This window comes from Micromonospora pallida, assembly GCF_900090325.1.
GTDB lineage: Bacteria > Actinomycetota > Actinomycetes > Mycobacteriales > Micromonosporaceae > Micromonospora > Micromonospora pallida.
This window is the reverse complement of sequence record NZ_FMHW01000002.1, coordinates 2187292-2244529: the sequence shown is the minus strand read 5'-3', so window position 1 is coordinate 2244529 and position 57238 is coordinate 2187292. Positions and strand designations below refer to the sequence as shown.

The following is a 57238-nucleotide window of genomic DNA, read 5'->3' as shown; positions in this document are numbered from 1 at the left end:
GGGGTCTGCCCGGCCGGACGGTGCTGTTCGGCCACGCGCTGCGTACCGCGCTGCTGCCGTTCCTCACCCTGATCGGCACCCACCTGCCGGAGATCGTCGGCGGGGCGGTGCTGGTGGAGACCGTGTTCTCCCTGCCCGGCCTGGGTGCGGTCACCGTGCAGGCCGCCCTCGGCAGCGACTTCCCGCTGTTGGCCGCGATCACCCTGACCACCACCGTCGTGGTGCTGGCCGCGAACCTGGCCACCGACCTCGCCTACGCCGCCGCCGACCCCCGGGTACGCCTCGATGACTGACCTCGCCCTGCGGATCCGCACCGTCCGACTCCGGTGGCCCGGCCCGGGACGCGTCGGGGTGCTCGTCGCCGCCACCGTCCTGGCCGTCACGGTCCTCGCCGTGCTGCTCGCCCCCGCCCTCTGGCCGCTGGACCAGAGCGCGGTGGACCTGTCCCGTACCCGGATCGCGCCCTCGCCCGCGCACCTGGCCGGCACCGACGACCTGGGCCGCGACGTGCTCCACCGCAGCCTCTACGGCCTGCGCGTCTCACTGCTCGTCGGCGCGGTCGCCGCGCTGGTCGCCACCGTCATCGGCGGTCTCGTCGGCGCGGTCGCGGGCAGCATCGGCGGCTGGGTCGACCGGGTGCTGATGCGGATCGTCGACACCGTCGCCGCGCTGCCGCACCTGCTGCTGGGTATCTTCGTCGTGGCGATGCTGCGGCCCAGCCTCGGCGCGGTGATCCTCTCCGTCGGGCTGACCCACTGGCTCTCCACCGCCCGGATCGTCCGCTCCGAACTGCTCAGCCTGCGGACCCGGCCGTTCATCGACGCCGCCGTCTCCGGCGGGGCCAGCCGGACCCGGGTGCTCACCCGGCACCTGCTGCCGCACGTGCTGCCCCGGCTGGCGCTGGCGACCACGCTGATGGTGCCGCACGCCGTCTGGCACGAGACCGCCCTGTCCTTCCTCGGCCTGGGCCTGCCCCCGCACCTGGCCTCCCTCGGCAACATGATCAACGATGGTCAGCGGTCCCTGCTCACCGGCGCCTGGTGGGCCAGCCTCGTGCCCGGCCTGCTCCTCGTGGTCGTCACGCTGGCCCTGGCTGCCCTCACCGGCTGGTGGCGTGACCGCCTCGACCCCCGGGTACGAGCGGAGCTGAGCTTGTGACCGCCATCCGTGACACCGCCGCCCCCGCTGGCGTGGCGAGCGGGACCGGCGTCCCGCGCACCGGCGCGGGGGAACCCGCCCTGCTGGAGGTCGACGGGCTGACCGTCCGCTTCCGGCTCCGGGACGCCGTGGTGCACGCCGTCACCGACCTGAGCCTGACCGTCCACCCGGGCGAACTGCTCGCCGTGGTGGGGGAGTCCGGGTGCGGCAAGTCCGTGCTCGCCCACGCCCTGCTGGGCCTGCTGCCCGGCAACGCCACCGTCACCGGCCGGGCCCGACTGAGCCCGCCCGGCGGGGACCCGGTCGACCTGGTCGACTGCTCCGAGCGTCGCCTCGCCCGCACCGTACGGGGCCGGGCCGTCGGCCTGGTGCCGCAGAGCCCCGCCACCGCGCTCACTCCGGTGCGTACGGGCCGGCAGTTGCTGGTGGAGACCCTGCGCGCCCACGGCCACACCCGGCGCGACGCGCCCGCCGCCGCCGACCGGGTGGCCGCCGACGTCGGCCTACGCCCGGACGACCTCGACCGCTACCCGCACGAACTCTCCGGCGGCATGGCCCAACGCCTGGCCACCGCGCTCGCGCTCGCCCCCGACCCGCCGCTGCTGCTGGCCGACGAACCCACCACCGGCCTCGACCGCCCCCTGGTCGACCACACCCTCGACCTGCTGCGCCGCCGCTGCGACACCGGTGCCGCCGTCCTGCTCATCACCCACGACCTCGCCGCCGCCCGCCGCGTCGCCGACACCGTCGCCGTGATGTACGCCAGCCGCATCGTCGAGCACCGGCCCACCGAGGCGCTCTTCGCCACCCCCGCCCACCCCTACACGGCCGGTCTCCTCGACGCCCTGCCCGACCGCGCCTTCCGGCCCGTTCCCGGCCACCCGCCGATGCTCACCGACCTCCCCGCCGGCTGCGCGTTCGCCCCACGCTGCGGCCACGCCACCGCCACCTGCGCCACCCCGCCCGCCACCGGGCCGGTGACCGGCCCCGGCCGGGTCGCCTGCCACCACCCGCTGCCCGCCGGAGCGACCGCATGACCCCCACCGGGCTCGCCGCCCACCAGGTCACTGTCTCCTACGGCCGGCAGCGCGTCCTCGACCGGGTCGACCTGCACGTCGCCCCCGGGGAGACGGTCGGGCTGCGCGGCCCCTCCGGCAGCGGCAAGTCCACCCTCGCCCGGGTCCTCGCCCTGCTGCACGCCCCCGACGCCGGGCAGGTCACCCTCGACGGCCACCCGGTCGTCGGGGCCCGCCACCGGCTACCCCCGGCCGTCCGGACCCGGGTAGCGGTGCTCTTCCAGAGCCCCCGCGCGGCGACGGACCCCCGACTGAGCCTCACCGACGTCATCGCCGAACCCCTGCGCGCCACCGGCACCCCGCCCGAACCGGCCCGGGAGCGGGCGGCAGAACTGGCCGACCTGGTCGGACTCACCCCGGACCTGCTCACCCGCCGCCCGCACGCGGTCAGCGACGGGCAACTGCAACGCGCCTGCCTCGCCCGCGCCCTGGTGCACCGTCCGGACTACCTGCTCTGCGACGAGGCCACCGCCATGCTCGACGCCTCCACCCAGGCCCACCTCGCCGCCGTCATCGCCGACCACCAGCGCGAGCACGGCACCGGCGTCCTGGTCATCACCCACGACCCGGCCCTGATGGCCCGTTGGGCCACCCGCGTGGTCGACCTGGGATCGTCCTCGTAGCTCACCCGGGCGGCGGGCCGTGGCTGCTCATGGCTGGGGGTTGGTGACGGCGCCGGCCGTGTACTCGGAGAAGATCTCGTCGAGGACGCGCAGCACGCTCACGGCCGGCGTGTCGGCATCGCGCAAGGTCTGGGCAGTGGTGACAAGCGTCTTCCAGAGGGCCCAGCCGCGTCCGCGCGCCCAGGTCGCCTCGTCGACGGCCAGTCGCTCCCGGAACGCCTGCCGGTCGTCGGCGGTCAGCAACGTCCACGCGATCGCCAGGTCACAGGCCGGATCGCCGACGCCGCATGTGCCGAAGTCGATGACGGCCGCCAACTTCACGTCGTCGAGCAGGAGATTTCCCGGGCTGACGTCGCCGTGGAACCAGCTCTCCACACCGTCCCAGCGTGCGTCCAGTGCGCTTGTCCAGATCTCGCCGGCCAGGTCGACGTCCACGTGGCCGTCCAGTGCCGTGAGCGCGCGCTGCGCGTTTTCTGCGTAGGTCCGGAGCGTGCCGCCCCGGAACCAGTTGTGCTGTCCTGGGCGGGGACCGTCAGTGGTATCGACGCTCTGTAGGGCTGCCAGGAATCCGGCCAGGTCGACCGCGAACCGGACGGGGTCGACGATGCGATCCGCGCTCGCGGGTTCGCCGTCGAGCCATTGGTAGATCGACCACGGGTAGGGATAGCCGGCGCCGGGCTCGCCTTTCGCCAGTGGGACAGGGATGGGCAGCGGGAGTCGGGGGGCGAGTGTCGGAAGCCACCGGTGTTCCTTGTCGACCGCCAGGGCGTACTCGGCTGCGCTGGGCAGACGCACCGACAGGTGGGAGCCGAGGTGGAAAGTCCAGTTGTCCCAGCCACCGTTGGCGACGGGCTGAACCGGGAGGTCGGCCCACTGAGGGAACTGGTCGGCGACGAGCCGACGCACCTGTTCCGCGTCAACGGCGATGCGCTGGGGCACGGGGCCGAGCTGCGGTGTGTCGCTCATTGAGACATCCTCGTCTGGCTTTCCATGGGCGCCATCCTCGCCGATGTCGGGGCCACCGATCGCCCCCATTCTTGGTGGGCCCCGGCTCGGTCCCGCAGGGTTGGTTCCGTCGCCGCCGTCATCGCCATCCGACCACCGGCTCGGCGCGCTGACCTGGTAGGGGCCACCGGCTACAGTGGACCTGCACCTGGAAGGGCGGTGGTGGCGATCCTCCTGGCACTGGTGGTGCTCGCTGTCGTGGCGTTCCTGCTCGCCATGATGATGTGCCTCTGGGAACTGGGCACCTGGCTGGCCCAACTGCCGTTGCTGCGCCGGGTGGAACGCCGTTGGCACGCCATCCCGCACGAGCGGTGGATCACCGTGGCGGCGATCCCCCTGGCCACCGTCTACGGTGGGATCCTGCTCTCGTACGGGATCAATCTGCTCAGCGACGCCGACGGCGGACGGACCCTGCTCGGCGCGGTCATGCTGGCCTTCGGACTCGGCGTGACCGGCTGGTACTACTCCCGCCATGCCGCCGGCTCCTACCAGCGCCCTGCGGCGCAGGTCCGCAACCGGAGAGTGATCGCCGAGGCCACGAAGGCGCTCGCCCACCGCTCTCCGCCGGACCTGCGGTCCCTCGATGCGCACCGGGTCGCCCTCCTCAGGGCCAACCGGCTCGGTGAGCGTCTCGCCACCGCCACCGACGGCGGCTGGCGCGACGCCTGGCGGCGGGAACGCCGATGGCTGGCTGTCCTGGCCGTCGCGGTGGTCGCAGCCCCGCTCCCCGCCCTGGCCGTGATCGCCTGGCGCCTGGTGACCCAGCCCCCGACAGCGGGCCGCCTCGGGGGCGTCGCCATGCTGGTCGGGACCGTGGTGGCCGCGCTGCTCGCGATGGGCAGCCGTCGCTACCGCCTCCGGCGGGAACGGCGTCTGCTCGGCCGGGAGTTGCAGCAGGGGAGCGCCGACCTGCTGGGCCGGATGTTCGACCCGACCCGGGGCGAGCGGGTGCCCGCGCCCGTGCTCGCCGAGGTGGCGGCCACGCTGCGCCGGGTCTACGGCACCCCGGCCGGCACCGCGCACCGGCCGGATCCCACCGGCGACGTCTGACCGACGCGGGCGGCGTGGCTCAGTCGCATAGGGCCGGGTCCGCCGCCGCCCGCGCCAGGAGTTCCTGGATCATCAGCCCCCGGTGCACGTCGAGCGGATGCGGCCGTCCGGCACGGACGGCGGCGGCGAACTCCGCGCGGACCACCGGCCAGCACTCGTCGTGGTCCATGCCGGCGGTGTCGTACGCCAACGTGCCGTCCGCCCCGAAAAGCTCGACGGTGGTCACCACCCTCGGCACGGCCACGCTGCCGGACACCGAAGCCTGGCTCACCGCGCCGGAGCGGTGCGTGCAGGTCAGTTCCGTCCACCGAGACCGGCGACCGGCGGCGCGCACGTCGACGATCGGGCCGAGCGCGGCGTCGAGCAGGTCGAGCAGGTGCGGTCCCAGGTCGAACAGCGCCCCGTGGGTGAGCCGCCAACCGGTCGCGAAGGGCCCGCCGAGGAAACCGCCGTGCAGGTAGCAGGCCCGCGCGCCGTCGGCGGCGAAACCGCCGGCGGCGGCGAGGAAGGCGCGGGTGCGGGCGTGGTATCGCTTGGTGAACACCACCTGGGAGACCACCCCGGACTCGCCGACGGCATCGGCCAGTCGCCGGGCGGCGTCCAGGTCGAGGGCGATCGGCTTCTCCAGCAGCACCGCCCGGCCCGCGCGGGCCGCCTCGACGGCCAGCGTCGCCTGGATGTCCGGGGGCACCGCGAAGGCCACCGCGTCGCAGCGTTGCAGCAGGTCGGCGAAGGTCGGCGCGGCGGGTGCCCGGTACGCGGCGGCCAGCGCCTCGGCGGCGTCACCCCGTCGGGACCAGACGCCGGCGAGGACGGTTTCCGGACCGGCCGCGAGCATGGGCGCGTGCATCCGGGCCGCCCACGTCCCGGCACCGACGAGCCCCACCCGGACCGGCGGGGGCGTCACCGGCGTCTCCCCGGGGCGGCACTGGCCTCGCTGAGTTGGCGGTTGACGGCTTCGGGGGCGTACACGTTGCCGATCACCATGGCGTGCGCGCCGACGATCCCGGCCCGCTCGCCGAGCCGACTGGTGGTCACCGTGAGGCGCTGCGTCGCACGGGGCAGCGCACGCTGGTACAACAGCTCGCGGACGCCGGCCACGAAGTGCGTCTCGGCGAGGTCGCCGGCGATCACCAGCACCCCCGGGTTCAGCAGGCACACCACGGTGGCCAGGACCTCGCCCACCCGCTGGCCGGCGGTGCGGGCCAGTCGTCGGGCGTCCGGGTCGCCGGCCGTGACCCGGTCGAGGAACTCCCGGCTGGAGGCGGTCGGCGTACCCGCCACGGTGAGCTGCTGGGCCAACGCGCCACCGCTGGCGACGGCGGCCAGACAGCCGTACGAGCCACACATGCACCGGAACGTGTCGTACCCGTGCATCCGGATGTGGCCGAGATCGCCCGCCCCGCCGTCGATGCCCCGGTAGACCGTGCCGTCGACCACGACCCCCGCGCCGATCCCGGTCGCCACCTTGACCAGCACCAGCGCCGGGCAGTCCGGGTGGACCGCCACCTGCTCGCCGAGCGCCATCAGGTTGGCGTCGTTGTCCACCAGGACCGGCACCGGGTAGCGGCGGCGCTGGTGCTCGACGATCGGGTAGTCGTCCCAGCCGGGCATGATCGGTGGCTGGCGTACCCGGCCGGTGGCGAAGTCCACTGGGCCGGGAACACCGAGACCGATGCCGCGTACCTCGTCGGGGCGCCGGCCCGCGACGGTCAGCAACGCGTCGTGGCGATCGCCGATCCAGTCCAGGACAGCCGCCGGCCCGTCGGCGATGCGCGGGTCGGCCCGCTCCTCGGCCAGCGTGCGTCCGGCCAGGTCGAGCACGGCGAGGTGGGCGTCGCCGGCCCCGAGGGCGGCGACCAGGACCACCCCGTGCTCGTCGTTGAACTCCAGCCGGATCGACGGCCGGCCACCGCTGGACTCGTTGACCCCGGTCTCGCGTAGGTATCCGCCCCTCAGGAGGCGGTCGAGCCGCGTCCCGACCGTGGACCGCGACAGACCGGTCACCCGTTGCAGCTCGCCCCGGGTCCGGGCCTGCCCGGACTTGATCAGCTTGAGCAGGTCACCGGCGGACGTGCCGGGCATGTCGCCTCCTAACCCTTGTCCGCGCCGGTGGTGAGCCCCTCGGTGAGCATCCGTTCGGCCGCGAAGAAGAGCGCCACGATCGGCAGGGTCAGCACCACGGACCCGGCCATCAGGACGGTCTTCGACACCTCGATGCCACCGGAGAGCTGGGCCAGGCCCAGCGAGACCGTCCAGCTCTCCCGCTTTTCGGCGAGGAAGAGCAGGGCGAAGAGGAACTCGTTCCAGGCGATCATGAAGATGTACAGGGCGTTGGCCATGATGGCCGGGGCGGCCAGCGGCAGCACCACCTTCCGGATGGTCTGGAAGCGGCTCGCGCCGTCCATCGCGGCGGCCTCCTCCAGGCTGTCCGGGATGGTGCTGAAGTAGCTGCGCAGCATGTAGATCGAGACGGGGATGGTCTGCGCGATGTACACCAGCACCAGGCCGCCGAGCGAACCGCGCAACCCGAGTCGGGTGAAGAGCACGAAGAGCGGGATGGCGAGCAGGATGCTGGGGAACAGGTACACCGCCAGGAACAGCGCGCTGACCTGCCGCCGGCCGAGGAAGCGCAGCCGGCTCACCGCGTACGAGCCGGGGATGGCCACCAGCAGCGTCACCGCGACGGTCGCCAGCGACACCAGCGCGGAGTTGCCGAGCAGGGCGAGGAAGCCCTGCCCACCGTCGGCGACGGACCGCAGCACCGTCCGGTAGGTGTCCACGGTCAGTTCCTGCCCCGACACCCAGAGCTTGCCGGGATCGAGGATGACCCGGTCGATCGGGCGCAGGGAGAGCAGCACCATGTAGTAGAAGGGGAAGACGGTTATCAGCACCAGGCCGACGATGACCACCCGGCGCAGGAAGCCGAAGATCCGGGTCTCCAGGACGTCGCGGTTCATCGTTCCCCCTCCTCGATCCGCGCGGCGAAGAACTTCAGGTACACCGCGAGCAGGACGACCAGCACCACCGCGATGACCAGCGCCTGGGCCGCTGCGGCACCGATGTCGAAGCGGGCGGTCAGGAACTCGTAGACCCGTACGCTGACCACGTCGGTGCCGGCCCCGCCGCCGGTGAGCAGGTAGACGTCGTCGAACTTGGTGAACGTCATGATGAAACGCAGCACGGAGAGCAGCGCGATGACCGGGCCGAGCTGCGGCAGCAGCACCCACCGGAACCGCTGGCTCGGGGTCGCCCCGTCGATCCGGGCGGCCTCCTCCAGTTCGGGCGGCACCGCCTGGAGGCGGGCGAGCAGGAAGAGGAAGGCGAACGGGAAGTAGCGCCACCCCTCGAAGACGATCACGGTGAGCAGGGCGGTCGGCACGGGCACGCCGAACAGCTCCGACTCCCGCTGGCTGAGGAAGGCCACCGGCTGGTCCCAGCCCAGGAAGCGGGTGCCCCACTCGTTGAGGATGCCGAACTGCGGGCTGAGCATGACCTCCCAGACGAAGGTCACCGCGACCACCGGCGCGACGTAGGGCAGCAGCATCGCGGCCCGGGCCACCGTGCGTCCCCGCGACGGCCGGCGCAGGGCGAGCGCCGCGACCAGCCCCAGCAGGATGGACAGCCCGGTCGCGCCGATGGTGAACGTCAGGGTGGTGCCCAGCGAGCGCCAGAATCCCGGCGACTCCAGCACGGTGGTGAAGTTGCGCAGGCTGTACTCGCCGAAGATGCCCGCCCGTCGGATGTTGATCAGGCGGATCTCCTGGAACGCCAGCATGACGGTCCAGAGGATGGGCAGCACGACGACGACCAGGACCACGACCAGCGTGGGGCTCAGGAACGCCAGACCGGTGCGGTTCTCCCGCTGCTTCAGCGTCGGCCCGGGCCGACGGCGCTGCTCGCGCGGCGTCGCCGGCCCGGCGGACTTGACGGTCGTCATCGCTACTTCAGCGAGGTCTTGATCGACTCCACCGCGTCGGCGGCCTGCTTGCAGGCCCCGGCGGCGTCGACCTGCCCGGTGGCGAGGGCGTTGATCGCCTTCGGTACGGGCAGCTCACCGAGGGTCGCGCCGACCAGCTTGCCCTGCCCCTGGGTGATGCCCCACCGGTGGATGGTGTCCGGGCTGGTCCGCAGGGCCTGCATGACGTCGGCGGGGTAGATCTCGCCGAGCGGCTTCTTGGTGTCCACCCCGGCGGTGAGGCCGTTCCACGCCTCGGTGAACTTCTGCGGGCTGTCCTTCGTGCCGGCGCGGGCCGGCATCTTGCCCTCCGGCGCGACCCCCAGCCAGTCGGCGTAGCCCTCGTCCATCATGAACTTCACGAAGTCCTTCGCGGACGGCTGCGCGTCGGCCAGGATCGACCACGAGGTGATCTCGCCGAAGCCGGCCGGTTCGGTGCCGCTGGGACCCTTGACCGCGGTGACGAACCCGCTGTTCTTGGCGAGGAAGGCCGGGTCCGCCTGGCACTGCGGGCAGTTGGGTTTGGCGTCGTTGCGCAGGCCGGCCATCTCGTCGAGGATGAACGACGACCACACGACCATCGCCGCCTTGCCGGCGAAGTACGTGGCCCGGGTGGAGTCGACGTCCTGCGCCCCCTGCACGGAGTACTTCCGCGCCAGATCGCCGTAGAGGCCGAACGTCTCGGTGCAGGGCGTGGAGTTCAGGGTCACCGCGCCCGCGTCGTCCACGAGTTCGCAGCCGTTGCCGAGGCCGAGGAACTCCACCGACTGGGCGGTGAACGCGTCGTTGGCGACGGTGGCCAGGGTGATGCCCGCCGTCCCGCCCGTGTTGAGCTTCTGCGCGGCCTGCGCGATGGCCTCGTACGAGTCCGGAGTCGGCAGGCCAGCGGCGGCGAAGAGGTCCTTGCGGTAGACCAGCAGCTGCGCCCAGGCGTCGGACGGCACGGCGAGCTGCTTGCCGTCGTTACGGGTCAGCTCGAGGGCCCGTGCGGAGAAGGTGTCCGCCCCGAGGTCGTTGACCACGCTGTCGGCGGCGGCGGTGTCCAGGATCTCGTTCGCCGACAACTGCCACACCGCGGACAGCGGCAGCGCGCCGACCACGTCGGGCAGGTCGCCCGCAGCGGCGGCGGAGGTGATGAGCTGGGTGAACTGGTTCTCGTCCGTCGCCACGATCTTGACCTTGACACCGCTCTTGGCGGTGAACCGGTCGGCGACGGCCTGGGCGGCCTGGACACGGTCGGTCTGGTTCTCCAGGCTCCACACGGTGAGCGTGCCGTCCTCGGCCGAGTCGTCCGAGCCACAGGCGGCCAGCGAGAACGTACCGATCACGACCGTCGCCAGCAGGGCGCTGGCGACGGGGGAACGCCGTACGGATGGTGGTGGTGTTCTTCGCATCGATGCTCCCTTGCACGAGCGAGGTAGGTCGATGGCATCACAGCAATACTTCTGACTGAACACAAGTCAAAACCTGTCTACACTTCAGATGAAAGTTCCACTATGGTCTCCGCACCACGGCAATCATGGAGGCGTCAGTGGAAGTCGTCGTGCAGTTCTCCGCGCCGCGACGGGTCGAGGTGGTATCCCGCGAGGCGACGCCACTGCCCCCCGGACACGTGCGGGTCAGGACCCGCTACTCGGGCATCTCGGCCGGCACCGAGCTGACCGCCTACCGGGGCACCAACCCCTACCTGACCCGGGTCTGGGACCCGCAGCGTCGGCTCTTCACCGAGGGCGCCGGTGGCCTGGAGTACCCGGTCGCCGGCTGGGGCTACTCCGAGGTCGGCCAGGTCGTCGAGATCGGCGCCGACGCGCCCGCCGGGACGCCCGGGATCGGCACCCACGTCTGGGGCATCTGGGGCCACCGCAGCGAGGCGGTCCTGCCCGCCGAGCGGCTCGTCGGGCACGAGGTGCCGGCCGGCGTGGACCCGATGGCCGCCACGTTTGCCCGGGTCGGGGCCATCGCCCTCAACGCCGTCCTCGCCGCCGACGTCCACCTCGGCGAGACCGTCGCCATCTTCGGGCAGGGCGTGCTCGGCCTGCTCACCACCCGGCTCGCCGTCCTCAACGGCGCCACCGTCGTCGCCGTCGACGCGCTGCCGACCCGCCGCGAGTCGGCGCTGGCCTTCGGCGCGGACGCCGCGCTGGCCCCGGAGGGCGCCGCCGAGGAGATCCGCAGCCGGACCGGTGGCCTCGGCGCCGACGCGGCGATCGACATCAGCGGCTCCTATCGGGCCCTGCACGAGGCGGTCCGGTCCGTCACCGTCGGCGGACGGGTCGTCGCCTCCGGCTTCTACCAGGGCGACGGCCTCGGGCTGCGCCTGGGCGAGGAGTTCCACCACAACCGGGTGCAGATCGTCTGCTCGCAGATCGGCGGCGTGCCCCCGCACCTCGCGCCGCGCTGGAGTCAGGACCGCCTGCAGCACGTCTTCCTGGCCCAACTCGCCGCCAAGACCCTCGACGTGAGCACCCTGGTCAGCCACGTCGTCCCGGCGGAACGCGCCGCCGAAGCCTACGACCTGCTCGACCAGCGTCCGGCCGAGGCGCTGCAAGTCATGTTGGAGTTCTGATGTCCCACCCCACCACGTCCGGCCCCCGTCCCGACCCGGAGCCGACCCCGCTGCGCATCGCCTGCCAGGAACAGTTGCTGCCCGGCGACACCCTCGAACAGAAGTGGGAGTTCGCCCTCGCCGCTGGCTACGACGCGATCGAACTGCGCGGCAAGGCCGGGTTCGCGTTCCGCGACCGGCTGCCGGAGCTACGTCGGGCGGCGGCCAACGGCGTGGTCATGCCGACCGTCTGCGTCGACATGCTGCACTTCTTCGGCGCCTTCGACCCCGACCTGCGCCGCGACGCCGTCGACCAGCTCAAGTCCCAGCTCTCGGTGATCGCCGAGATCGGCGGTCGGGGGGCGATGACCCCCGCGTCGTACGGCATGTTCTCCCGGCGGCTCCCCCCGTTCGAGCCGCCCCGTGACGAGGCCGCCGACCGGGAGGTGCTCCTCGAGGGACTGACCGAACTCGGCACACACGCCGCCACCGAGGGCGTCGAGATCTACCTCGAACCCCTCAACCGGTACGAGGACCACATGGTCAACCGGCTCGACCAGGCGATCGACCTGGTCAAGACGGTCGGCATCGACGCGGTCCGGGTGGTCGCCGACACATACCACATGAACATCGAGGAGGACGATCCCGCCGCCGCCGTACGGGCCGCCGCCGGCTACCTCGGGCACGTGCAGGTCAGCGACTCCAACCGGTTCCAGCCCGGCGCCGGCCACCTCGACTGGCCGGCCGTGCTGGGCGCCCTCGACGCCACCGGCTACCAGGGCTACCTGGCGGTGGAGTGCCGCCTGCGGGGCGAGCCGGACGTGGCCGTCGCCTCCGTCCCGCCCTTCCTGCGCAGGCAACGGTGAACACCCCCGTCTGGCCGCCCCCCGGCTTCGCCGCCCTCGACCGCGCCGCGGTGGGCGTGCTCCTGGACAACTGGACGGGCACGTACACGGTGCCGTCGCGGACCCTCTACCCGCACCAGTGGAGCTGGGACTCGGCGTTCGTCGCGATCGGGCTGCGGCACGTGTCGGCCCGGCGCGCCCAGCGCGAGCTGGAGAGCCTTTTCGGCGCGCAGTGGGCCGACGGCCGGGTGCCGCACATCGTCTTCGACCGGGCCGCCCCGCCCGAGGGCTACTTTCCCGGGCCGGACTTCTGGCGTTCCCCCGCCCACCCGGCGAGCCCGGCGGTGGCCACCTCCGGCCTGGTCCAACCACCGGTGCACGCACTCGCCGCGTGGCTGACCTTCCAGGCCGACCCGGCGCAGGCCCGCCGGCGCGGCTTCCTGTCCCGGCTGTACCCGAAGCTGGTGGCCTGGCACCGCTACCTCGCCGACCGCCGGGGCGTGGACGGTCTCGTCGCGATCGTCCACCCCTGGGAGTCCGGCATGGACAACAGCCCCAGCTGGGACGACGCGCTGGGCCGGGTGGAACCGACCCCCATCGACGCGTTCCGCCGCCGCGACCTGCACCACGTGCAGGCCGCCGAACGCCCGACCGACACCGACTACGGCCGCTACGTCCGGCTGGCCGCCGACTACCGGGACTCCGGCTACGCCGATCGGCTGGACGACGCGCAGTTCGTGCTGCTCGACCCCATGGTCAACGCTCTCTTCGCCGCGTCCGAGGCCGCGCTGGCCGACATCGCCGCCGAGGTCGGCGCGGACCCGCTGCCGCACCGTGAGGCCGCCGCCCGGGTCAGCGCGGCCCTCGTCGACCGGCTCTTCGCCGACGAGCTCTGCCACGCCTACGACGTGCCCGCCCGCCGGCTCAGCCCGGAGCGCACCATCGCCGGCCTCACCCCGCTGGTGGTGCCTGACCTGACGGTGGCCCCGGCCCTGGTGAAGTCCGCGCTGGGCGAGCACTTCCGGCTTGGTCAGACCGCCCTGCTGCCCAGCTACGACCTGACCGGCGCGGCCTTCGACCCGAGCCGGTACTGGCGGGGACCCGCCTGGTTCAACACCAGTTGGCTGGTCTGGCACGGCCTGACCCGGCACGGCGAACTCGACCACGCCGACCGGCTGCGCGAGGTGACCCTCACCGCCGCCCAACAGGCGGGCTTCCGCGAGTACGTGCACCCGTTCACCGGGGAAGGACGGGGCGCGACCGACTTCAGTTGGACCGCGGCTCTCGTCCTCGACCTGCTGCGGTCGGCGCCGTGACCCGTCGCGAACTGCTCGGCGACGGCACTCTGCTCCGTACCGACGGCTCCGGGGACGTGCCCGACACCGACACGTACGGCCTCTTCCTCGACGACACCCGGCACCTGTCGCGGTGGGAACTCACCGTCGACGGCACCCGGCCCCGACTGCTCGCCGGGGCCGACGACGAACTGGTGCTGACGCCGTGGACCCGGCGGGGCGCCGACCCGTCCTGCACCGTCTTCCGCCGGCAGACCGTCCGGTACGGCCGGCTCACCGAACGGGTCAGGATCGTCAACCACGGACCCGACACGGCGGAGCTGTCGCTGTCGTACCGGTTCGCCGCCGACTTCGCCGACCAGTTCGAGCTGCGGACCGACCGGGAGTACCCGAGACCGGCCGGGCTCCGGGCCACCGAGCACACCGACGACGGGACGCGCCTGACCTACCGGCGCGCGGACTTCCACCGGGCCACGACGGTCCGGGTCGTCGCCGGGCCACCGGCCGACCCGGAGGACGGGGGCGTCACCTGGACGCTGCGACTGCCCCCACACGGCGACCTCGCCGTCACGGTGGAGGTGCGCGCAACCGACATCACGCCGCCGCCCGCGCTGACGATCGTCGTCGAGCCGACCGGCGACGCAGAGCTGGACGAGGCGGTCGCCCGAGGCAGCGCCGACCTGTCGACGCTGCTGGTCCCGGACGACACCGGCGGGCTCACCGTCGCCGCCGGGTCCCCCTGGTTCCTGACCCTCTTCGGCCGGGACAGTCTGCTCACCGCCAGCTTCGCGCTCGCCGCCGCGCCCTGGCTCGCCGCCGGCACCCTGCGCGCCCTCGCCGCGACGCAGGGCCGGACGGTGGACCCGTCCCGGGTGGAGGAACCGGGCAAGATCCTGCACGAACGCCGTCGTGGCGAGCTGAGCCACTTCGGTCACGTCCCCTACGCGCGCTACTACGGCAGCGTGGACGCTACCCCGCTGTTCCTGATGTTGCTGGCCGAGACCGGCGACGACGCGCTCGCCGCCGAACTCGAGGCCCCGGCCCGCGCGGCGGTCGCCTGGATGTTCGACCACGGTGGGCTGGACCGGACCGGCTGGCTGGTGTACCGCACGGACGGCGCCGGCCTGGTCCACCAGTGCTGGAAGGACTCCGCCCGGGGCATCTGCTTCCGCTCCGGGGAGCCCGCCCACGGCCAGCTGGCCGTGGCCGAGGTGCAGGCCTACGCGTACGCCGCGCTGCGCGGCACCGCCGAGATCGCCGACCGGGTCTGGGGCGACCGCGCCTACGCCGACCGGCTGGACCGGGCGGCCGCCGACCTGCGCGCCCGCTTCGTCCGTGACTTCTGGCTGGACCGGGACGACTTCGTGGCGCTCGCCCTGACCGAGGACGGCCGGCAGGTCGACGCGCTGGCCTCCAACGCGGGCCACGTGCTCTGGACCGGGCTGCTGGACGACGACCGCGCGGCCCGGGTCGGTCGCCGGCTGACCCAGTCGGACTTCTTCACCGGGTGGGGCATCCGGACGGTCGCCGCCGGCCAGCCCGCGTACCACCCGGTCTCCTACCACACCGGGGGCGTCTGGCCGCACGACACCGCGATCGCGGTCGCCGGGCTGGCCCGTCACGGCCTCCACGTCGAGGCGGAGACGGTCGCCCGGGGCCTGCTCGACGCCGCCGCGCACCACCGGTACCGGCTGCCGGAGGTCTTCGCCGGGTTCGGCCGGGACGAGCATCCGGTCCCGGTGCCGTATCCGCACTCCTGTTCGATCCAGGCCTGGGCGGCGGCGGCCCCGCTGCTGCTGCGGCGCGTCCTGCGCTGAGCCTCCCGGACGGGCCGCACGGCCCGTCCGGGCTTTGGCGCCGTCGTGTTCTACCAGCTCATGGGTGACATGGAGGGCTGGCGCGACTGACATTTTAGTGTAATGTCAGGACCCGCCGGGGTGCTTCCGCCCGGCGCGCGACCAACCGCCCCGGGTGGCCCGTTCCCGGGCGCACCCTGCCCGCTGTCGATGCGGAGGAAATCTGGATGGATGCCGTCACGACCCCGCCGTCCCCGGTCAACGAGCCGACCCTCGACTACGCCCCCGGTAGTCCGGAACGGGCCGCCCTCAGGGAGGAGCTGTCCCGCCAGGAGGGTCGGCGGGTGGAGCTGACCGCCACCATCGGGGGCGACCGCCGGATGGGTGGGGGAGTGGAGATCGCGGTGGTGCAGCCGCACGACCACCGCCACGTCCTCGGGGTGTTGCGCAACTCCACCCGGGTCGACACCGAGGCGGCGGTCGCGGCGGCCCGGGAGGCGGCGCCCGGCTGGCGCGAGCTGTCCCTCGACGACCGCGCGGCGATCCTGCTGAAGGCCGCCGACCTGCTCGCCGGCCCGTGGCGGCAGCGCCTCAACGCCGCCACGATGCTGGGCCAGTCGAAGACGGCCGTCCAGGCCGAGATCGACTCCGCGTGCGAGCTGGCCGACTTCTGGCGGTTCAACGTCCACTACGCCCGGCAGCTCGTCGCCGAGCAGCCGGTGGCCAACGCCCGTGGGGTGTGGAACCGCACCGACCACCGTCCACTGGAGGGCTTCGTCTACGCGGTCACCCCGTTCAACTTCACCGCGATCGCCGGCAACCTGCCCACCGCGCCGGCCCTGATGGGCAACACCGTCGTCTGGAAGCCCTCGCCGACCCAGCAGCTCGCCGCCCACCTCACCATGGAGCTGCTGGCCGAGGCCGGGCTGCCGCCCGGGGTGATCAACATGCTGCCGGGTGACGGGCTCGACGTCTCGGCGGTGGCGCTCACCCACCCCGACCTGGCCGGCATCCACTTCACCGGGTCCACCGCGACGTTCCAGCACCTCTGGTCGACGGTGGGCGCGAACCTGGCGGGCTACCGGTCGTACCCCCGGGTCGTCGGCGAGACCGGCGGCAAGGGGTTCGTCGTCGCCCACGCCTCGGCCGACCCCGACGTGTTGCGGGTGGCGCTGCTGCGGGGCGCGTTCGAGTACCAGGGCCAGAAGTGCTCCGCCGCCTCCCGGGCGTACGTGGCGCGGTCGGTGTGGGAGCGGGTGCGGGACTCGCTGCTCGCCGAGGTGGAGGCGCTGAGCATGGGCGACGTCACCGACTTCTCGCACTTCATGGGGGCGGTGATCGATGCCCGGGCGTTCGCCCGCCACCGGGCGGTGATCGAGCGGGCGCACGGACGGGACTCCCTGACGGTGCTCGCCGGCGGCAAGGTCGACGACTCGGTCGGCTACTTCGTCCGGCCGACCGTGGTGGAGAGCGCCGACCCCACCGACGAGATGTTCCGTACCGAGTACTTCGGGCCGATCCTGGCGGTGCACGTCTTCGACGACGACGCCTTCGCCGACGCGGTCGACCAGCTCGAGTCGTTCGCGCCGTACGGCCTGACCGGAGCGGTCGTGGCTCAGGACCGCGCGGCGATCGCCTGGGCGAGCCGCCGGCTGCGGTTCGCCGCCGGGAACTTCTACGTCAACGACAAGCCGACCGGGGCGGTCGTCGGGCAGCAGCCGTTCGGCGGTGCCCGTGCCTCGGGCACCAACGACAAGGCGGGCGCGGCGGCCAACCTGACCCGGTGGGTCTCCCCGCGCTCGATCAAGGAGACCTTCGACCCGCCCCGGGATCACCGCTACCCCCACCAGGGCTGAGCCACGCCGCCTGACCAGGCCGAACTGGGTGCGCCACCCGCTTTACGGATGCACCGGAGGCGAGTAGCCTCACTCACACTTCACTAACATTTCACTGATGTGTTCATCCCCCTCATTGATGCAAGACCATCGACACGGAGGTGTCAGATGAGAAGGTCACTCCGCTCCCTCGGCCTCGCCGCCGCCCTCACCGGGATGCTCGCCATGGCCGCCTGCGGCTCGAACGACTCCGGCGGCGAGCCGGGGGCCGCCGACTTCGGTGACTGCGAGGTGACGGAGAACCCCACGGTCCACGAGTTGAAGACCATGACCGAGGGGACCCTCACCGTCGCCGCCTCGCTGCCGTACCCGGCCGGATACCGGGGCAACACCCTCGAGTCGGTCGACGGCGGCTACATGTACTGCCTGGACGCCGAGATCGCCAACCGCGCAGGCCTGAAGAAGATCAAGCTGGTGAACGCCTCGTTCGAGGCCCTCGTGACCGCGAAGACCTCGAACTTCGACTTCGCGGTCTGGGACATCTACGACACCCCGGAGCGGCGCCGGGCGGTGGACTTCTCCACCCCGTACAACACCTACCGCTCCGGTGTCCTGGTCAAGAGCGACTCGAACCTGACCAAGGAGAGCATCCGGACCGCCACCGTCGGCGTGCTGGCCGGGTCCGTGCAGCTTAAGTACGTCAACGAGACCCTCAAGCCCGGCGAGGTGCGGGTCTTCTCGTCCAACGACGACCTCTTCAACGCGGTCCTGGCCGGGCAGGTCGACGCCGCGCTCAACGACACCGCCACCGTCATGCCCCGGGCGGCCAGCTCGGACGGCAAGCTCAAGGTCGTCGGGCAGTACCCGGCCGGTGGCGACGTGGCGGCGCTGTTCCCCAAGGGCTCGCCGAACGTCGCGGTGGTCGACCAGATCCTCGCCGACATGGAGAAGGACGGCACCCTCGACAAGATCATGGACAAGTGGCTGAACCCGATCCTCGGCGGGGACCCTGAGGCGCTGCCCGACTGGAGCGTCTGACGATGAAGGTGCAGGCACCCCAGGCCCGTGAGGCCCCGCCGACCCCCACCGGCGGCAGATCCGCCCCGGTCCGACCGCAGTCGACGACGGGTTACCTGGTCGCCGCCGCCGTCCTCGCCCTGGTGGCCCTGACGCTGTGCCAGCAGCTCGCCGCCATGCTCCTGGCGGGGGCCGCCGCACAGATCCTGCTCGGCGTGGCGCTCCCGGTCGCCGCCCTCGGCTGGCCGCTCGGGCTGGCCTACCGGCGTGGCCAGCGGTCCGGGCGGGACTGGGCCGCCGGCCGGCACGTCGAGGCCCGCCGGGCGGCGGCCGGCTCCCGCGACGCCTCCGTCACGTCCCTCGGCATCAGCGCGTGCGTGGCCATCCTGGCCGCGCTCGCCCTGCTGGTCTTCACCAACGACGGTGCGGTGCAGAAGACCTTCTTCAACGGCGAGTACATGTCGCGCAGCTTCCTCGACATCGTGCGCGCCCTCTGGATCAACGTGCAGATCGCGCTCGGCGCGCAGATCCTCGCCATGGTCTTCGGACTCGTGCTCGCCATCGGCCGGCAGCTGCCCGGGCGGGGTTTCCGCCCGGTCCGCGCCCTGTCCATCGCCTACATCGACGTGTTCCGGGGCATCCCGTCGGTCGTCCTGATCTACCTGGTCTGCTACGGGCTGCCGCTCACCGAGGTGCCGTTCCTCAGCGGCGGGTCGCTGGTGGTCTACGCGATCGTGGCGCTGGCCATGACGTACAGCGCCTACAACGCGGAGCTGTACCGCGCCGGTATCGAGTCGATCAACCCCGGCCAGAGTTCCGCCGCCCTGTCCATGGGACTGACCCAAACCGACGTCATGCGGTTCGTCATCCTGCCGCAGATGGGCCGCAACATCGCCGCGCCCATGCTCAGCACCTTCATCGGTCTGCAGAAGGACACCGCGCTGGTGATCGTCGTGGGCATCATCGACGCGTTCAGCCAGGCCAAGATCTACTCGGCGAACGACTTCAATCTCTCCGCGGTGACCGCCGTGTGCCTGGTCTTCGTCCTGATCACGATCCCGCAGACCCGGTTCGTCGACTACCTGCTCGCCCGGACCGGGGCCCGGAAGACAGGGGTGTGACATGTCGCGAGCGTTCATCGAGTTCGACGAGGTGACGAAGCGGTACGGCGCCCTGACCGTGCTGGACAAGGTGGACCTCACCGTCGACCGGCACGAGGTGGTGACCCTCATCGGCGCCTCCGGCTCCGGCAAGTCGACGCTGCTGCGCTGCGTCAACGGGTTGGAGGACATCCAGGACGGTCGGATCCTGCTCGACGGCGACGTCGTCTCCGGCGAGGGCGTGGACCTGGTCGGCCTGCGCCGCCGGGTCGGCATCGTCTTCCAGAGCTTCAACCTGTTCCCGCACATGACCGTGCTGCGCAACTGCACGCTCACCCCGATCCGCGCCGGCGTGGCGAGCCGGGCCGAGGCCGAGGCCAACGCGCGGACGATGCTGGAACGGGTCGGGCTGAAGGACAAGGCCGACGCCTATCCCCACCAGCTCTCCGGCGGGCAGCAGCAGCGCGTCGCCATCGCCCGGGCCATGCTGATGCGCCCGCGGGCCCTGCTGCTCGACGAGATCACCTCGGCCCTCGACCCCGAACTCGTCATCGAGGTGCTGAACCTGGTCCGGGAACTCGCCACGGACGGCATCACCATGATGATGACGACCCACGAGATGCCCTTCGCCCGGGAGATCTCGTCGAAGGTCTGCTTCCTGCACCAGGGCACGATCCTCGAACAGGGCCCGCCCGAGCAGATCTTCGAGGCCCCCTCCGCGCCCGAACTGCGCTCCTTCCTCCGCAAGATCCACGAAGCCGGCCGGGACTAGCTCCACCACCTCCCACGAGACAAGGTCAGGGACACCAACCGATGAGCAAGACGTACGACGTCAGGGACTTCTTCACGTACCTCGGCTACCCCGGCGGCGACCAGCCCTACTGGTGCCGGGACCTGCGCAGCCTCTCCGTCTACTGCCGGGGCGACCGGGCGAACCTCGAGGCCCTGCTCGCCCCCACCCCGTTCGAGCTCGCCGACGACCGCTTCGTCGTGCAGATCGCCGACTTCGGTAACGCCACCCCCGGCGCGTTCTACGACTCCGGTGTGGTCATTCCGGTCCGCTACGGCGACCACCGTGGAGTGACCTACTTCTTCGAGTACGAGGACCAGCCCTGGAGCGTCGCCTTCGGCCGGGAGGTCTGGGGCTACCCCAAGCAGTACGCCGACGTCACGCTGACCGACGCCCCGGAGGCGGTGGCGGGCACCGTACGGCGGTCCGGCCGGCCGATCTTCGGCATCTCGATGACCCCCCGCGACGGGTACGACAACACGGCCTGGGCGGACCTGTCCCTCTACCCCCACCTCCAGGTGCACGCCCTGCCCGAGGCCAACGGACCGGGGTTCCGGATCTTCGAGATCGTCTCCCGGGACACCTCGCGGGACTTCGTCCTCAAGCGCCGCACCTTCGGCCCCGCCGAGGTGGACCTGACCGACGCGCTCTCGGTCAACGGGGTGGAACTGAAGGCGGTCGAGGTCCTCGGTGGCGAGTTCTCCGTGGGCGACTACGCCTGCACCGTGGAGAACGGGATCTCGACGGTGATCGACGACCTCCTCGCGCCGACGCGCGGCGTCGAGGAAACCATGCGCCGCTAGGCGTCCGGTAGCTTGCCAGAGGACCGGCCGCCGGGCACGCGTGGCGCGGAAGATGGGGAGAGACACATGCTGTCGGAGTACGTCGGACAGGGCGCGCTCGTCGGTGTCGACCAGACGGGCAACGCCCTGCTGAGCGAGTCGGCCTACGCCCACCTGTGTTCCCGGCTCGTCCGCGCCGAGATCATGCCCGGCGACCGGCTCGTCGAGAACGAGCTGCGGGCCGACCTCGGTCTGGGTCTCTCCCCGGTGCGCGAGGCGATCCGGCGGCTGGAGTTCGAGAAGCTCGTGGTCATCTACCCGCGCAGCGGCACCTACGCCACCGAGATCGCGCTGAAGGGCTCCCGCTCGGTGATGGAACTGAGGCTGGAGCTGGAGTCCCTCGCCACGACGCTCGCCTGTAGTCGTGGCTCGAAGGCGGAGAAAGAGAAGCTCGTCGCGCTCGCCGAGGAGCAGGCCCGGACCAGCGACCTGCAACGCTGCATCGACCTGGACGCCGCGTTCCACCAGAGCCTCTACCGGATGAGCCGCAACGAGTACCTGATGGCCACCGCCCGGATCTACTTCAACCTCGCGCTGCGACAGTGGTACTTCTGCTCGAAGGTGGTCACCACCCCGGACTGGACCGGGGTGGACCACCGGCCGCTGGCGGCGGCCGTCGCCGCCGACGACGTCGCCACCGCGACCGACCAGATGCGCGAGCACGTCCGCCACGACTCCCAGCAGGTCTTCGAGATCCTCACGAACTACGGCCTGTAGCCCACCCGAGGGGTGCCCGGGCCGCCAGAAAGGAACCACCGGTGCGACCTGCCCCACCGCCCTCCCTGTTCTCCCTCGACGCAACGCGTGCCCTGGTCACCGGTGCCCACGGCGGTCTCGGCCGTGCCCAGGCGCTCGCCCTCGGCCGGGCCGGCGCCGAGATCGTCGCGACCGACCTGAGCGCCGACCGCGCCGAGCAGGCGTGCGAGTACCTGCGCGGGCACGGCGTCCGGGCGCGTGCGCTGGCCCTGGACGTCACCTCGGTCGACAGCATCGGGGCCGCCTTCGACGACCTCGAACGGCGCGACGCCGTACCGGACGTGGTGGTGAACAACGCCGGGGTGTCGCTGCGCAACAGCGCGCTCGACGCCACCGAGGCCGAGTTCGAGCTGACGCTGGGGGTCAATCTCCGGGGGACGTACTTCGTCGCCCAGCGGGCGGCGCGGGCCATGCGCGGGCGCGGTGGTGGCCGGATCGTCAACCTCGCCTCCATCGGGGGACTGGTCGTCGACGGCGAACGGTCCTCGGTGTACGACGCGTCGAAGGCCGCCGTGGTGCAGTTGACCAAGAACCTGGCCTACGAGTGGGGCCGGTACGGCATCCGCGTCAACGCCATCGCGCCGGGCTACATGCGCACCGAGATGACCGCCGACCTCCTGCCCACCCGGGCGGCCGAGGACGAACTGGTGGCCCGGCACATTCCTCTCGGCCGGGTCGGCGAGCCGGAGGACCTCGCCGGCGCCGTGCTCTTCCTCGCCTCGGCGGCGTCCGCCTACGTCACCGGTCACACCCTCACCGTCGATGGCGGTTGGGTCGTCGCGCTGTAGCCGGGCGCGGCCGGCGACGCGGCGACGGGGCGGCGGGGCGGGCGTGGGACACGTCGCGCCGGGCTACGGCTTGAGGACGACCTTGACGCACTCGTCCTGCTTGTTCTTGAAGATGTCGTAGCCGTGCGGCGTGTCGTCGAGGCGCATGGTGTGGGTGATGACGAAGCTCGGATCGATCTCGCCCCGGCGGATCCGCTCCAGCAGAGGCCGCATGTACCGCTGCACGTGGGCCTGACCGGAGCGCATCGTCAGGGAGCGGTTCATGAACGAGCCCATCGGGAACTTGTCGACGAACCCGCCGTAGGCGCCGATCACCGCGACCGTGCCGCCGTTGCGGCAGCTCAGCACCGCTTCGCGCAGGGCGTGCGGCCGGTCCGTCTCCGCCTTGACGGCCTGCTTGGCCCGGTCGTACGCCTGCAGCGCCGCCGAGGCGTGGTGCCCCTCCATACCGACCGCGTCGATGCAGGCGTCCGGCCCGCGTCCCGCCGTCCTCTCCCGCAGGGCGTCCAGGACGTTGGTCTCCTCGTAGTTGACCGTCTCCGCGCCGGTGTGCTCCTCGGCCATCCGCAGCCGGTACGGGTACCGGTCGATGACGATCACCCGTCTCGCGCCGAGCAGGAAGGCGCTGACCGTGGCGAACTGCCCGACCGGTCCGGCGCCCCATACAGCGACGGTGTCACCGGGGGTGATGTCGCACATCTCCGCGGCCTGGTAGCCGGTGGGCAGCACGTCGGACAGGAACAGCACCTTCTCGTCGGGCAGGTCGTCGCCGACCTTCAGGGCGCCGACGTCGGCGTACGGGACGCGCACGTACTCGGCCTGCCCGCCGGCGTAGCCGCCGAGCAGGTGGGAGTAACCGAAGATCCCGGCGGGGGAGTGGCCCATCGCCGTCTCGGCGATGGTGGCGTTGGGGTTGGAGTTCTCGCACACCGAGTACAGGCCGCGCCGGCAGGAGAAACAGTCCCCACAGGAGATCGGGAACCCGACCACCACCCGGTCGCCGACCCGTAGGCCGTCGCGGACGCCCTGCCCCAGCTCGACCACCTCACCCATGAACTCGTGGCCCAGCACGTCGCCCTTCTTCATCGCCGGGATGAAGCCGTCGAGCAGGTGCAGGTCCGAACCGCAGATCGCCGACGAGGTGATCCGTACGACGGCGTCCCGGGGGTTCAGGATCTGCGGGTCCGGGACGTCCTTGACCGCCACCCGGTTGGGGGCGATCCAGCAGTTGGCTCTCATCGGTGGTGTCCTGTCTCTCCGCTGGGTCAGCGCAGCGGCATCGGCTGGGCCGGGCGTTGCTTCACCTGCTGCTGGAGGCTCGTGCCCTGCGGTACGGCGTCCGAGCACGCGATCTCACCCGTCTCGATCACCTGCTTGAAGCGGCGCAGGTCGTCGCAGACCTGCTGCTGCGGGTTCTCGCCGAAAACCCGGGCGGCCAGCCGGCCCAACCGCCCGCCGGGCGACGCGTACGCGAACTCGACCCACACCTCCGTGCCGCGCCCGTCGGCGACCGGGACGAAGCGCACCGAGCCGGAGTTCGGCACCCGGGTCCGGCCGACCGAGCGCCAGGTGATCAGCTCGTGGGGTAGGTCGGACATGATCTCCGCGTCCCACCCGACGGTCCGCCCGGCGGGTGCCTTCGCCTCCCACCGGGACCGCCGGGGGCCGGTGACGGTGACCGACCGCAGGTGGTACATGAATCGGGGCAGGTTCTCGACGTCGCGCCAGAACCGGTAGGCCTCCTCCGGGGTCCGGTTGACCGTCACCGCCGCCTCCACCCGGTTGCCACGTGGCAGCCGTCGGCCCCGGGACGCCCGTACGGCCGTGGCGAGGTCCACCGCGGTGATCGCGGCGACCGCCCAGGTCGTGGCGGCCACCCGACGGCGTCGCTGGCCACGGCGGCGGCGAAGGGCGGTGCCGCAGGCGGTCAGGTCCACCAGGTCGCCGGCGACCCTGGCCCACGCCGCCCAGCCGGCTCTTCTCGGGATCAGCAGGGCGGCGGCGTGCCCCATCTCGCGGAGCCCCACGATGCGCAGCGTGGTCCGGGCGGTGCGGGAGTCGTCGACACCGCAGAGGCGGCTGACGCGCGAGGGCGTGCCCAGGGCCGCCGCCCCGAGGGCGAGGCTCAGCCAGCCGAGGGCCCGGGCGGTCCCCTCGGACCGACGGTCCCCGCGTGCTCGCTCGATCCCCAACGCGTCGGTCACCGACCGCACGCCCATGGTGTTGGCGCGGTTCCTGGCCACCTGTCGCCCTCCGTTCGGCCTGACCGTTTCGCGCGCCCGTCTTCCCCGGAACCGCCTGCTCACACCTGCCGACGTGGGGGAAGTCAGCAGCCGGCGAGGTGCGGCCGGACACCAGAGACGGCGGGGGTGCGTGGCGGCCCGCCGGCCGGCCGCCACGCACGAGGAGTCAACCGCTACGGGTGGGTGCCGATCTGGTTCGCCTCGCCCTCCCAGATGCCGTACTCGCGCTCGGCCGGGGGCAGGCCGTAGAAGCAGACACTGTCGATCTGCCCGCCGGTCTCCCCGGCCACGGACGAGCCGAAGTTGACGTAGCGGTAGCCCCGGTCGGACTTGTGGCCGTCGATGCCGGCCTCGGTGATCTTCATGCTGATGGACCGGTTCCAGCCCCGGACGTAGTCGATCATCTTGTACGGGTTGCGCTCACCGCCGCCGTCCGCGCCCCGCACGAGATAGCTGGAGCTGTAGCAGTGGACGGTCACCACGTCCGGCTGGTACGGCCCGCCCAGCATGCCGCCGAGCCCGTCCCCGGTGTCCCGGACGAAGGCGTCGAAGTACTGGCCGGAGGTGCCGAAGGTGAACCCCGAGCCGTCGCCGTTCCACCGGCCGGCGGGCATGTTCACCGCCCAGAGCAGGTTGCCCCGATCCTGGACGGGCTTGTTGTTCCGGATCGCCGCCAACCGGTTCCACCGGGCCAGCCAGGGGTTGTTCGGCTGGTGCCAGTCCGGCTCGTTGCCCAACTCCCAGACGAACAGTGTGTTCGGGTGCGCGTCGATGTAGGGCAGCATCAGGTTGAGCTGGTGGCGAGCCAGGTTCGGGTCCGGATCCTCCGACGACTGGATGATCATTTCGGTGAGCCCGGTGCCGCGCAGCTGTTCCAACTGGGCGTCGCTGAACTGCCGGTTCCACGGGTCCCCCCAGAACATGGAGATCCGTGCGGTCTGCGGACGGAGCCGGCGGAGCAGGTCGACCTTGCGGCTGAACTCGATGTTGTTGGTGGGGGTGCCGGGCGAGACGACCACCCCCCACTTCATCGGGTAGGCGGCGGACGCGGGCTCGGCGCCGCCGAACACGGAACCGACGGTCAGCGCGGCGGCGGACGCGCCCACCCCGCCGAGGAACCGCCGCCGGGACAGTTCCGGTCGGTCCGGCGAGGACGGGGTGACGGTGTGATCGGGCATGGTGGGCCTCCCGGAGGGACGTGACGACAGTCGGGTCCCCACCATCGCGGCTGTCCGGGCCGGGCACCTCTCAGCCGGCTCTCATCTCGCTCGCGGTTACCGCCGTGGGCGGGGCGTCGACGGCTCCACCCGACCCGGAACCAGCGCCGCCCCGGGCGCGGGCCTCGCCCAGCAGGCTCAACGCCCGTTCCCGTTCGCGGTCGTCGCCGTGCTCGCGCCCCAAGGCCAGGCAGGACACCAGCGTGGACCGGGCCGCCTCCCACCGGCCCAGGGCCAGGTACGCCTCACCCAGCCGACGTCGGGCGATCAGCTCGCCGATCCCGTCGCCGACCCGTCGGCTGCCGTCCACCGCGCGGGTCAGCTCGACCACCGCGCGGTCGTACTCGCCCCGGCGCAGGTACAGGTCGCCGAGGTGGCCCCGGCAGATGGCCGCGCCACGCCGGTAGCCGAGGTCCCGGCAGAGCGCCAACGCCCGACGCAGCAGGCGCAGCGCGTCAGCGTCCGCCCCGTGCCCGGCCAGCACCAGGGCCAGGCTGGTCGAGGCGTACGCCTCACCGAAGCGGTCACCGAGCTGCCGGAAGATCCCCAGCGCCTGCCGGAAGGCCGCCTCCGCCGGACCGGGCCGCCCAGCTGTCCGGTGCACCGCGCCCAGACCGAACAGGACCTGGGCCCGCCCCCGGCGGTCACCGAGCTCGACGGTGATCGCCTCGGCCCGGCCGAGCGCCGTCATCGCCTCCGCGTCGTGGCCGCCCAGCCGGTGGGCGGTACCTGCGGCCCGGAGCACCAGCGCCTGACCCTGCCGCTCACCGAGCTGGTCGAACCCGGCCAGCGCCGCGTCGAAACAGGCCAACGCGTCGTCGAGACGGTCCAGGTTCAGGTGCAGCTCGCCCAGCGACCGCAGCAGCCAGGCCCGGCCGGTGTCGTCTCCGGCGGCGACGCAGGCGTCCAGCGCGGCGTCGGTGGTGCCGCGCCAGTCGTCGAGGTGCTCGCGGAGTTCGAAGAGGCGGCCCAGGGTGTTCGCCAGGTTCCACGCCGGCTCGGCCAGCCCGGCCGCCGCCGCCCGGCGTACCGCCCCGGACAGCATCCCCCGGCAGGACTCGAACCAGGCCACCGGGTCGGCGAGCAGCGCGTCCCGCTCGGCGGTGGTCCACCGTGACCAGCGCGGACCGGTGCCGGCCGTGCCGCGCCGGAACCCGCCACCGGTCCGCCGGTACGCCTCGTCGGCCAGGGTGAGCCAGCCGCCGACGAACCGTCCCAGCGCGGCCCTGGTCTCGTCGGCCGGGTACTCGTCGCTCAGCTCCCGGGCATACGCCCGGACCAGGTCGTGCAGCCGGTACGCGTTCCGCTCGGCGTCGACCAGGCGTGCCTCGACCAGCCGCTCCATCAGTTCCTGCGCCTGCGGCAGGGGCAGGTCCAGCAGCGCCGCCGCGGTCCACTCGGGCACCCGGGGCAGGTCGACCGCGCCCAGCAGCCGCAGCAGCTGCCGCTCGACCGGATCCAGCTCCTGGTGGCTCGACGCGAGGCTGGAGCGTACCGCCAGGTCAGCGGTACGCAGCACGTCGAGCCGGGCGTGCTCGTCGGCGAGTTGGTCGGCGAGGCGACCCGCCGGCCAGTGCGGGCGGGCGGCCAGGCGCGCGCCGGCGATCCGGATCGCCAGGGGCAGGTGTCCGCAGCGTTCGGCGACCCGGACGCAGTCGGCGTGCTCCGTGGCCACCCGCCGGTCGCCGATGGCGTGCCGGAGCAGGTCGAGCGCCTGCTGCGCGGTGAAGACACCGAGGTCGACCTGGTGCGTCCCGGGCAGGGCGGTGAGCCGCCGCCGGGCGGTGACCAGCACCGCGCAGCCGGGCTCGGCGGGTAGCAGCGGCCGGAGCTGGGTCTCCCCGGCGGCGTTGTCCAGCACGACCAGCATCCGGCGCCCGGCGGTCCGGGCCCGGAACCGCGCCGCCCGGTCGTCCAGACCGGCCGGTACCGCCCGGGGGTCCTCGCCGAGCGACGCGAGGATCCGGCCCAGGGCGGCGGCCGGGTCCACGGGTTCGCCACCGCTGCCGCGCAGGTCCAGGAAGAGCTGACCGTCCGGGAAGTGTGTCCGGGCCAGGTGTCCGACGCGTACGGCCAGCGTGGTCTTGCCGCTGCCGGCGACGCCGGAGACGACGACGATCGGCGGTGCGGCCGGCGGTCGGGCCGCTGTGGTGCGCGGGTTGGATGCTCGGGTGCCGGTGGCGGTGAGTTTTCGGGCGAGCGTGGCGGCGAGGTCGTCACGGCCGACGAAGTCGGCGACGTCCATCGGTAGCTGCGCCACCGGCACGGCCGCCGTTCGGGCCGGTGCCGGGCCGGAAACGTGCAGCCCCGGGTCGTCGTCCAGGATCCGCCGGTGCAACCGCTGGAGGGAGTCGCCCGGCTCCAGGCCGAGTTCGCCGACCAGCGTCTGGCGTCCCTGCCGGTACACCGCGAGCGCCTCGGCGCGCCGGCCGGCCCGGTGCAGCGCGAGCATCAGCCGTTCGCGGAACTCCTCGCGCAGCGGTTCGTCACGCACCATCCGGTGCAGTCTCGGGATCGACTCGACGTGCCGGCCGAGGGCGAGCGCGACGTCGATCCGATCGCGTTCGACGGCGAGCCGCTGCTCGGTCAGCTCGGCGACGGCGGCGTGGAAGCCCACGGTGTGCGGGTCGCCGGGAAGCCGGACGTCGGACAGGACCGGCCCACGCCACAGGGCGAGCGACTCGTCGTAGCGGTCGGACGCCTCGACCAGCCGGCCCGCGCGAGCCAGCTCGGCACCCTCGGCGGCGGTACGGGCGAACATCTCCGCGTCCAGCTCTTCCGGGGCGACGGTGAGCTGGTAACCGCCCGGTCGGGTGGTGATCGCCTCGCCGAGCACCCCGCGCAGCCGCCAGACGAGGGTCTGCACCTGCCCGACCGCCGTGTCGGGTGGGTCGTCGCGCCAGAGCGCGCCGAGCAGCAGGTCGAGTGGGGTGACCCGGTTGGCGTGGACGAGCAGCACCGCGAGGACGGCACGCTGCTTCGGGCTGCGCAGGGTGACCCGCTGCCCGGCCGCCGTGACCTCGAGCGGTCCGAGAATCCCGTACCTGGCCATCGGGGCAACACCGTACCACCGGATGATCGAGATGGGTCGATGGTGGCTGAGTTGCTCAGCCGGTCCGGACGGCTTGGAGGGTGTATGTGAGGGGGAGCCGCGCCGGCCGCTCGGTGAGTCGCCACTCCTCGTCGTCGCCGAGCGTCATCCGGCCGGGCAGGGCCTGCCAGGGCGCGCTGTCGTGCTCGACGAACGAGGTGACCCGCATGCCAGCGGCGAGCACCGCGCTGATTATCTCGCCCATGCCGTGGTTCCAATCGTGGGTCACGTTGTGCGTGAAGACCGCGTCGGTCGCCACGTAGGTGCCGCCCTCGTCGCAGACGGTCGGCTCGACCGTCTCGAAGTACGGGTACTTCAGGGCGAGCAGCCCGTCGGTGCGGCGGTCGTCGACGGCCCACAGCACCGGGTGCCCCTCCCGGATGAAGAGCCGCCCACCCGGCTTGAGCAGCCTTGCGACCACCTCGGCCCAGCGGGCGACGCTGGGCAGCCAGCACAGCGCGCCGATCCCGGTGAACACCAGGTCGTAGCCGCCCGCGTCGAGCACGTCCGCCGCGTCGTAGACGTCGGCCTCCACGAAGTCGACGTCGACGCCGGCTATGCCGGCGAGCCGGCGTGCCTGGGCGAGTGCGGGACCGGAGAAATCGAGCCCGGTCATGGTGGCCCCGAGCCGTGCCAGCGAGACCGTGTCGGTGCCGATGTGGCACTGCAGGTGCACTCCGCGCAGCCCGGCGACGTCGCCGAGGCGGGGCAGGTCGAACCGGACCACCGAACTGAGGAAGGCGGGATCGGCGGCGAACCGGTCGACGGCGTAGTCCGGGGAGGCGGCGTGGGCGGCGGCCCGCTCGTCCCAGTTGGCCCGGTTGACGGTGCGGTAGTCGAGCATGGCCAGGACGCTGACACACCCCGGCCCCGCCGCGCCACCGACTTCCGGTTTCGGAGAACCTCGCCGTTGGCATGGTCGCGGTAAACACCACCTACCTGGCGACCGCGACTTCGACTTCGCCGTTGCCGAGGCAGGGGACTGACCGACGGATCTGCTGGACGCCACGAGGTCCCGGTCGGGAAACCGGGGACCTCGTGGCGTCACGAACTCCGCGGATCCGTCAGGGCTGTGCGGTCACGGTCTGCCGGACGCGGGAGTACAGCCGCAGGGCGTTGCCCCCGAAGATGTCGGCCTTCTGCTCCTCGGTGAGCCAGTCCAGGTCCTCGATGAACGAGCGGGTGTCGTCGAAGGTCCGGCCCGTGTCGGGGTCGATGTTCTTGGCGGTACCGAAGGGCTCGGTCGCGAAGATGACGTTGTCCGGGCCGATCTTGCGGATGAGCATCTCCATGGAGTCCCGGTCGTAGACCGAGGTGTCGAAGTACAACCCCTTGACGACCTCCTCGAACGGCCGCCGACCGCTGCCGAGGAACAGCGACCGGAGGCGGTTGAAGTGGAACGGGATCGAACCACCGCCGTGCGGCACGATCAGTTTGAGCGCAGGGTAACGCTCCAGCACGTCGGACCAGCAGAGCTCGAAGACGGCGGCGGCGTCCACGTTGGTGTAGTGGGAGCCGTTCAGGTGCACCGCCGGGTTGACGCTCGACGTGGCGTGGATGAGCCCGGGGACGTCCAGCTCGATCATCTTCTCGTAGAGCGGGTACCACCAGGCATCGCCCAGGGACGGGGTGAACGGCTGGCCGCCGCCGGCCACGTCCGGGTTGATGTTGCAGCCGACGAAGCCCATCTCCAGCACGCACCGTTCGAGTTCGGCGATGCACTCCCGTGGGCTGACGCCGGGAGACTGGGGGAGCTGGCAGGCGGGGATGAAGCGGTCCGGGTACAACTGGCACACCCGGGCGATGAGGTCGTTGTTGACCTGCGCCCAGTACAGACTCGTGGTGAAGTCACCGAACTCGTGCCCCATGCCCGAGGCCCGGGGGGAGAAGATCATCCGGTCGATTCCGTGCTCGTCCATCCGACGGAGATGCCGTTGCAGCGACTCGCGGATCTGGTCGTCGCTGATCCGCAGCGAGCCCTTCTCCGGCTTGTTCGCGTTGGTGATCTGTCGACCTCGGTAGGCGTCGAGCTGTGGCGGTGCGGTCGTGTAGTGCGCGTGCGAGTCGATGATCATTGCTGTCCTGTCGAGGGAGAGGGGGCGGTGTCTGCGGGGTCGGTCAGCGGCTACTCGGCGAGCTGCCACCGGCCCTGGCCGGGGTCGAGGAAGTTGCTGACCCGCCGGCCCGTGTCGGCCACCAGGTGGTTCTCCCTGGTGAAGTCGACGCCGCGCTGCTTCAGGGCGGTGATGGCCTCCGTCGTCCCCGCGACCCGGAAGGCGACATGGTCCACGACGGTCCGGTCGACGCTGTCGTCCTGGCGGATCTCGAAGACCACCTGCCCCGGGCCCGGCAGGGCCATCTCCACCGAGCGTCGGGCCTCGGGGAGTCGCCGCCGGATCTGCAGTCCCAGGCTCTCGAAGAACGTCACCGCCGCGTCGAGGTCGGGAACCCGGACGTCGATGTGGTCCACCGCGGCCAGCCCGGACCCGCCTTCCGTCGGGCCCTCCGGCGCGGCTGCGCCGCCCGCCGCGACCCGCTGCGCCTCGATCTCGGCCCGCTTGCGGGTCTCGTTCGCCTGGACCTGTTCGGCCGCCAGCAGCACCGATTCGACGTCCTCGACCGGTACGACCACCACCCCGTCGGCGTCCGCGACGATCAGGTCGCCGGGGCGGACCGCGACCCCGCCGATGGCGACGCAGCGCCCCAACGCCCCGGGTCCGTTCTTGTACGGGCCGGCCGGGGTGGTGGCGCGGGCGAACACCGGCATGCCCATCTCCCCCATCGCCTCGGCGTCGCGGGCCGCGCCGTCGAGGACGAACCCCGCGACGCCGAGGTTGGCCGCCCGCCCGGCGATCAGCTCCCCGATGAGGGCGCGCGAGGTGTCCCCACCGCCACTGACCACGATCACCTCGCCGGGGCGGACGTGCTTCAACGCCTCGTGGACCTGGGCGTTGTCCCCGGACCGGGTCAGCACGGTGAACGCGGGACCGCAGATGGTGGCCCCGGGCCAGACGGCCTGGATGGCCGAGTCGCAGACGTTCAACCGCTGCATGGCGTCAGCGATGTTGGCGGTGGGTAGCCGGCGCATCCGGGCCAGATCCTCGTGGCGGATCGGCTGCGGGGGCACGGGTGTGGGGTCGAGAACCGTGGTCAAGGGGATCTCCTGTGGGCAGAGGGGGTTGCGGGGATCGGGTTCAGGGCGCCGACGAGTCGACGCGCGGCGGGGACTGGTCGAGGGCCGCAGCCGGTCCGGCCGGTTGCCGGCTCAGGAGGTGTTGCACCAACGGACGTACCGCGGCGCCGACGAGCAGCAGGGCCGCGAGACTGATCAGCGTCGCGGACATCGGGCTGCCGACGAGGACGGAGAGGTCTCCTCGGGACAGGGACAGCGCGGTCCGCAGGGAGCTCTCCATGATCGGCCCGAGCACGATGGTCAGCGCCGCGGGCGCCAGCGGCACGTCGACCTTGCGCAGCGCGTAACCGAGCAGGCCGAAGAAGAGCATCACGTAGATGTTGAAGACGCTGTTGTCGAGGCTGTACGCGCCGAGCAGCAGGAACGCGAAGACGACGACGTACAGCACGCGGTAGGGGATGCGCAGGAAGGCGATCCAGATCCGGACGAGGGGGATGTTGAGCACCAGCAGGATCACGTTGCCCACGAACATGCTGGCGATGATCGCCCAGGCCACGTCCGCGTTCTGTTGGAACAGCAGAGGGCCGGGCACCAGTCCGTTGATGGTGAAGGCACCCATCATCACCGCCATCGTGGCCGACGTCGGGATGCCCAGGGTGAACATCGGGATCATGGCGGAGATCGCCATCGAGTTGTTGGCCGTCTCCGGTCCGGCGACGCCCTCGATGGCACCCTTGCCGAACTCGCCGCGGTGCTTGGAGAACCGCTTCTCCACCACGTAGGAGGTGAACGAGCAGGTCGCGCCGGGCGAGCCGGGCAGCAGGCCGATGAAGAAGCCGATGACCGAACCTCGGGCGATCGGCAGCACCGAACGGCGGAGGTCGGTGCGGGAGGGCAGGATCCGGTTGACCCGTAGCGGCTGCGGTGTCTTGGCGGACCGTTCGATGCTGGTCAGCAGCTCGGAGATGCCGAAGAGCCCCATGACCAGGGGAATGATGTTGATGCCGTCGTAGAAGTCGGGCTGGCCCATGGTGAAGCGGGGAATGCCGGCGCCCGGGTCGATACCCACGACCCCGACCGCCAGGCCGATGGCCGCGCTGACCAACGCCTTGGCGACGGACCCGGTGGCCAGGCCGATCACGAGCACCAGGCCGAGCAGGGTCAGCCCGAAGAACTCGGCGGGACCGAACGCCAGGGCCAGCCGGCTCAACGGCGTGGCGAGGATGAACCCCAGCAGGCCGACGAGTCCACCGACGAAGGAACCGATGGCGGCGATCGACAGGGCCTGCCCGGCCCGGCCCTGTCGGGCCATCCGGTAGCCGTCGAGGGTGGTGGCCACCGACGACGTCTCACCGGGGACGTTCAGCAGCACAGCCGTGATCGTGCCGCCGTACGCCGAGCCGTAGAGGATCGCGGCGAGCACGATGATCGCGCTGGTCGGTCCCATGGTGAAGGTGATCGGCAGCAACAGGGACATCGCGGCGGCGGGCCCGAATCCGGGCAGGACGCCGACGAGCATGCCCAGCACACAGCCCAGGAACGCCAGGGCGAGGTTCGCGGGGGTCAGGACAGTGGCGAAGCCGGCGGCGAGGTGACCGAGCGCGTCCATCTAGAGCCCCAGCCGGGTCAGTGGCGACCAGGTCGCGTCGGGCAGCGGAACGTTCAGGGCCACGACGAACACGTAGTACATCGAGATCGACACGACGAGCGAGATCAGCACGATGACCCAGCTCCGGCTGCGGGACACCACGGCGAGGAGGACGGCCACGAACAGGAACATGGCCGTACGGAAGCCGAGTGGTTCCAGGAGTTGGGCGAAGCCCAGGCAGCCGAGGACGGTGACGGCGATGTGCACCCAGCCCTGGACGTCCGGCAGCTCGGTCTCCGGGTCCCTGGTCACCTGCCGACGGGCCACCTGCACGGCCAGGTACGCGGCGAGCAGCGCCGTGACCACCCCGGTGGCGAACGGGAACAGCCCCGGTCCGGGCTGTTCCTGGTCCCAGAGTCCGTACGCGCTGCCCTGTACGCACAGGACGACGGCCAGTCCCAGCAGTCCCGCCACCAGGACGAGGTTGGCCCGCCGGTACCCCGGTCCAGCCGGTACGGGTGCCGCGTCCGGCCGCTGCTCGTCGGCTGGTGCGGTGACGCCGGACTCGGTCGGGCTGGTCGTCGGGTCGCCAGCCAGTTCCGTGACGTGGGGTCCGGTCATCGCGGTGTCCCCCGTCCGGTGCCACCCTCGACGTCGAAGTCCAGGTACGCCTGGTCCAGCCGCTCCAGCGTCTGACTGAACCGGTCCGGAGCCTGGTTCAGCAGGGACTGTTGCAGGGCGTAGCAGATCGTCATCGGGACGGAGAGCGTCCGGGACACCGGGAACGGGCGGGGCCGGGCGGATTCCTCGGCCGCCCGAGGCGCGGCCAGCAGGTGCGTCGGAGCGGGCTGAAGTCGGGTTCCGACCAGGTCGGTGACGACGATGCTCTTGACGTCGACCGAGTCGGCGTGTCGCACGAGGGGCGGTAGCAGCGTGGGAACGGTCCGCAGCGCGAACGCGATGACGACGTCGTCCGGGGCCAGGCTCATGACCTTCTCGGCGACGTCCTGTCCGGGACCGCGGACCGCCACCGTGGTGAACCCGAGCCGGCGCAGGCGGCGTTCGAGGAAGGCGATGAGTTCCGCCGCGTAGTGGTTGCCGGCCAGGAGCACCTGCCGGGCGCCGAGGAGCGCGGCGGCGGCGTCGTCGAGGGCGGTCTGGCTGATGAACTGGGGGATCCGGAGCAGTGCCTCGGACTCCAGCCGGGTGATCGACTCCAGGGTGTGGCTCCGGCCGTCCTGCAACGCCTCGACCCGGGACGGGGTCCTGGCCAGGGTCGGCACGTCCTCCCGGGACGCCTCCCGTAACGCGTAGTAGCTGTCGAAGCCCAGTTTCCGGGCCAGCCGGACGACGGTGGACTCGTGGACCCCGCACTGGCGGGCCACCTCGGCGGCGGGCATGAAGACCGCGTCGCGCGGGTTCTCGACCAGGAACTGGATCAGACGGCGGTCGGACGGGGACAGGGGTATTTTGCTGCCGGCCACGGCAGCCTGAAGGCTCATGGGTGGTGGCGTCCCTTCGGTCGGCCCGCGTCGGGATCAGCGGACGTAACCTGCTGACTCTTGACTCTGCAAGCTCATGATGCAACTCTCGGCATCACTGCCAGACTATGAGGCATCCGAAACCGTTCCGCAACATTGACCTGCCGCGGAAGACCAGCTCGGCAGCGCCACCCAGCCGCCGTCCCGTCATGCCCTCAGGCATCCCACCCCCATACCACCACCACAGCCCAGGAGCACCCTCATGCGCATCTCCGTCACCGCCGCTTTGGCGATGACCGCAGCCCTGGTGGCCGGAACCGTCAGCGGTTGCGGGTCCGCGAACACGAGCGGCGGCGAGGCCGCCTTCCCCGCCAAGGGCAAGACCGTCACCCTGGTCGTCCCCTTCGACGCTGGCGGCATCACCGACGTGCTGGCCCGCCTGCTCGGCCCCGAACTGGAGAAGTCCCTCGGCACCAACGTCACGATCCGTAACCTGCCCGGCGCTGGCGGCCAGACCGGCCTGACCCGGGTGGTGTCGGAGAAACCCGACGGGTACACCCTGACGTTCACGAACCTGCCCTCGGTGCTGACCTACCTCGACCCGGCCCGGAAGACCGTGTACAAGCGCGAGTCGTTCACCCCGCTTGCCGGCATCGCGCTCAGCCCGACGGTCTTCGCCGTCCGGAAGGACAGCCCGCTCCAGGACATCGAAGACATGGTCACGAAGAGTCAGCAGAGCCCGGGCAGCGTCAACGTCGGCAGCGGTGGCAGTGTCGCCAGCGACGACTACCTGGCCGCCGCCGGTCTGGAAGAGGCCGCCAACGTCGACCTGAACATCGTCACGTTCGGGGCGGGGCGTCGGACAAGCTGACCGCGCTGCTGGGCGGTCAGATCGACGTCCTCGTCGGCAGCGTCAACAGCGTTCTCAGCCAACACAAGGCTGGTGACGTCCGGATCCTCGGCACGGCCACCGCGCAGCCCAGCACCCTCATCCCGCAGGTGCCCACCCTGGCCGCGCAGGGGTACGAGGTGGTCTCGCCGGGGACCCTGAACATCTCCGCGCCCGCCGGCGTGCCCGCCGACGTCGTCGCGGTCCTGGAGAAGGCGCTGAAGGAGGCGTCGTCGTCGCCGGCCTTCGTCGACAAGCTGCCCGCGTCCGGCTACGAGCTGAGCTACCGCACCAGCAAGGAGCTCGAACAGTACTGGGCCGAGACAGAGGAACGCGTACGGCCGGTCGTCACCGCCGCGAAGTGAACCGCTACGGCCGATCCGCAGAGGTACGCCTCTGCGGATCGGCCGGTTCGGTCAGGCTCGGCGGGCGGTGAGACCGTCGAGGGTGATGGTGCCGTTGTCGAGGCGGACGCTCGCCGCGTACCGGTACTGGGCGCGGACGGCCGGGTCGCTGAAGTCGATGGCGCCGCCGGTGTCGGCGGTGAACAGGAACTCCCATCCGCTGCCCTGGTCGACGTACGCCGTCGCCTGGTGACCGCGGAGCACGAACGCGTACCGGGCGTCCGGGCCGGTCAGGTCCACGGTGCCGTCCAGGTTGTCCAACGGTTCGGCGCCGGCGGTGATCAGAGCGCCGTTGACGCGCAGGTCCCAGCCGGCCCGGTGCAGCCCGTTGTGGTAGCGGAACAGCAGGTAGTTCCCGGCGTCCTTGGCGAGACCGACGAAGACGGTGTCCTGGCTGCCGGCCTCGGCGAAGGTGCCGGTGTCGAGCACGACCGCCACCCGGTCGGAGCTCGGGGCGACGTCGGAACGGAACACCAGGTGCGTCAACCGGTTCGACGTCACCGCGAGTCGGCCACCCTCGACGGCGGCCGGGGCGGCGTACGCGGTCACCGGCAGGACGTCCCACCGCCGCAGATCGGTGTCGAACGACTCCGCCAGCTCCACCGTCGGGTAGTGCTCGGGGGTCGGCCGCGCGGGGAAGATGCCGGTTTCGGCGATGTGCGCCTCCAGCAGTGCCCGCAGTTGTCGGGCCTTCTGCGGGTACTGCGCGGACAGGTCGGTGGTCTCCGCCGGGTCGCGGACCAGGTGGTAGAGCTCGCTGCGTCCGTCCCGCAGGTACTGCACCAGCTTGAACTGGCCGGCCCGGACGGCGGCATGCGGGTGGGTCCGGCCGATGAAGTGCGGGTAGACCCAGAACAGCGGGCCCCGGTCCAACTCGCCGGTGCCGGTGAGCACCGGAGCGATGCTCACGCCGTCGAACCGTCCGCCCGGGTCGCCGCCGGCGAGGTCTAGCACGGTCGGGAGCACGTCGATGGTGCTGGTCGGGGTGGCGTTCTGCTGTCCGGGTGCCACCGTGCCGGGCCAGTACGCGATCAGCGGGACCCGGATGCCGCCCTCGTACAGCTCGCCCTTGCCGCCGCGCAGCGGCTGGTTCGCGTCCCGGTAGGGGCCGCCGTTGTCGGAGGTGACGAGCAGCAGGGTGTCGCGGTCCAGGCCGAGGTCGGTGAGCGTGGCGACGATCCGGCCCACCTGCTGGTCGATGCTCTCCAGCATGGCGGCCAGCACCGGCCGGTTCGGGGCCTGGTCAGCGCCGGGCTTGGCCCGGTACTTGGCGACCAGGTCCGGTTTCCCGTCCAGCGCGGTGTGCACCGCGTAGTTGGACACGTGGAGGAAGAACGGCTCGTCGCGGTGCCGGGTGATGTAGTCGACGGCCTCGGCGGCCAGCCGGTCGGTGAGGTACTCGCCCGGTTCCCGCGCCGGCAGGTCCGGCAGGAAGAAGTACGGGTGGAAGTAGTCGCCGTCGCCGATGTACTTCTGCTCGGAGGCGATCACCTCGTCGAACCCGTGGGCGAAGGGGTTGCCCGGACGCTGCTCGTACGGCCCGCTGTAGGTCTCGGTCAGGTGCCACTTGCCGACCAGTCCCGTGGTGTAGCCGAAGGGGCGAAGGACGTCGGGCACGGTCGGGATGTCCGGCGACAGGTATTTGTTGCTCGCCGCAGGCTCCCCCGGAGGAAGTCCGTGATCCCGGTACGCGCCGGATACTGGCCGGTCACCAGCGCGGCGCGGGTCGGCGAGCACAGCGGAGCGGCGGCGTAGGCGCTGGTGAAACGCATGCCGTCCCGGGCCAGCCGATCCAGTACCGGCGTTTCGTTGAACGTGTTGCCGTAGCTGCCGAGCTCGTCCCAGCCGAGGTCGTCGACGGAGATGAACACGACGTTCGGCGGTCGGCGGCCCGGTGCCGACGGAGGTGCCGCGAACGCGGGAGCCGAGGTGAGCCCGGCCAGGGCCGCGCCCGCGACACCGCCGAGGAGACCACGGCGGGAGAGCCGGTTATGGTGCGGTTCGTGCATGGAACGCCTCCGAGGTGAAAGGGAAGTCAGGCCTGGTCGAACGGCAGGCGTACCGGCCAGCCGGTGATCTGCCGTGTACGGGGATCGCCCGGATCGTCGTCCCACGGCCATGCCTCGAACACGAACTCACGCCGGTCCGGGTCCACCCGGAGGATGCCGTAGCCCTCCTGCTTGAGGCTGCGGTCCCCGAGCCCCTGCCCGGTGGGGTAGCCGGTGCGGTACTCCGCGAACGACACCTTCGGATTGGCGACCGCGAGCACCCGCAGCCGGTTCCCGAAGCCGTCGGTGAAGTCACCCGTGTGCAGGCTCTGATTGCCGTTGGGCAGCGGCTCGGCCGGCTCGAACCACCGCTGGAACGACGAGTTGCCGGCGGGGCTGGTGAACTGGACGGGACCGTCGGCGAAGCCCTCGATGCCGTGCCGCACCAGCGAGCCGAGGTGCTGGTCGCCGGAGAGCACCACCGCGTTCGCGTCCGCCAGGAGTTTCACGGCCCGGTCGCGTCCGGTCCGGGGCCAGCCGTTGGAGTCCTGGTCCTGCCGTGCCGCGCCGGCCGGGTCGGTCTGGAGGCAGGCGAAGAGGGTCTGGGTGAGGGCCACCTTGGGTAGGCCGGGATGCATGGACTTCCAGGCGGCGAGGAAGGCTTCCTGCCGTTCCCCCAGCAGTTCGAGCCGCTCGGGTACCGGGTCGCCGTCGGTGGGGTCGGCGTCGGTGTTCTTGAACTTGCGGTCCTCGAGCAGGGCGAACGAGACACCCCCGTAGGCGAACGCGCCGTAGTAGACGCTGATGCCCTGCTGCACCGGGGTCGGGTCGTACGGGTCCGGGTCGTGGCCGCTCTGCACCCGCTGCACCATGTTCACCCAGTCGGCCTCGTTGGCGTAGCCGCCCTTGTTCTGGTCCCGTCCCGGCGCGGGTGCCCCGCCGTGGCCCCAGATGTTGCCCTGGAAGACGTCGTGGTCGTCGACCAGCACGACGCTCGGGATCCGCCGGGTCAGGTCCCGGAACGACCAGAGCCACAGCAGGTACTTGTAGAGGAAGTCCAGTTCGGGAACGGGCGAGGTGTCCTCGGCGGTCGGGCTGTTCTCGTAGAGCTGGTCGCCGAGGACGACGAGCAGGTCGGGGTTCTGCGCGGCCAGGTTGGCCGCGAGAGGCGCGTACGGGAAGTAGAGGTTGCGGTCGGTGTGCAGGCCGAGCGGCTGCTCCCCGGGCAGGCGCGGGTTGCCGTTGCTCGATCCGGTGAGTGAGCGGTGGGCCGCCTTGACGCAGTTGAGCGTGCCGATGACGAGTTCCCGGCCGCGTGGCTCGGCCGGAACGGTGCCGCCGTACTCGGCCCGGGGGCTGGTGGGGTACACCACCCGGTACTCCCACTCCCGGGAGGTGTCCCAGTCCGCCACCCGTAGCGACGCCGCGTACCCGGCGCCGACCGTGGCGCGGGCCACCTGCCGCCAGCGCCCGCCACCGGCGCGGATCTCGAGCGTCACCTCACGCGGATCGTCCGGGCCCAGCGGCACCAACTGTGCGGTGAGCTTGAGGACCGTGCCGGAGACGGAGAAGAGGGTGCCGACGATCGGGCCGAGGGCCCGGTCGCGATGGGTGGTCACGCCGGGGCCGGTCGCGTGCAGGTCGCTGAACCAGAACCGGGCCCCCTGGGCCGGCCGGTCGTCGGACTCGACCAGCGAGAAGCCCCCGCGCACCTGGCCGGGTGCCACCCCGTCCAGCGTCGCGGCGGACAGCACCGTGTCGGTGCGCCGGTCCCGGGCGTAGAGGTGCAGTCGCAGGTCACCGCCGTCCGCAGGCGTCAGCTCCAAGGTCAGTTCGACGTCCTCGTCCAGGGTTCGCGGCCGGGCGGCGGGCGTGTCGACCGTGGCGGGCAGCACCGCGAAGGCGAACGGCCGGGACTCGTCGGTGTGCTCACGGAAGGCCACCTGCCCGTCCGAGCCGTAGACGGCCAGCAACCCGCCGCCCTCACCGGAGGGCCCCTGGACCAGGGCGGCGGCGCGCGGGTCGAGCGCACCGCCACCCGCTCCAACCAGGAAACCGGAGAATCCGGACCCGGCGGCGAGCGTTCCGGTACGCACCCGCAGGCGTGTCGGGGCTGCGCCGGTCAGCTCCCGGGTGAGGACCGCGACCGTCCGCAGCCGGTGCGGACCGGGCTGCGCGATGCTCTCGATGCGGCCGTCCGCCAGTCGCCAGTCCTGTAGCCGGTTGGCCCAGAAGTCGGGTCCGAGCCAGGGCCGGTGTGCCTTCGTCTTCACGAGGGGGCCCACCGCGGTCGTCGTCGGCGCGGCGGTGGCCGCGGTCGCCGGCAGGTCCAGCCCCGTGGTGAGGGCGAACGTGCCCACGGCCGCCCCGGTGGCGGCGAGGAAGTCGCGTCGGGTCAGGTTCCGGTCGGGTTGACCTGTCATCAGTGGTCTCCATGTCCAATGTGGTGGGCCGTGGGGCCCCCTCGAACGCGTCGTCGATCTGTTCCTGGGCGAGCGGACTGCTGGATGGCAGGCGGGAGCGGCACGGTGGCGTGGGGCGGCCTGGGGCAGGCGGCTACTGGGTTCCACCTGCGAATGCGCAGAGAGCTGTGGAGACGGTCCGTCACCCGACACCCAGGGCGTCGCCGGCGGGCACCGACGGCGTCGGCCGCACGGGGTCGAGCGTCAGACGGAGCGCGATGGACAGAGGCTGCTGTTCACGAGCAGGTAGTCGATCGCGCGCCGGATGGTGAAGTTGACCCCTGGCACATTACCTATCCTTGCGGTAGGGAATGCGGCGGCGAAAGCGCATCCTGGATCGTGAGATGCGCGGCGTCTGGGGTTGGCGGCGATCGGGACTTGACGGGAAGCCGCGCGTGGTCCACTATCCCTACAAGTTAGGTAGGACATACCGAGATGCTCGGAGATCGGCCCGGTGCACCTGGTCGGGCCGTCGACGATGTCGCTGACAACGCCACTCTCGCCGATCTGCTCACGGCCGGTCCTGAGCAGTCGTCATCGCATGTCAATCAGGCGCGGAGACGCGCCGAAGGAGGATGGGTTCCCCATGAAGTACAGAAGCAGGGCGGCCGTCGCACTCGCGCTCGTGGCCGGGCTGGCGCTGTCGGCCTGCGGGGGTGGCGGGGAGTCGGCGGGCGCGTCGACGACCCTGAACATCGTCGGTTACGCGGTGCCCGAGGCGGCGAACAAGGCGATCGCCGCCGAGTGGAACAAGACCGACGCGGGCAAGGGGGTCAGGTTCCAGACCTCGTACGGCGCCTCGGGTGACCAGAGCCGGGCGGTCGTCTCCGGCCTGAAGGCCGACTACGTCCACTTCTCCGTGAGCAGTGACGTGACCCGACTGGTCGACGCCGACCTGGTCGACGCAAGCTGGGACGACGGCCCGAACAAGGGCATCGTGTCGTCGTCGGTCGTCGTGCTGGCCGTCCGCAAGGGAAACCCGAAGAACATCCAGGGCTGGGACGACCTGATCAAGCCGGGCGTCGGGATCGTCACGCCCAACCCGGCCTCGTCCGGCGCCGCCCGCTGGAACGCGCTGGCCGCCTGGGGACACATCGCCGCGAACGGCGGGACCGACGCGCAGGCCGAGGACTACCTGAACAAGCTCTTCACGAACGTGGTGGCGCTGCCCAACAGCGGCCGGGACGCCACGACGGCCTTCATCAACGGTACGGGTGACGTCCTGCTCGCCTACGAGAACGAGACGATCCTGGCCCGGCAGAACGGCGAGGACCTCGACTGGGTCCTGCCCGCGACGACCATCCTGATCGAGAACCCGGGCGCGGTGCTCAAGAACGCGGACCCGAAGGCGAAGGAGTGGCTCGACTTCGTCCTGGGCCCCGAGGGACAGCGTCAGTTCGCGCGGACCGGCTTCCGCCCGATCATCGACGGCGTCGACACCAAGGGGATCGAGGGGGCGATCGACCCGAACAACCCGTTCCCGGCGCCGCAGAAGCTGCTCACCGTCGAGAAGGACTTCGGTAGCTGGTCCGATCTGTCCAAGAAGTTCTTCGACGAGAAGGCGGGCATCGTCACCAAGGTCATCGCGGCTTCCGGGAAGGCCAAGTGACCTCGACGGCACTGGGCGCGGACCGGCCGGCGGACACCCGCCGGCCGGCCCGCGCCGGCCTTCCGTTGGGCCGGGCCTCCGGCCTGGGGCTCGGCGTGGCGATGCTGTGGTTCAGCCTGCTGGTGCTGATCCCGCTGGCCGCCGTGGTGGTGACCGCGTCCCAGGGCGGCTGGGGCGGGTTCTGGCAGACGGTGACCAACGAGCAGACCTCGGCCGCCATCCAGCTCACCGTCGGCACCGCGTTCCTCGTGACGCTGGTCAACGTCGTGATGGGCACGCTCATCGCCTGGGTGCTGGTACGGGACCGGTTCTTCGGCAAGCGGCTGCTGGAGATCCTCATCGACATTCCCTTCGCGCTGCCGACGATCGTCGCCGGGCTGGTGCTGCTGTCCCTGTACGGCCCGACCAGCCCCCTGGGAATCGACATCGCCAACACACGGGGCGCCGTGTTCCTCGCCTTCCTGTTCGTGACGCTGCCGTTCGTCGTCCGGACCGTGCAGCCGGTGCTGGCCGAACTCGATCCGGAGGTGGAGCAGGCGGCGGCGTCGCTGGGCGCCAGCCGACTCACCACCTTCCGGCGGATCATCCTGCCGAGCCTCACCCCGGCCATCGCGGCGGGCGCCGCCCTCTCCTTCGCCCGGGGGGTCAGCGAGTACGGCTCACTGGTCCTGCTCTCCGGCAACCTGCCCATGCGGACCGAGGTGACGTCGGTGCGCATCCTCAGCAGCATCGAGAACGACAACCCGGACAGTGCGGCAGCGGTCGCGGTGGTGCTGCTGGCCATCTCCTTCGCCGTCATCGTCGTGCTCGACCTGATCCAGCGGAAGGTGGTGCGCCGTGGCTGAACGTTCCGTAGCGACCCGGACCCGCCCCGGCGAGCGGGGCCTCGGCCGTTACGTGCTGCGGCTGCTGGTCGTCGGCTACCTGTTCCTTCTCGTCGCGTGGCCGCTCTACCTCGTCGGACGCAACGCGTTCGCGGACGGGTTCACCGACCTGAACGCGATCCTCACCGACCCCGACGTGGTCCACGCGTTGCAGCTCACCGTGGTGATCGCGCTCGTCGCCGTGCTGGTCAACACGGTGTTCGGCGTCGGCGTGTCGATCCTGCTCGTCCGGTACGACTTCCCGGGCAAGCGGCTGCTCAACGCCCTGCTCGACATGCCGCTGTCGGTCTCCCCGATCGTCGTCGGCCTCGCCCTCGTGCTGGTCTACAGCGGTCGTACCGGCTGGTTCGGGCCGTCGCTCGAATCGGCGGGAATGCAGATCATCTTCGCCGTGCCGGGCATGGTGATGGCCACGGTGTTCGTGGCGCTGCCCCTGGTCATCCGGGAGGTCGTGCCGGTCCTCGAGGAGATCGGCGACGAACAGGAGCAGGCCGCCCGCAGCCTCGGCGCCAACAGCCTCCAGACGTTCCGGCGGATCACCCTGCCGTCGATCAAGTGGGGCGTGATCTACGGGGTCGTGCTGAGCCTCGCCCGGTCGCTGGGCGAGTTCGGGGCGGTCAAGGTCGTCTCCGGCAACGTGCTGGGCCAGACCCGCACGGCCACGCTCGTGGTCGAGGAGAAGTACCTGAACTTCGACAAGGGCGGCGCGTACGCCACCGCCTTCCTCCTCGCCCTCGTCGCGGTGGCCAGCATCATCGTCGTGTCCGCCCTTCGGCCAAAGGAATCCCGTTGAGTATCGAGATCGCCAACGTCGGCAAGCGGTTCGGAGGCTTCGTCGCGCTCGACGACGTGTCGGTGAGCATCCCGGCGGGCCAGCTCACCGCGCTGCTCGGCCCGTCCGGCGGCGGCAAGTCCACGCTGCTGCGCATCATCGCCGGGCTGGAACGCGCGGACACCGGACGGGTCGAGATCGACGGCGTCGACGCGACCAACCTGCCGCCGCAGAAGCGCAACGTCGGATTCGTGTTCCAGCACTACGCGGCCTTCAAGCACCTCTCGGTGCGGCGCAACGTCGCCTTCGGACTGGAGATCCGCAAGCGGGACAAGGACGAGATCCGCCAGCGCGTCGACGAACTGCTCGCCCTGGTGCACCTGGAGCAGTTCGCCGACCGGCTTCCGGCGCAGCTCTCCGGCGGTCAGCGCCAGCGCATGGCGCTGGCTCGTGCGCTGGCCGTCGAACCGGCGGTGCTGCTGCTCGACGAGCCGTTCGGCGCCCTCGACGCGAAGGTCCGCAAGGAACTCCGGGACTGGCTGCGCCGGCTGCACGACGAGGTGCACGTCACCACCGTCTTCGTCACCCACGACCAGGAGGAGGCGCTCGAGGTCGCCGACGAGATCGTGGTGATCAACGAGGGCCGGGTGGAACAGATCGGCTCACCCGACCAGCTGTACGACGAGCCGGCCAACGAGTTCGTCATGCGCTTCCTCGGTCCGGTGACGCAACTCGGCGACCAACTGGTCCGGCCGCACGACCTCCAGATCCAGACCGGTGAGTCGACTGCCGCCGGTGTGCCCGGACAGGTCACCCGGATCACCCGCATCGGCTTCGAGATCCGGGTCGACATCACCACCGCCGACGGTCAGGCCGTCGCCGTGACCCTCACCCGCAACGAGTTCCTCACCCTCGGCCTCTCCGTCGGTGACACGGTGCACGTCCGGATCGCCCCGAACAGCCCCACCACTACTGTGGCGGACCACGGGCGCGCGCCGAGCCTCGCCACCTCCGCCTGACCTCTCGGTCACACGTGTGGCCTCGAACCCCGCAGCGGGGTTCGAGGCCACACACGCGTTGCGCACACACTCGCGCCCGGACCGACGTCGACGTCGGTCCGGGCGCGAGGACGGCCGGTCAGCCCAGCCGGACGAAGGCGTCCGCCCAGGACGTGTGGTTGAAGCCGTTGCCGGCGTCGGCGGCCCGCACGACCAGGCGCAGCAGCCGGGCCCCTCGGACGTCGACGTCCACCGGCTCGGGGCCGGTGGACGCCCGCAGCACACCGCTGGTGTGGACGAGCCGGTCGTCGGCCCACACCTCGGCGATCGTGTTGCCCCGCGTGCTCTGCCGGGCGCTGAAGTCGTCGATTCCCACGACCGAGGTGAACCGGGCCACCCGGCCGCCGAGGTGGTAGGTGACCTCGGAGTAGGAGTGCACACCGAGCCCCTTGGCGTAGCTGGTGCCGCCGAAGGAGATCGGTGTGCCGTCGTCGGCGGCCTGCTTGCCGTTGCTGGTGTCCCGCTCCACCGGGCCCCAACCGTTGACCGCGCTCAGCCAGGGCAGATCGCTCAGGTACGCGTCGGTGGTCGGCGCGGGCGGCGGCGGGGTGAAGCGGCGCTCGGCGCGGAAGGTGAGCGGCGCGTCCCGGGCGACGGCGTACCCCGACACGGTCAGCAGCCACTGCTCCGCCGTGCTCGTCTCCGGCACCCGGACCCGCCAGGTGACGCTCACCCGGGCGCCGGGCGCGAGGCGTCCGAGGCCCTGGCTGGTCGCCGGCTCGACGGACCACCCCTCGGGCGCGGAGAGCACCAGCCGAGCGCCGGTCCAGGGCACCGCCGAGCCGTTCGCGAGGGTGGCGGTGAGCTGGTAGGTGACGCCGGGAAGCAGCAGGTCCGGCGCGTCGAACTCGACGCCGTAACCCTCGCGGGTGACCTCGTCCACCCAGGACTGCCGCAGCAGGCCGACCAGCCGGGCCGCGACCTCGGGGTGGGCGGCGGCCAGGTCGGTCGTCTCGCCGAGGTCACCGGCCAGGTCGTAGAGCTCCACCTGCCACTGGTCGTCCGGCACGGTCCGGTCCCGGCCCGGCGCCCAGCGGATCGCCTTCCAGTTGCCTTCGCGTACCGCCTCGGCGGCGCGCGGTAGGCGGTCGCCGTCGACCGCGCGGGCGCGCCTGGTGTTGCCGTTGTCGAGCCGCCAGAAGTAGAGGTACGGCTGCGCGGCGGCGGCCGTCGGACGCGGCTGGAGCAGCGAGCTGAACGATCGGCCGTCGATGTCGCGCGGTCCGGGGACGCCGGCCAGGTCGGCCAGGGTGGGGAGCAGGTCGGTCTGCTGGGTGATCCGGTCGGTCACCCCGGGCTGGATCCGGCCCGGCCCCCAGGCGAGCAACGGGATCCGGACGCCGCCCTCGTGCAGGTTCCGCTTGTACCCGGTGAGGGGGCCGCTCGCGTCGAACCGGTCCGGGTCGAAGCCGCCCTCCTCGTGCGGGCCGTTGTCGCTGGTGAACAGGACCACCGTGGACTCGATCAGGCCCTGCGCGGCGAGTTCGTCGACCAGCTCACCGACGTACCGGTCGAGCCGGGTGACCTGGGCCGCGTGGCCGCGGTCCGCCGCCGGCCAGTCCTCGTCGGCGTACGGCTCCTGGCTGGGGACGTCGCTCGGGGCGTGTGGGAGGTTCGGGGTGACCACGAGCAGGAACGGCTCGGCGCGGTGGGCCCGGATGAACGCGAGCGCCCGCTCCTGGAACAGGTCGGGGGCGAAGGTCGTGTCGGACCCGGTGTTCTCGGGCAGTTCGAGCCGGTCACCGTTCTGCCACAGGTAGGACGGGTAGTAGTCGTGGGCGTGGCCGTGCGTGATGTAGCCCAGGAACTCGTCGAACCCTCGGGCGTTGGGGTGGCTGGGTTGGTCGCCGCGCTCGGGACCGAAGCCCCACTTGCCGAACAGCCCCGTCCGGTAGCCCCGGGCGCGGAGCACCTCCGCGAAGGTGGTGTCACCGTCGGCGAAGGCGACCGACTCGGGGTTGCCCGCCGGATTGTTGCGGACCGGCCCGTGACCGGCGTGCAGGCCGGTCAGCAGCGCCGAGCGGGAGGGCGCGCAGACCGCCGCCGCTGAGTACGCGTCGGTGAAGCGCAGCCCCTCGGCGGCGAGCCGGTCCAGGCGCGGCGTGGCGATGACGCGCTGCCCGTACGCGCCGAGCTCGCCGTAGCCGAGGTCGTCGACCAGTACGAGCACGATGTTCGGTCGGGGCCGTCCGGTGGTCTCCGGCGCGGCGGTCGCGATGGACGGGAGTGCCGCGACTCCGAGGCCGGCGGCGGTGCCGGCGAGGAGTTGACGACGAGTGATCATGAATCGGGCCTCCGAAAAGGGAGCGGACGAGGGACTCAGGCGCAGCGGAAGCCGACGTTGGAGGCTGCGGAGTCCGGGGTGTTCCCGGAGCGGGCCGCCACCCGGTACCGGTAGCAGTAGGAGTCGTGGCACAGGAACGACCCGCCGCGCATCACCCGTCGGCCGGTGACGTCCGGCTCCGCCGGCCCGGTGGGATCGACGACGCGGGTGCCGGCACGCCGGGCGTAGGTGTCGGCGGCGAACCAGTCCGCACACCACTCCCACACGTTCCCGACCATGTTGAACAGGCCGTAGCCGTTGGGGGCGTACTGCTTGACGGGCGCGGTGCCGACGAAGCCGTCGTCGGTGCTGTTGTGTCGGGGGAACTCGCCCTGCCAGATGTTGCAGTTCCACCGACCGCGCGGGAGCAGGTCGTCGCCCCAGGGGAACCGGGCCCCCGCCAGACCGCCCCGGGCGGCGTACTCCCACTCCGCCTCGGTGGGCAGGCGCTTGCCCGCCCACGCGGCGTACGCGCGGGCGTCGTTCCAGCTCACCTGGACCACGGGGTGGTTCTGGAGCTGGGTGATCGAGGAGGCCGGCCCGTACGGGTGGCGCCAGTCGGCACCCCGGACCACGAGCCACCAGGGGGTCCCGGTGGCGGCCCCGAGGATGTCGGGACGCTCTGCCTTCACCTGAAGGTGGAAGACCGCGGAGACGCCGAGTGTCTCGGCCTCGGTGACGTAACCGGTGGCCTTGACGAAGGTCGCGAAGGCGGCGTTGGTGACCGATGTGGCGTCGATGGTGAAGGCGCCGAGGTCGACCTCGTGCACGGGCCCCTCCCCGTCGCCCGGGTAGCCCTCGCCGAAGGCGTCGCCCATGGCGAAGGCCCCGCCCGGGAGGCGGACCTGGCCACGCGTGGAGCGCGGCCGGTCAGCCTCCCGGGCGGAGGGGGTCGGCTGCGGGCGGCGGCCGATCTGGAGCAGCCCGTCGGTCGCCGTGGTCAGGCCACCGGGGGCGCAGCAACTCGGCGTGGTCGACCCGGCGGTGCCGTGGTGGTGCGCCGAGGTCATCGGCCGGTGACCGCCGTGGGCAGCAGCACCGGCACCTCGTCGCCGGGCCGGACGGTCAGCGCGGTCGGCGCGTCGTAGTGGGTGATCTTCCCGTCCGAGTACGCCGTGCCCTGGACGGTGACGGTGATCGGGGCCTTGCCGTCGCGCAGCGTGGCCAGCGGCGCGTCGACGTCGTCGAGCCAGCGGATCAGCCGGCTGCCGAGCCGCCAGGTGACGTCGGGGTACGCCGTGGCCAGGTCGGTGGTCTCGCCGATGTCGCTGTCCAGGTGGTAGAGGTCCCAGTCCTGGGTCTCGTAGTGGTAGCTGAGCTTCCACGGCCCCGACCGGATCACCGTCTCGGGGCGCTGGTCACGGACGCCCGCGATCAGGTATCCGGGCAGGTGCCAGAAGAGCGGACGGGCGCCGAGTTCAGCGTTCGCGTTGCGCCAGATTCCGCTGACGTCCGTCCCGTCGGGGCGCAGGCCCCTGGGCAGGTTCGCGCCGGCCAGCGACGCGAACGTCGGCAGGTAGTCGACCGCGTGGACCGGCGTCGAGTCGACCACACCGCCGTCGACCAGGTGCTCGCCCTTGCTCCACACGGCGGTGGGCACCCGCAGTCCGCCCTCCCGCAGTTCACCCTTGTAGCCGCTGAGCCAGCCGTTGTCGGCGTTCGCGGTCCCGCCGTTGTCGGAGGTGACGACCACGATGGTGTTGTCCGCCAGCGGGTGCCCCGGGTTGCGGGGATCCGGGGTGGTCTCGAGGTGGTGCACGAGGCGGGCCAGCCCCTGGTCGAGCCCCTCCAGCAGCGCGGAGTACGGCGCGTTGGCCGGATGGCCGGGCACGGCCGGCTTGGCTCGGTACTTCGCGAGCAGGTCGGCGCGGGGCTGCTTGGCGCCGATCGGCGTGTGGATCGCGTAGTTGCTGACCCAGGTGAAGAACGGCTCGTTCTTGTGGCGGTCGATGAAGTCGATGGTCGCGTCCGCCACGGCGTCGGTCACGTGCTTGTCGGTGCCGACGAGGGCGTCCAGGGCCGCGTCGGTCACGCCGTGGGAGTGCGGCTTGATGTTCTCGTCGACGTACTGCTGGGTGTAGTCGGCCGCGAACCTGTCCAGCGCCGGACCGACGCTGTTGTTGAACGTACCGTCGATGGCGTGGTACTCGCTGGCGTGGCCCGAGTTCGAGCCGCCCAGGTTCTCCTCGAACCCGAAGTCGGTGGTGATCTGGTCGGCGGTCTTGGTCACGTGGAACTTGCCGACGTATCCGGTCGCGTAGCCGGCGTCGCGCAGCGCCTCGCCGACGGTGTAGGCCTCGGCCGGCAGCGCGTCGTCGCCGTCGGGGAGTCCCTGCGACGCACCGTCCAGCAGGGTGTCGTCCCCGCCACGGTCGAGGTCGCCGACCAGGTAGAGGTTGTTCGCCGGCCGGGGCGCGTAGAGCCCGGTGAGGATGGCGGCCCGGGTCGGCACGCAGTTGGGGCCGCCGTAGGCGTTGTCGAACGCGATGCCCTCCTGGGCGAGGCGGTCGATGGTGTGGGTCTCGTTGTAGGGGTTGCCCGACCCCTTGTTCGCCAGGCCGGTGCTGACATCGGCCCAGCCCAGATCGTCGGCGAGCACGAACACGATGTTGGGCCGCCCGGGGCCGGCCGGCGTGGCGGTGTCGATCGGTGCGGCGGCGGTGCCGGTGGCGGCGAGCGCGGTGCAGCCCAGGGTGGCGGTGGCGGCAGCCGCGCCCAGTCTCAGGGACAACGGTGACATCGGGGGATGTCCTCTCAGTCGGCGAGTCGGGGTGGCGAGCGGTGGTGCCGCGACGTCGCGACGCGCCGACTACTGCCGAAGACGGCGAACGCCACGAGGCTCCGCAGCGGCACGGCACCCAATTCCCCGCTATGTCTATCAGCTTACTAGGGAATTGGCGGTGTTGGGTAGAGGGAACCTGAGCGGCCGAAAGTCAGGCGGACGCGGCGGAGACCGCCCGACCCATGCGGGTGACGGCCTCGGTGAGGATCGCGGGTGAGGTGGCGAAGTTGAGCCGGACGAACCCCGCGCCGCCGGTGCCGAAGACGTGCCCGGAGCTGAGCGCGACCCGCGCCTGGTCGAGGAACAGCTTCGCGGGCCCGGCGACGTCGGTGACCACACCGGGTCCGTCGGCCGGCTGCTCGGAGGCGACGCTGACCACACCGGGGGCGCCGCCCGGCTGCTCGGTGGCGACACCCAGCCGGGTGCAGTCCAGCCAGGCGAGGTAGGTGCCCTCGGGGCGGTGGTACCCGACGGCCGGGAGGTGCTCGGCCAACAGCGTCTCCAGCAGGGTGCGGTTGGCGTCGAGGCCGTCGAGGAGGAGGTCGAGCCACGGCCCGCCGGCGCGGAACGCGGCGGTGTGCGCGATGACGCCCAGGTGGCTGGGGCCGTGGCCGACCTCTTCGGGCATTCGGCGCAGGTCGGCGGCGGCCCGTGGCCCGGCGACCGCGAGCGCCGCCTTGAGGCCGGCGAGGTTCCACGCCTTGGAGGCGGAGGTCAGGGCGAAGGCGTTCTCGGCGCCGGGCACGGTGAGGTACGGGGTGAAGCGCGCTCCGGGGAGCACCAGGGGGGCGTGGATCTCGTCGGAGATCACCCGCAGTCCGTGCCGGTCGGCCAGTTCGGCGACGGCCTCGAGTTCGTCGCGGCGGTGGACGACGCCGGTCGGGTTGTGCGGGTTGCACAGCAGGAACGCCGGCCGGCGGCCGCAGGCGCGGGCCCGGCGGAAGGCGTCGTCGAGCGCGGCGTGGTCCATCCGCAGGTCGGGGCCGAGGGGCGCCTCGATCACCTGCCGGTCGGCGTGGCTGACGAAGGCGTAGAAGGGTGGGTACACAGGGGGGCAGACCACCACCGCGTCGCCCGGGTCGGTCACCAGTCGCAGGACCTCGACGATGCCCATCATCACGTCGGGTACGACGGTGGCATGGTCGACGCGGAAGTCGGACCAACCCCAGCGTCGGGCGGCGAACGCGCCGAGCGCCTCGGCGTACGCGGTCCCGTGCGCGTAGCCGGTGTCACCGAGGTCGATCGCGCGGCGCAGCGCGTCGGCCACCGGCTCGGCGAGGGGTACGTCCTGCTCCGCCACCCAGAGGGGGAGTACGTCGGGTGGGTGCATGCGCCACTTCACGCTGGTGCGCTGCCGGAGTTCGTCCAGCGTGAGCCGGGCGAGCGGATTCCCGGCCGGGGAGGGGCCGGCGGAGGGGGCGGGGCCTGCCATGCCGACCACCCTAGTACCGCCGGTCGGCCGGCGGGGTTCCCCGGATCCGTCCGGAACCAACCACCATCGGAAACGGAGAACAGCTCGATCGCCGGTCGAGAGTGACTCAAGTATCGAGCGGGTATCGCTCATATTCTTCCGGTGTTCCGTCCGATCTCCACTCCGTGTGTCCGATGGGGACACGGTGCGTCGACGTTCCTGGTTAGGATCCGCTTCGAGGCGGATTCCGCTGCTCATGGGTCTCTGGTCGCTGCCGGTGGTAGCGGTTCCAGACGGGGAGTCGGCAGTCGTAAGCGGCCCCACTTGATCTGTCGAACCCGGCCGAGGCGGAAATCGAGTATTCACAAATAATTGACTTCCATCAATATGTAGAACTACTGTCGCGCCGGGCGGTAGACGGTGGCGCGGTATCGGACGGGGCGATCCTCCACACCCGGTCCTGACTCTCGCGGCACCACGCCCGGACGCGTCCGGTGCGCAGCACGGAACGGACACCGGTCGTCCCGGTCCGTGGAGAGGTGGTGAAACCCGATGACGAAGAAGGTGGCCTACGAGCGGCCGACGCTGGTGAAGGCCGGTCGGTTCGCGGAGAAGACGGCCGGCAGCCTGTTCACCAGCTGCCGGGAGTCCTTCGTGACCCAGAAGCCGGCAGCTATCTGCAACTGACCGCACCGGTGACGGTGCCCCGGCCCGTGAGGATTCCACGCGATGGCGAGTCTTCCCCGCATCGACCCTGCTCTGTCCTGGTTCGTCATGGTGCCGGACACCGATGCGGGGGCCGCGCTGTTGGACCCTCCGGCCCCCCGGCTGCCGGGGCTCCGGATCATCACCCACGCGTCCGGTCGGCCCTGGCTGGTCGGACACTGGTCGGACGGCGAGGTGGCGGTCGGTGAACAGGGCGACCGTCGCCTCGCCGTACTCGGCGAGCACCTGCTGACCGGGCCGGACCTGTGGCGACTCGCCGCCGGCACGGCGGACCCGGGACAGTGGTGCGCGGCGGTGGCCGCCGCACCGGGCAGCTTCCACGTAGCCGTCTCCGCCGACGGCGGCACCCACCTGCACGGCACCCTTTCCGGGTACCGCCGGGTCTACTTCGGTCGGGCCGGCGCGGTCACCGTGGCCGCCGACCGGGCCGACGCCGTGGCGGCCCTGCTCGACGCGCCGGTCGACACCGACCGGCTGACGCTGCGCCTGCTCGCCCCGTACGCCCCGTGGCCGCTGTGCTGGCAGCCGGTCTGGCGCGGCGTCGAGGCGCTCCGCCCCGACCAGCGGCTGGTGCTCCGCGCCGACGCCGCACCCCGTACGGTCACCCGCTGGCAGCCGCCCGAGCCGACGCTGGGGCTGGCCGAGGCGGCCGACGGCCTGCGCCGGGCGCTCACCGACGCGGTACGGGTCCGCACCGATGCCGGTGGCGTCGTCTCGACCGACCTCAGCGGAACGGACTCCACCGCCCTCTGCGCGCTGGCCGCGACCGGCCCGGCCGACGTCGTCGCGCTGACCTCGGTGAGCGTCGACCCGCTCGACGACGACCTGCCCTGGGCCACCCGGGCGGTGCAGGCCCTCGGCACCGTCGTCCACGAGGTGGTGCCGGCCGAGGTCAACCCCCTGCCGTACACCGGGGCGCTCGACGGCGCGGACCGGTTCGACGAGCCCACCGCCGCGGTCATGTACCGCGCGAGTTTCCTCGCCCTCTCCGACCGGGCCGCCGCCCACGGCGCCCGGGTGCGGCTGACCGGCTTCGGCGGGGACGAACTACTCACCGCCGACCCCGGACTGCAACTGACCCTGCTGCGCACCCATCCCCGGACCGCGTGGCGCCAACTGCGGGTGATGCGCGCGGCGTACCGCTGGCCCCGGGGCGCGGTGCTGCGGGCCGTGCTCGACCGGCGCGGCTACGCCGACTGGATGGCCACCCTCGCCCGGGACCTGACCGCCGGCTGGCCCGCGATGGACCGCCCGCCGCTGGGCTGGGAGCTGCCGATCGGCGTGGCCCCGTGGGCCACCCCCGACGCGGTCGCGGCCCTGCGCGGCCTGCTGGCCGGGGCCGCCGCGCAGGCCACCCCGCTCGCCGCCGACCCTGGCACGCACAACCGGCTCGCGGCGATCCACGCCGGTGCCGCCAACACCCGGCACATGGCCCAGCTCACCGCCGGCCACGGGGTGCCGATGGCCGCCCCGTACCTCGACGACGCGGTGGTGACGGCCTGCCTGGCGGTCCGGCTCGCCGACGTCACCGACCCGGGGCGGTACAAGCCGCTGCTGCGGGCGGCGATGCGCGACGTGCTGCCGGCCCCGTTGCTGGAGCGCAGCGGCAAGGCGGACACCTCCATCGCCGCCGAGCGGGGCGCGCTGGCGTACCGCGACCGGCTGCTCGACCTCGCCGAGCACTCCCGGCTGGCCGAGCGGGGCCTGGTCGACCCGGCCCGGCTGCGGGCCGCGCTGCGGTCGCCGGGGGAGCGGACCTGGTACGAGCTGGACCAGACGCTCGCCTGCGAGACCTGGCTGCGCACCGTGGACACCGTACCGACACGACTGTAGGGGGACCGATGAGCTTCGCCTTGCGCGCCGGCCTGACCTGGGCGGAGACCGAGTACGGCGGGGTGCTGCTGGACACCGCCGACGGTGAATACTGGACGCTCAACGTCACCGGGGCTCGGGTGCTCGCCGGCCTGCTGGCCGGCGCGGAACCCGACGAGGTTGTCGCCCGGCTGACCACGGAGTTCGACGGCGACCCGGCTGACGCCGCCGGGGACGTACCGGCCCTGATCGCCGAACTGGAGGCCGCCCACCTGGTGGTCCGCAGATGACCACCGAGCGGACCGTGCCGTACCGGCCGGAGACGCTGGGCCCGCGCCGGCGACTGCTGGTCCGGGTCGTCGTCCTCGCCGCCCGCCTCCTGGCCACCCGGTCCCCGGCGACCATCCGCCGGGTGCTGCACCGGCTGTCGCGGGGCGCCCGGCCGGCCACCCACGCCGAGGCCGCCGCCGCCCGGCGGGACACCGTACGGACCAGCGCCTTCTGCGCCGGCCCGCTCGGCTGCCTGCCCCGCTCCATCGCCACCGTGCTGCTGTGCCGGTTGCGCGGCACGTGGCCCACCTGGCAGGTCGGGGCCCGGGTGCACCCGCCCTTCGGCGCGCACGCCTGGGTCGAGGTGGACGGATCGGCGGTGGACGAGCCGTACCCGGACGGGTTCCACGTCCCGCTGCTGACCGTGGCCGTCGCGCGGACGCCCCGGTGACCGCGCTCTACCTGGGCTGGACCTGCCGGGCGGCGGTCCTGGTCGTCTTCGTCGTGGCCGTCTGCGGCAAGCTGCGCGACCGGGCCGCCTTCGGCGAGTTCCGCCGGGCCGCCGCCGCGCTGTCCGGAGTGCGCGTCGACCGGGTGGGCCCGCTCGCGCTGTCCGTGGTCGCCGCCGAGGCGGCCGTCGTCGGGGGGCTGACGGCCGAGCGGACCGCGCCGTGGGCCTTCGCGCTCGCCGCAGTGCTGCTCGGCGCGTTCACCGTCGGCCTGTGGCGCGGCGTGCGCGCCGGCCTAGTGGTGCCGTGCCGGTGCCTGGGCGCGTCCGCCACCGCCGGCGGTGCCCTGCCGATCGTCCGGAACGTCCTGCTGCTCGCCGTGGTGGTGGTCGGACTCTGGGCCACCGGGCCGGGCGGTGGCGGTGACCTGCCGCCGCTGGCCGGCGTGCCGGTCTGCCTGGTCGGCGCGGCGCTCCTGGCCGGCGTGCTGCTGCGCCTGGAACAACTCGTCGATGTGTTCACCGCCCGTTTCTAGGAGGCCGCCGTGCCCGCCCTCGTCGCCACCGTCGTCCTGCTCGCGGTCGTCTGCGCCGGCCACACCGCCCTGCTGGTGGCCGTCGTCCGCCGGCTCCGGGTGCAGGCCGAACTCCTCGCCGACGTCGAGGAGCGCGGCCTGCCGGCCCGGGCGCTCCCGGTCGGCTCGACCATTGGCGCGTTCTCGGTCACCGACACCGACGGAGAGCCGTTCTCCGCCGGGGACGCGTCGGGGCCGACGCTGGTCGCGATGCTGAGCCCGACCTGCGGCTCGTGCCGACGGCTGCGGCGGGAGTTCGGCGCGGTCGCCGCCCGCTGGCCGGGCGGACGCTCCCGGGTCGTGGTGGTGGTGACCGGACCGTCGGCGACGGCGGCGTACGCCCGCCGGCTGGCCCCGCTGGCGCGGATCGTGGTGGACCCCGACGAGGTGGTGCGCGACGCGTTCGCGGTGACCGCCTTCCCGGCGCTCTTCGTCGTCGAGCCCACCGGCGAGCTGAGTTGGACAGGACGGTGGGCGCACTCGGTGCCGCAGTCGGCTGCCGCCACCGTGGCGGCGTAAAGACACCATCGTCTGGTACCGCCCAAGCGCAAGACGTGGAACCAGTTCCGTGGCTTCGCCCAGGTCGAGGTCCGCAAGGGTGATGCCCCGGTCCAGACGTTGACCCGCACCACATTCCTGCGCGGCATGCACGGTGACCGGCTCAACAAGAGCGGCGGCACCCGTACCGTGACGGTGGCCGCGTCGGTGGGCGGCGAGACGGTGTACGACGAGGACCAGTTCGCGGGCATGGTTCGCGAACAGGTTGTCTACAACGGTGTCGACACGAAGCCGGTCAGCAAGACGGTCAACGTGCCGTGGCGTTCACCCGCGACGGCGACCCGCACCATCAACGGTGACGAGGTCACCGCCCGCTACGTCAACACCCAAACCACGTACGCGTCGACCGCGCTGGGCGTGGACGGTGCCGGAGGCTGGCGCACCGCGCGCACCGTCTCCACCTTCCACGACACCTACGGCACCACCGAGACGATCCAGTCCGAGGGTGACATCACCACGGCCAACGACGAGAAGTGCACCACCTACCAGTACAACCGCAACACCGGGCTGAACATCGTGCAGGCGGTCAAGCGGATCACGGTCAAGGCACTGCCGTGCGCGACCGTTCCGGGGACCCAGGGCCACATGATCGCCGACGAGCGGAGGTTCTACGACGGGGCGACCAGTGTCGACCAGGTGCCCACGACCGGTGCCGTCACCCGCGTCGACAAGCTCAAGGACTGCTCGTCGGTGACCGGTACGGCGTGGCAGACGTTCAGCCAGGCCACCTTCGACGCGTACGGGCGGCCGAAGACCGCCACCGACATCCGGGGACGGACCTCCACCACCGAGTACACCCCGGCCACCGGCGGACCGGTGACCCAGGTGCTCACCCGCACGCCCGACCCGAACGGCAGCACCACCGACTGGACCACCACCATCGAGACCCGGCCCTACTGGGGCAAGCCGATCAAGACCACCGACTACAACGGCCGGATCGCGGAGATGGAGTACGACCCGATGGGCCGGCTCTACCGCGGCTGGGAGGTCGGCTGGCCGAGAGCCAGCAACCCGAACACCCCGTCGGTGAAGTAC

Annotated in this window: 52 protein-coding genes (2 of these 52 running past the window's edge); 29 read left to right on the top strand and 23 right to left on the bottom strand. The window is 72.0% G+C overall.

Annotated elements, in window-relative coordinates; translation table 11 throughout:
- The 4 genes in view from GA0074692_RS09795 to GA0074692_RS09780 are tightly spaced (each overlapping or abutting the next) and all read left to right on the top strand, a layout consistent with a single transcriptional unit that may run on beyond the window.
- Window positions 1-293: the 3' end of an ABC transporter permease gene (locus GA0074692_RS09795; RefSeq protein WP_091642126.1), read on the top strand. It extends 721 nt beyond the left edge of the window; the window shows 293 of its 1014 coding nt (coding positions 722-1014); its start codon lies beyond the left edge, outside the window; the stop codon is at window positions 291-293.
- A complete protein-coding gene (locus GA0074692_RS09790) occupies window positions 286-1158 on the top strand; it encodes an ABC transporter permease (RefSeq protein ID WP_091642122.1) in 873 nt (290 codons plus the stop codon). The genes GA0074692_RS09795 and GA0074692_RS09790 overlap by 8 nt, the downstream gene beginning before the upstream one ends.
- Window positions 1155-2195, top strand: coding sequence for an ABC transporter ATP-binding protein (locus tag GA0074692_RS09785; protein WP_245730254.1), 1041 nt, complete (start codon window positions 1155-1157; stop codon window positions 2193-2195). The genes GA0074692_RS09790 and GA0074692_RS09785 overlap by 4 nt, the downstream gene beginning before the upstream one ends.
- A complete protein-coding gene (locus GA0074692_RS09780) occupies window positions 2192-2857 on the top strand; it encodes an ABC transporter ATP-binding protein (protein ID WP_091642118.1) in 666 nt (221 codons plus the stop codon). Before GA0074692_RS09785 ends, GA0074692_RS09780 begins: the two co-directional genes overlap by 4 nt.
- Window positions 2858-2884: 27 nt before the next feature.
- Here GA0074692_RS09780 and GA0074692_RS09775 read toward each other — a convergent pair whose 3' ends face one another.
- Complete coding sequence (locus tag GA0074692_RS09775) at window positions 2885-3892, bottom strand: aminoglycoside phosphotransferase family protein (protein ID WP_425413327.1); 1008 nt, start codon at window positions 3890-3892, stop codon at window positions 2885-2887.
- A gap of 132 nt (window positions 3893-4024) precedes the next feature.
- On the opposite strand from GA0074692_RS09775, the gene GA0074692_RS09770 reads away from it, so the two are divergent.
- On the top strand, window positions 4025-4912 hold the full coding sequence (locus GA0074692_RS09770; RefSeq protein ID WP_141725213.1) for a hypothetical protein: 888 nt from the start codon (window positions 4025-4027) through the stop codon (window positions 4910-4912).
- Window positions 4913-4931: 19 nt separating this feature from the next.
- On the opposite strand, the gene GA0074692_RS09765 is transcribed toward GA0074692_RS09770, so the two are convergent.
- The 5 genes from GA0074692_RS09765 to GA0074692_RS09745 are packed head-to-tail and all read right to left on the bottom strand — an operon-like array spanning window position 4932 to window position 10264.
- Window positions 4932-5819, bottom strand: a complete 888-nt coding sequence (locus GA0074692_RS09765) for a Gfo/Idh/MocA family protein (protein WP_218106610.1) — start codon at window positions 5817-5819, stop codon at window positions 4932-4934.
- Window positions 5816-6997 carry an ROK family transcriptional regulator gene (locus GA0074692_RS09760; protein WP_091642109.1) on the bottom strand — a complete coding sequence of 394 codons (1182 nt, stop codon included), beginning with the start codon at window positions 6995-6997 and terminating at the stop codon, window positions 5816-5818. The genes GA0074692_RS09765 and GA0074692_RS09760 overlap by 4 nt, the downstream gene beginning before the upstream one ends.
- Window positions 6998-7005: 8 nt before the next feature.
- Window positions 7006-7872, bottom strand: coding sequence for a carbohydrate ABC transporter permease (locus GA0074692_RS09755; protein WP_091642106.1), 867 nt, complete (start codon window positions 7870-7872; stop codon window positions 7006-7008).
- Window positions 7869-8852, bottom strand: a complete 984-nt coding sequence (locus GA0074692_RS09750) for a carbohydrate ABC transporter permease (RefSeq protein ID WP_091642103.1) — start codon at window positions 8850-8852, stop codon at window positions 7869-7871. Before GA0074692_RS09750 ends, GA0074692_RS09755 begins: the two co-directional genes overlap by 4 nt.
- Window positions 8853-8854: 2 nt before the next feature.
- Window positions 8855-10264, bottom strand: coding sequence for an ABC transporter substrate-binding protein (locus GA0074692_RS09745; RefSeq protein WP_091642100.1), 1410 nt, complete (start codon window positions 10262-10264; stop codon window positions 8855-8857).
- A 137-nt stretch (window positions 10265-10401) separates the two neighbouring features.
- Here GA0074692_RS09745 and GA0074692_RS09740 point away from each other — a divergent pair, with 137 nt between their 5' ends.
- The 11 genes from GA0074692_RS09740 to GA0074692_RS09690 all read left to right on the top strand — a co-directional run bounded on the left by GA0074692_RS09740 (window position 10402) and on the right by GA0074692_RS09690 (window position 22479).
- A complete protein-coding gene (locus GA0074692_RS09740) occupies window positions 10402-11436 on the top strand; it encodes a zinc-dependent alcohol dehydrogenase (protein ID WP_176738366.1) in 1035 nt (344 codons plus the stop codon).
- Complete coding sequence (locus GA0074692_RS09735) at window positions 11436-12281, top strand: sugar phosphate isomerase/epimerase family protein (RefSeq protein WP_091642092.1); 846 nt, start codon at window positions 11436-11438, stop codon at window positions 12279-12281. The genes GA0074692_RS09740 and GA0074692_RS09735 overlap by 1 nt, the downstream gene beginning before the upstream one ends.
- Window positions 12278-13576, top strand: coding sequence for an MGH1-like glycoside hydrolase domain-containing protein (locus tag GA0074692_RS09730; RefSeq protein ID WP_091642088.1), 1299 nt, complete (start codon window positions 12278-12280; stop codon window positions 13574-13576). The genes GA0074692_RS09735 and GA0074692_RS09730 overlap by 4 nt, the downstream gene beginning before the upstream one ends.
- Window positions 13573-15372 (top strand): amylo-alpha-1,6-glucosidase, encoded by a 1800-nt coding sequence (locus tag GA0074692_RS09725; protein WP_091642084.1) that lies wholly within the window; start codon window positions 13573-13575, stop codon window positions 15370-15372. The genes GA0074692_RS09730 and GA0074692_RS09725 overlap by 4 nt, the downstream gene beginning before the upstream one ends.
- A gap of 206 nt (window positions 15373-15578) precedes the next feature.
- Window positions 15579-17207 carry an L-glutamate gamma-semialdehyde dehydrogenase gene (gene pruA / locus GA0074692_RS09720; RefSeq protein WP_091642079.1) on the top strand — a complete coding sequence of 543 codons (1629 nt, stop codon included), beginning with the start codon at window positions 15579-15581 and terminating at the stop codon, window positions 17205-17207.
- Between the two features lie 147 nt (window positions 17208-17354).
- Window positions 17355-18224, top strand: coding sequence for an ABC transporter substrate-binding protein (locus GA0074692_RS09715; protein WP_091642076.1), 870 nt, complete (start codon window positions 17355-17357; stop codon window positions 18222-18224).
- A 2-nt stretch (window positions 18225-18226) separates the two neighbouring features.
- Complete coding sequence (locus GA0074692_RS09710; protein WP_091642071.1) at window positions 18227-19324, top strand: amino acid ABC transporter permease; 1098 nt, start codon at window positions 18227-18229, stop codon at window positions 19322-19324.
- A gap of 1 nt (window position 19325) precedes the next feature.
- Window positions 19326-20075, top strand: coding sequence for an amino acid ABC transporter ATP-binding protein (locus GA0074692_RS09705; RefSeq protein ID WP_091642066.1), 750 nt, complete (start codon window positions 19326-19328; stop codon window positions 20073-20075).
- A 41-nt stretch (window positions 20076-20116) separates the two neighbouring features.
- Complete coding sequence (locus tag GA0074692_RS09700; RefSeq protein ID WP_091642062.1) at window positions 20117-20896, top strand: acetoacetate decarboxylase family protein; 780 nt, start codon at window positions 20117-20119, stop codon at window positions 20894-20896.
- 66 nt (window positions 20897-20962) lie between these two features.
- A complete protein-coding gene (locus tag GA0074692_RS09695) occupies window positions 20963-21652 on the top strand; it encodes a GntR family transcriptional regulator (RefSeq protein WP_091642059.1) in 690 nt (229 codons plus the stop codon).
- Between the two features lie 41 nt (window positions 21653-21693).
- Window positions 21694-22479, top strand: a complete 786-nt coding sequence (locus GA0074692_RS09690; protein WP_218106609.1) for an SDR family NAD(P)-dependent oxidoreductase — start codon at window positions 21694-21696, stop codon at window positions 22477-22479.
- A gap of 63 nt (window positions 22480-22542) precedes the next feature.
- On the opposite strand, the gene GA0074692_RS09685 is transcribed toward GA0074692_RS09690, so the two are convergent.
- The 10 genes from GA0074692_RS09685 to GA0074692_RS09640 all read right to left on the bottom strand — a co-directional run bounded on the left by GA0074692_RS09685 (window position 22543) and on the right by GA0074692_RS09640 (window position 35253).
- Complete coding sequence (locus GA0074692_RS09685; protein WP_091642056.1) at window positions 22543-23718, bottom strand: zinc-dependent alcohol dehydrogenase; 1176 nt, start codon at window positions 23716-23718, stop codon at window positions 22543-22545.
- 26 nt (window positions 23719-23744) lie between these two features.
- Window positions 23745-24722, bottom strand: coding sequence for an SRPBCC family protein (locus GA0074692_RS09680; protein WP_245730253.1), 978 nt, complete (start codon window positions 24720-24722; stop codon window positions 23745-23747).
- 173 nt (window positions 24723-24895) lie between these two features.
- Window positions 24896-25900, bottom strand: a complete 1005-nt coding sequence (locus GA0074692_RS09675) for a twin-arginine translocation signal domain-containing protein (RefSeq protein ID WP_091642053.1) — start codon at window positions 25898-25900, stop codon at window positions 24896-24898.
- A gap of 70 nt (window positions 25901-25970) precedes the next feature.
- Entirely contained in the window at window positions 25971-28991 is a 3021-nt protein-coding gene (locus GA0074692_RS09670; protein ID WP_091642050.1) for an AfsR/SARP family transcriptional regulator, read from the bottom strand.
- Window positions 28992-29046: 55 nt separating this feature from the next.
- Window positions 29047-29874, bottom strand: a complete 828-nt coding sequence (locus GA0074692_RS09665) for a class I SAM-dependent methyltransferase (protein WP_091642046.1) — start codon at window positions 29872-29874, stop codon at window positions 29047-29049.
- 220 nt (window positions 29875-30094) lie between these two features.
- A complete protein-coding gene (locus tag GA0074692_RS09660) occupies window positions 30095-31105 on the bottom strand; it encodes an amidohydrolase family protein (protein WP_091642043.1) in 1011 nt (336 codons plus the stop codon).
- A gap of 50 nt (window positions 31106-31155) precedes the next feature.
- Entirely contained in the window at window positions 31156-32184 is a 1029-nt protein-coding gene (locus GA0074692_RS34630) for an RraA family protein (RefSeq protein WP_176738365.1), read from the bottom strand.
- A gap of 40 nt (window positions 32185-32224) precedes the next feature.
- Entirely contained in the window at window positions 32225-33772 is a 1548-nt protein-coding gene (locus GA0074692_RS09650) for a tripartite tricarboxylate transporter permease (protein WP_091642040.1), read from the bottom strand.
- Entirely contained in the window at window positions 33773-34372 is a 600-nt protein-coding gene (locus GA0074692_RS09645) for a tripartite tricarboxylate transporter TctB family protein (RefSeq protein WP_091642035.1), read from the bottom strand.
- Window positions 34369-35253 (bottom strand): MurR/RpiR family transcriptional regulator, encoded by an 885-nt coding sequence (locus GA0074692_RS09640; RefSeq protein ID WP_091642031.1) that lies wholly within the window; start codon window positions 35251-35253, stop codon window positions 34369-34371. Before GA0074692_RS09640 ends, GA0074692_RS09645 begins: the two co-directional genes overlap by 4 nt.
- Window positions 35254-35494: 241 nt before the next feature.
- On the opposite strand from GA0074692_RS09640, the gene GA0074692_RS36450 reads away from it, so the two are divergent.
- Both GA0074692_RS36450 and GA0074692_RS36445 read left to right on the top strand, forming a co-directional pair.
- Entirely contained in the window at window positions 35495-36103 is a 609-nt protein-coding gene (locus GA0074692_RS36450) for a tripartite tricarboxylate transporter substrate-binding protein (RefSeq protein ID WP_091642027.1), read from the top strand.
- The gene (locus tag GA0074692_RS36445) at window positions 36100-36486 is read left to right on the top strand and encodes a tripartite tricarboxylate transporter substrate-binding protein (protein ID WP_091642023.1); all 387 of its coding nucleotides are present in this window, start codon (window positions 36100-36102) and stop codon (window positions 36484-36486) included. The genes GA0074692_RS36450 and GA0074692_RS36445 overlap by 4 nt, the downstream gene beginning before the upstream one ends.
- Before the next feature lie 51 nt (window positions 36487-36537).
- On the opposite strand, the gene GA0074692_RS09625 is transcribed toward GA0074692_RS36445, so the two are convergent.
- Genes GA0074692_RS09625 through GA0074692_RS09620 form a run of 3 tightly spaced genes read right to left on the bottom strand, consistent with a single transcriptional unit; the run spans window position 36538 to window position 40936 of the window.
- On the bottom strand, window positions 36538-38142 hold the full coding sequence (locus tag GA0074692_RS09625) for a sulfatase-like hydrolase/transferase (protein WP_218106608.1): 1605 nt from the start codon (window positions 38140-38142) through the stop codon (window positions 36538-36540).
- A complete protein-coding gene (locus GA0074692_RS36440; protein WP_218106607.1) occupies window positions 38082-38534 on the bottom strand; it encodes a sulfatase-like hydrolase/transferase in 453 nt (150 codons plus the stop codon). Before GA0074692_RS36440 ends, GA0074692_RS09625 begins: the two co-directional genes overlap by 61 nt.
- Window positions 38535-38560: 26 nt before the next feature.
- The gene (locus GA0074692_RS09620; RefSeq protein ID WP_091642018.1) at window positions 38561-40936 is read right to left on the bottom strand and encodes an alkaline phosphatase D family protein; all 2376 of its coding nucleotides are present in this window, start codon (window positions 40934-40936) and stop codon (window positions 38561-38563) included.
- A 625-nt stretch (window positions 40937-41561) separates the two neighbouring features.
- On the opposite strand from GA0074692_RS09620, the gene GA0074692_RS09615 reads away from it, so the two are divergent.
- Genes GA0074692_RS09615 through GA0074692_RS09600 form a run of 4 tightly spaced genes read left to right on the top strand, consistent with a single transcriptional unit; the run spans window position 41562 to window position 45259 of the window.
- Complete coding sequence (locus tag GA0074692_RS09615) at window positions 41562-42584, top strand: sulfate ABC transporter substrate-binding protein (RefSeq protein WP_091642015.1); 1023 nt, start codon at window positions 41562-41564, stop codon at window positions 42582-42584.
- Complete coding sequence (gene cysT / locus GA0074692_RS09610; protein ID WP_091642012.1) at window positions 42581-43429, top strand: sulfate ABC transporter permease subunit CysT; 849 nt, start codon at window positions 42581-42583, stop codon at window positions 43427-43429. Before GA0074692_RS09615 ends, cysT begins: the two co-directional genes overlap by 4 nt.
- Window positions 43422-44261, top strand: a complete 840-nt coding sequence (locus GA0074692_RS09605) for a sulfate ABC transporter permease (protein ID WP_091642009.1) — start codon at window positions 43422-43424, stop codon at window positions 44259-44261. The genes cysT and GA0074692_RS09605 overlap by 8 nt, the downstream gene beginning before the upstream one ends.
- The gene (locus GA0074692_RS09600) at window positions 44258-45259 is read left to right on the top strand and encodes a sulfate/molybdate ABC transporter ATP-binding protein (protein ID WP_091642006.1); all 1002 of its coding nucleotides are present in this window, start codon (window positions 44258-44260) and stop codon (window positions 45257-45259) included. Before GA0074692_RS09605 ends, GA0074692_RS09600 begins: the two co-directional genes overlap by 4 nt.
- A gap of 118 nt (window positions 45260-45377) precedes the next feature.
- Here the strand turns inward: GA0074692_RS09600 and GA0074692_RS09595 are convergent, their stop codons facing one another.
- From GA0074692_RS09595 to GA0074692_RS09580, 4 genes are all read right to left on the bottom strand, one after another.
- Window positions 45378-47582 carry a sulfatase family protein gene (locus GA0074692_RS09595; RefSeq protein WP_091642003.1) on the bottom strand — a complete coding sequence of 735 codons (2205 nt, stop codon included), beginning with the start codon at window positions 47580-47582 and terminating at the stop codon, window positions 45378-45380.
- A 35-nt stretch (window positions 47583-47617) separates the two neighbouring features.
- Window positions 47618-48631 (bottom strand): formylglycine-generating enzyme family protein, encoded by a 1014-nt coding sequence (locus tag GA0074692_RS09590; RefSeq protein ID WP_091641999.1) that lies wholly within the window; start codon window positions 48629-48631, stop codon window positions 47618-47620.
- On the bottom strand, window positions 48628-50352 hold the full coding sequence (locus tag GA0074692_RS09585; protein WP_176738364.1) for a sulfatase-like hydrolase/transferase: 1725 nt from the start codon (window positions 50350-50352) through the stop codon (window positions 48628-48630). Before GA0074692_RS09585 ends, GA0074692_RS09590 begins: the two co-directional genes overlap by 4 nt.
- Window positions 50353-50554: 202 nt before the next feature.
- Window positions 50555-51835 carry a MalY/PatB family protein gene (locus tag GA0074692_RS09580; protein WP_091653107.1) on the bottom strand — a complete coding sequence of 427 codons (1281 nt, stop codon included), beginning with the start codon at window positions 51833-51835 and terminating at the stop codon, window positions 50555-50557.
- A gap of 531 nt (window positions 51836-52366) precedes the next feature.
- Here GA0074692_RS09580 and GA0074692_RS33895 point away from each other — a divergent pair.
- The 7 genes from GA0074692_RS33895 to GA0074692_RS09550 form a co-directional block, all read left to right on the top strand.
- Window positions 52367-52501 carry a keywimysin-related RiPP gene (locus tag GA0074692_RS33895; protein WP_141725211.1) on the top strand — a complete coding sequence of 45 codons (135 nt, stop codon included), beginning with the start codon at window positions 52367-52369 and terminating at the stop codon, window positions 52499-52501.
- Window positions 52502-52543: 42 nt separating this feature from the next.
- Window positions 52544-54373 (top strand): asparagine synthase-related protein, encoded by a 1830-nt coding sequence (locus tag GA0074692_RS09575; RefSeq protein ID WP_091641991.1) that lies wholly within the window; start codon window positions 52544-52546, stop codon window positions 54371-54373.
- An 8-nt stretch (window positions 54374-54381) separates the two neighbouring features.
- A complete protein-coding gene (locus GA0074692_RS09570) occupies window positions 54382-54642 on the top strand; it encodes a lasso peptide biosynthesis PqqD family chaperone (RefSeq protein WP_091641988.1) in 261 nt (86 codons plus the stop codon).
- Window positions 54639-55073 carry a lasso peptide biosynthesis B2 protein gene (locus tag GA0074692_RS09565; RefSeq protein WP_091641985.1) on the top strand — a complete coding sequence of 145 codons (435 nt, stop codon included), beginning with the start codon at window positions 54639-54641 and terminating at the stop codon, window positions 55071-55073. The genes GA0074692_RS09570 and GA0074692_RS09565 overlap by 4 nt, the downstream gene beginning before the upstream one ends.
- Window positions 55070-55606 carry a MauE/DoxX family redox-associated membrane protein gene (locus GA0074692_RS09560; RefSeq protein WP_091641982.1) on the top strand — a complete coding sequence of 179 codons (537 nt, stop codon included), beginning with the start codon at window positions 55070-55072 and terminating at the stop codon, window positions 55604-55606. The genes GA0074692_RS09565 and GA0074692_RS09560 overlap by 4 nt, the downstream gene beginning before the upstream one ends.
- 9 nt (window positions 55607-55615) lie before the next feature.
- On the top strand, window positions 55616-56164 hold the full coding sequence (locus GA0074692_RS09555) for a TlpA family protein disulfide reductase (RefSeq protein WP_091641979.1): 549 nt from the start codon (window positions 55616-55618) through the stop codon (window positions 56162-56164).
- A gap of 99 nt (window positions 56165-56263) precedes the next feature.
- Window positions 56264-57238: the start of a polymorphic toxin-type HINT domain-containing protein gene (locus GA0074692_RS09550; protein WP_141725210.1), read on the top strand. It continues 3534 nt past the right edge of the window; the window shows 975 of its 4509 coding nt (coding positions 1-975); its start codon is at window positions 56264-56266; its stop codon lies off the right edge, out of view.

Coding starts and splice junctions, on each gene's coding strand:
- GA0074692_RS09790 (WP_091642122.1), top strand. CDS start 286: ATGACTGACCTCGCCCTGCGGATCCGCACCGTCCGACTCCGGTGGCCC.
- GA0074692_RS09780 (WP_091642118.1), top strand. CDS start 2,192: ATGACCCCCACCGGGCTCGCCGCCCACCAGGTCACTGTCTCCTACGGC.
- GA0074692_RS09775 (WP_425413327.1), bottom strand. CDS start 3,892: ATGGGGGCGATCGGTGGCCCCGACATCGGCGAGGATGGCGCCCATGGA.
- GA0074692_RS09760 (WP_091642109.1), bottom strand. CDS start 6,997: ATGCCCGGCACGTCCGCCGGTGACCTGCTCAAGCTGATCAAGTCCGGG.
- GA0074692_RS09755 (WP_091642106.1), bottom strand. CDS start 7,872: ATGAACCGCGACGTCCTGGAGACCCGGATCTTCGGCTTCCTGCGCCGG.
- GA0074692_RS09750 (WP_091642103.1), bottom strand. CDS start 8,852: ATGACGACCGTCAAGTCCGCCGGGCCGGCGACGCCGCGCGAGCAGCGC.
- GA0074692_RS09745 (WP_091642100.1), bottom strand. CDS start 10,264: ATGCGAAGAACACCACCACCATCCGTACGGCGTTCCCCCGTCGCCAGC.
- GA0074692_RS09735 (WP_091642092.1), top strand. CDS start 11,436: ATGTCCCACCCCACCACGTCCGGCCCCCGTCCCGACCCGGAGCCGACC.
- pruA (WP_091642079.1), top strand. CDS start 15,579: ATGGATGCCGTCACGACCCCGCCGTCCCCGGTCAACGAGCCGACCCTC.
- GA0074692_RS09715 (WP_091642076.1), top strand. CDS start 17,355: ATGAGAAGGTCACTCCGCTCCCTCGGCCTCGCCGCCGCCCTCACCGGG.
- GA0074692_RS09710 (WP_091642071.1), top strand. CDS start 18,227: ATGAAGGTGCAGGCACCCCAGGCCCGTGAGGCCCCGCCGACCCCCACC.
- GA0074692_RS09705 (WP_091642066.1), top strand. CDS start 19,326: ATGTCGCGAGCGTTCATCGAGTTCGACGAGGTGACGAAGCGGTACGGC.
- GA0074692_RS09700 (WP_091642062.1), top strand. CDS start 20,117: ATGAGCAAGACGTACGACGTCAGGGACTTCTTCACGTACCTCGGCTAC.
- GA0074692_RS09695 (WP_091642059.1), top strand. CDS start 20,963: ATGCTGTCGGAGTACGTCGGACAGGGCGCGCTCGTCGGTGTCGACCAG.
- GA0074692_RS09685 (WP_091642056.1), bottom strand. CDS start 23,718: ATGAGAGCCAACTGCTGGATCGCCCCCAACCGGGTGGCGGTCAAGGAC.
- GA0074692_RS09675 (WP_091642053.1), bottom strand. CDS start 25,900: ATGCCCGATCACACCGTCACCCCGTCCTCGCCGGACCGACCGGAACTG.
- GA0074692_RS09670 (WP_091642050.1), bottom strand. CDS start 28,991: ATGGCCAGGTACGGGATTCTCGGACCGCTCGAGGTCACGGCGGCCGGG.
- GA0074692_RS09665 (WP_091642046.1), bottom strand. CDS start 29,874: ATGCTCGACTACCGCACCGTCAACCGGGCCAACTGGGACGAGCGGGCC.
- GA0074692_RS09660 (WP_091642043.1), bottom strand. CDS start 31,105: ATGATCATCGACTCGCACGCGCACTACACGACCGCACCGCCACAGCTC.
- GA0074692_RS09650 (WP_091642040.1), bottom strand. CDS start 33,772: ATGGACGCGCTCGGTCACCTCGCCGCCGGCTTCGCCACTGTCCTGACC.
- GA0074692_RS09645 (WP_091642035.1), bottom strand. CDS start 34,372: ATGACCGGACCCCACGTCACGGAACTGGCTGGCGACCCGACGACCAGC.
- GA0074692_RS09640 (WP_091642031.1), bottom strand. CDS start 35,253: ATGAGCCTTCAGGCTGCCGTGGCCGGCAGCAAAATACCCCTGTCCCCG.
- GA0074692_RS36450 (WP_091642027.1), top strand. CDS start 35,495: ATGCGCATCTCCGTCACCGCCGCTTTGGCGATGACCGCAGCCCTGGTG.
- GA0074692_RS36440 (WP_218106607.1), bottom strand. CDS start 38,534: ATGCACGAACCGCACCATAACCGGCTCTCCCGCCGTGGTCTCCTCGGC.
- GA0074692_RS09620 (WP_091642018.1), bottom strand. CDS start 40,936: ATGACAGGTCAACCCGACCGGAACCTGACCCGACGCGACTTCCTCGCC.
- GA0074692_RS09615 (WP_091642015.1), top strand. CDS start 41,562: ATGAAGTACAGAAGCAGGGCGGCCGTCGCACTCGCGCTCGTGGCCGGG.
- GA0074692_RS09595 (WP_091642003.1), bottom strand. CDS start 47,582: ATGATCACTCGTCGTCAACTCCTCGCCGGCACCGCCGCCGGCCTCGGA.
- GA0074692_RS09590 (WP_091641999.1), bottom strand. CDS start 48,631: ATGACCTCGGCGCACCACCACGGCACCGCCGGGTCGACCACGCCGAGT.
- GA0074692_RS09580 (WP_091653107.1), bottom strand. CDS start 51,835: ATGGCAGGCCCCGCCCCCTCCGCCGGCCCCTCCCCGGCCGGGAATCCG.
- GA0074692_RS33895 (WP_141725211.1), top strand. CDS start 52,367: ATGACGAAGAAGGTGGCCTACGAGCGGCCGACGCTGGTGAAGGCCGGT.
- GA0074692_RS09575 (WP_091641991.1), top strand. CDS start 52,544: ATGGCGAGTCTTCCCCGCATCGACCCTGCTCTGTCCTGGTTCGTCATG.
- GA0074692_RS09570 (WP_091641988.1), top strand. CDS start 54,382: ATGAGCTTCGCCTTGCGCGCCGGCCTGACCTGGGCGGAGACCGAGTAC.
- GA0074692_RS09565 (WP_091641985.1), top strand. CDS start 54,639: ATGACCACCGAGCGGACCGTGCCGTACCGGCCGGAGACGCTGGGCCCG.